Genomic DNA, 57,671 nt, shown 5'->3' with positions numbered 1-57,671 from the left:
AGTCGGTCTGTTGCCAATCGTCTCGATGTACTCGGACGGAAAGAAGGTATTCGTCTTGAAGGCGCCCCGTTGCAGCGTGGTGGCGTTGAGAATATCCGGAGGCCGTCACCTCCTTGGTCAAAGGCAGCGCAGCGAAAACTTCTCCAATCAGCCTGAATATGACGGCATGAATATGCTCCATATACAGTTTTTGAACTTTGGTCGCAGATAGTTCCTTCACCGACAGTTTCATGCCTCGTGCAGGCACAACGGCAATCTTGTTCGGCATGTCTTCGATCTCGGGAAGATCAACGTCGAGTGCGACTTTCCTGCCGTCTTCCATGACCTCGAACGTAACGTCGGTTTCCCGGGGCCATTGAATCTCGCTTAGAACCTCTTCCAACCAGATTTCCATCGCTGCAATATCGGAATAGATGCGTCGCTCTATGAAGTCTCGACGAACCTCGGCCATTCGTGTGAATTCGATTTTTTCCGCATTCCATTCTCGAGTCTGTTGCTCATACTCGGCGACGGCTTTGCGGTGTGCGGCCTCCACCTTCAAGCGTCGCGATTTTAGAAGTTTGTCGAGAAGGCGCAGCTTAAGCGGGGGCGGCTTCGCGGGGGAAGGGATGTCGAAGGTAGGTGACGAAAAATGAGGAACTTGACGGCTGCTAGGTGTTTGCAAATGAACTTCCGCTATCGCCTCCACTTCAGCGTTGATGTCGTCGCATTTTGCTTGTATCAGTTCCAGTAGGCCTTCTTTATGCTGTTTTTTTGCCAACGAGACCAAATGTTCGGATACCGGCTCGCCATTTGTGTCCAGGAAGACCAATTGGCCATCGGATTGAACAGAGCACGTCATGCGAACGTTGACCGACTCGCGGGCTGTTGCTTCGCGAGCCGAGCTTCGGGGCCGGCTGATCAGTTGGCTGGATGAAATGCCCGCGAAGCTGGTATTCAAGCGAGTTCCACGACTGCTGATACCCACCGATGCGCCTCGAGGCCCGAGCGTCCAGCCGATACCTGATCCGCTCAAGTTCATGCGAATACCAGGCGCAAGTTTGATGGACTTTCGAAATCTCACTGCCATAGTGTCTTTCTCCCGAAAAGCCTCGACATTGAATGTTTTTACATAAACTTTCTAATTATTGGTGCGAGTGTCGAGGGAGATGCAATTGTAAGTTATTTCAAATATGACCTAATGTTTTCAATGGACTGCTACGTATCTCAAGGAGGGCTGCGCGGAACTTGTCAAAAATTCGATGCAGCAAGATGCCTCTCAATCCCGGACGTCATGAGCACGGCGAATCCGTCCAGTGCGCGCCACGCGAGGCGGGGGGGACGATCCAACGCAAGGCGTAGGAGAGATAGGTAAGGAGAGGCACCACGCGAAAGACGCGGCTACGGCACCGACCCGTTCGCCGCCGTGTTTGTCTTCACTCGCCCGCATTTTTCCGTCGCAAGACACGGTCCTGCTACACGGTATCGATAGGCAAAACACGAGCTAAAAATCGCGCTATCGATATGTCCCTCACGCGCATTTACATGCGCGACCCTCCCGTCCATCCATAGCGAAAATCGTTGGTTCCCCCGCCGTCATCCGCTGCATAGGATGGGCTCGCCCGCCTGCGTTGCCAGTGCCCCTGCGCGACGACACATCGATAACAGTCATCAGGCGGACGCTATAGGCCATTTTTCAAAACGTCACGTAACACGTACCTTTGGGGGAAAGCGTTATGGCGGAAGCCACCACCACACCACAAGCTCTCGCCGCGAAGCCATTGAGCGAAGACTGGCTCGCGGTCATTATCGGACTTGTCATCGTCGCTGCCGGGCTCATCGGCGTTTCCGGCGCCGACCCGATCGGCTGGGTTGTCACCACGCGCGTCTGGACCGATCCGGCTGCCGCACTCGCCCCGGCGACCGCGGGGTATAGCCGATTGGGCGGGATTGGCGCGTTCGTGGCCACCTGGCTTGTCCTGACGGTCGTCCTGTCGCTTGGCGCGGTGTCGCTGCAACAGGATGCCAAGCGCTTTGCCGTGCGGTTCTCCGTGCTGTTTTGGCTGGCGTATGCGAGTTGGTTCCTCGGCAGCTACGCGCATCTGGCGGCCGTCACGCCGACCGAGCAAGCGAAGTTCGGCATCGACTGGTCACTGCGCCTGACCAACGAGGGCGGTTACATCGTTGCCCTGCTCGCCGGGCTGGTGATCGCCAATGTGTTCCCTGGCGCGACGGCGTGGCTTTCCGATGCCGTACGTCCCGAGTGGTACATCAAGACGGCGATCGTCGTGCTGGGCGCCTTTATCGCCGTGACGGTGGCCGAGCGGCTGTCGTTTGCGTCGTCGATTCTCCTGCGCGGCATTGCCGCCATCGTCGAGGCGTACCTGATCTACTGGGCGGTCGTGTACTTCATCGCGCGCAAGTGGTTCAAGTTTCCCCGGGAGTGGGCGGTGCCGCTGGCCTCGGGAATTTCGATCTGCGGTGTCGCGGCGGCCATTTCGACCGGGAGCGCGATTCGTGCTCGTCCGGCCGTGCCGATTCTCGTGTCGTCGCTCGTGGTGGTGTTCGCCGTGATCGAGTTGCTAATTCTGCCGTTCCTCGCCCAGCACTTTCTCGCGAACGATCCGCTGGTTGCCGCCGCGTGGCTTGGCCTCGCCGTGAAAACCGATGGCGCAGCCGTGGCGGGGGGGGCCATCACGGAGGCGCTGATCAACGCCAAGGCCGCGGCTGGCGGCACGCATTACGCTGCGGGGTGGATCGTCGGCACGACAGCCACCATCAAGGTGTTTATCGACATATTCATCGGCGTATGGTCGTTCATCCTCGCGTGGATCTGGACGAATCACATCAACGTCACCGATCCGTCGAATCGCGCGCGCCCGCGTGAAATCTGGGAGCGCTTTCCGAAGTTCATCATCGGCTTCGTTGTGACGTTCGCCGTGGCGCTGGGGTTCTCGCTCACGGCCGGCCCGGAAGTGGCCGCGAAGATCAAGGGAGCGGTCGGTGAGGCCAACAACTTCCGCGTCATCTTCTTCGTGCTGACGTTCTTCTCCATCGGCCTGCTCTCGAACTTCCGCAAGCTGTGGGCCGAGGGTATCGGCAAGCTCGCCGCCGTCTACGTGATCAGTCTGTTCGGTTTCGTGATCTGGGTGGGACTGCTCATCTCGTGGCTGTTCTTCCACGGTGTGAAGCCGCCGCTTGCCTGAGTCGATCTCGCCCTCGCGTTGCCTCACTCATTTCAGGAACCTCATTCGTATGTCCGATCTCAACGACCTGTCGAAAGCCATTGCCGAAGTCCCCGAGGAACCGCTACTGCCCATCGAGAAGAAGCTGATCGCCGGTAGTCTTACGCTCGGTATTGTCCTGCTGGTCGGGCTCGGTATCGTGAATCACTTCTTGCCGATTGCGACGGTCTAGTCCACCCGCCAGACTCCGCCGCCCCGAAGCGCTGCATTGGATGTGGCGCTTCGGGGCGGTTTGTTTTTTGATGCCTCGCGCGGTAGGAGGCGGGCATTGGAATCTCATCCTCCTGACTCGGAACATATGAAGTTGCGTGATCGGCGCTTTTGGCCGTATCATGTAATAACAAAAGTTTCGTGATGAGGCGAATGTCTCATGACACGAGCCCGTCACTCAAGCGGAGGAACCCAATGCAAGAACATTTCGATGCCGTGGTCGTTGGCGGCAGCTTTGCCGGATTGTCGGCGGCAATGCAGCTCGCCCGTGCCCGTCGCCGCGTGCAGGTGATCGACGCCGGTCTGCCGCGCAACCGTTTCTCGGCGCATTCTCATGGCTTCTTCGGGCTGGACGGCGTATCGCCTGACGAGATCGTCGCCACCGTCACCGAGCAGTTGCTGAAGTACCCGAGCGTGACCGTGGTCAAGGGCGAGGCAGTCAAAGCATCAGGTGAGCTGGGGCGGTTTCAGGTCGAACTCGCCGACGGTTCGCGCCGTCAGGCGAGCCGTTTGATTCTTGCCACGGGAATTCGCGACAAGTTGCCGGCCGTGCCGGGTATTGCCGAGCGGTGGGGCGTTAGCGTGCTGCATTGCCCGTACTGTCACGGTTATGAAGTGGCGGGGCAGCGGCTCGGTGTGCTCGCCACGCTCGCGCTTTCGGTGCATCAGGCGCAACTGATCCCGGATTGGGGGCCTACGACGTGGTTCACGCAGGGCATTGTGGAACCGAACGCGCACGAGGCGGCGCTGCTCGACGCGCGCGGCGTGAGCATCGAACGTACGCCCGTCGCCGAGGTACTGGGTGAGGCACCGGGCATCGATGCGGTGCGTCTGGTCGACGCTCGGGTGGTACCCATCGATGCGCTGTTCGTCGCCCCGCAATCCGAGATGGTGAGCGATCTTGCCGTGCAGTTGGGCTGCGCGATTGACGACGGGCCGCTTGGTCCGGTGATTCGTGTTGGCGACTGGAAGGAAACGTCTGTGCCCGGCGTTTTCGCGGCGGGCGATGCATCCAACGTGATGACGAATGCGACGTTTGCGTCGGCGGCGGGTGTGGCTGCGGGCATCGGGGCGCACCGCTCGCTGATCTTCGGGGCTTGAGGCCGGTTAGCCGTTGCCCTGTGCGAGTGAGCGCAGCAGCGTCGGCACCTTTTCCTTGCTCGTGGTCTGGACGCGGGAGATAAGCGCGTGATCCACGCGCGTCAGGCCGTAAGTGCGCGCGATGTCGGCGTGCATACGATGCCAGAGGTGCGTGGTCATTTCCGCGTCGACCATGGCCCGGTGAGCGCGGCCGGTTTTCGGGAGGTGAAGCCAATCCGCCAGATTGGAGAGCCGGTGATTCTGCGCATGCGGATAAATCCGTCTGGCGGTCAGCATTGTGCAGGCGAAGGCATGGTCTGCCCTTGCGCCGAGCATGGCGAGTTCGGCCTGCCAGAACCGTTTGTCGAACCCGGCATTGTGGGCGACGACCGGACAGTTGCCGACGAATTGCGCAGCCTCGCGCATCACCCTTGAGGCGGGCGGGGCCGACGCGATCATGTCGTTCGTGATCCCTGTGAGCGCAGCGACATCCGACGGGATACGTCTTCCCGCATTCATCAGGCTTTGATAACGATCGACGATCTGCCCGTCACGCAACAGGATGACGGCGATTTCCGTTGCCCGGTCGCCTTGTGCCGGCGACAGGCCGGTGGTTTCGAAGTCGAGGATCGCTACGGTTTGCATTCCGTCTCTCATGGTTCGTCGTCAGCCGGATCGCCGGCGAGGGCGACGGGCAGCGACATGGTGGATGAACGGTGAGCTCCGGTGAATCGACGTAAGTCACCGTGAGAATTCGCTCGTGATTTTACAGGTCTTCGATACATGCGCAGAAAGTGTGCAGATTCCGCTGAAACTCCATTTTTTGTTCACCGGATCGCGATGCCGTGACGAATACCATCCATGCAGATGCTCGTCGACAACGATAACCACGCACACGTCATGAAAACCATCAAAGTCTTGTCCCGCATCACGACAGCGTTGCTCTGCACGGCGCTGACGGCGCATGCAGGCGCTTCGCCGGCGCCTGCGGCCAACGCTGTCGAGAACCGGGGGAATTCCGCGCTCGCAAGTATTCCGGGGCACTGGGTGCCCGACGTGTCCGACACCTGGCACTGGCAGCTCAAGGGCACGATCGATACCTCGTACGACGTGAAGATCTACGACATCGATCTGTTCGATGTCGACGCCACGACCATCGCAGCGCTCAAGCGTGCCGGTCGCAGAGTCGTCTGCTATTTCTCTGCGGGCAGTTCGGAGGATTGGCGGCCCGACTTTCGTCAGTTCAGGGCCTCGGATATGGGGAAGCGGTTGAACGACTGGAAAGGGGGGCGTTGGCTGGATATCCGCTCCGACAACGTTCGCAAGGTCATGAAGCAACGGCTGGACCGGGCGGTAGCGAAGGGGTGCGACGGTGTCGAGCCCGATAATGTTGACGGTTATGCGAACGACACGGGCTTTGCGCTGACGGCCAAGGATCAACTGGATTTCAACGCTTTCATTGCGAACGAAGCGCATTGGCGCGATCTTGCCGTCGGACTCAAGAACGACGACGGGCAAGTCGCCGCGCTCGAGCCGTGGTTCGACTTCGCCGTCAACGAGAAATGCAGCGCGCAAAGCGTGTGTGACGGATATGCGATCTTCACTTCGAAGAATAAGCCGGTGCTGAACGCCCAGTATGCGCAGCAGTATCGAACGTCCAGCGTGCAGCGAATGCCGTGCGACGCATCGACCAAAGTCAGTTCGCGCACACTCGATCTGGCTGCGGCGCTCAATAACAGCTATCGGCCCAGTTGTTATGACCGATGAACGGGCTTACTTCCTGAAATAGGATTTCTTGCCGCTGTCGGTCTAGCAAAACGTGCCGCCGCGCGGCCCGGTGCAGTGCACAACGCCACGAATAGCAGAGCAAAACGCATCGTTATCCTCATTATTTTATAAACGGATAGTACGACTGGCGTCAGACGCATCAAAGGGATTTGCGTTTGATGATGAAAAAAAGGCGCCGCGAGCTTTGTAGCTGGCGGCGCCTTTTTCATGAAGCTACGGCGCAAACCTCGCGCCGTAGTCCGACAACGATTTACACATTCACCGTATCGGCGACTTCCTTGAAGTCCTGGATCTGGTCGAAGTTCATGTACTTGTAAATCTTGTCGCCGTTGGTGGCGAGCACGCCCATGTCGGCCATGTACTCTTCCTTGGTCGGGATCTTGCCCAGACGTGAGCAGATCGCGGCCAGTTCCGCGGAGCCGAGGTACACGTTCGTGTTCTTGCCCAGACGGTTCGGGAAGTTACGGGTCGACGTCGACATGACCGTAGCACCTTCGCGCACCTGAGCCTGATTGCCCATGCACAGCGAGCAGCCCGGCATTTCGGTACGCGCACCGGCCGTGCCGAACACGCCGTAGTGACCTTCTTCGGTCAACTGCTTCTGGTCCATCTTGGTCGGCGGCGCGACCCACAGCTTGACCGGAATGTCGCGCTTGCCTTCGAGCAGCTTCGACGCCGCGCGGAAGTGACCGATGTTGGTCATGCACGAGCCGATGAACACTTCGTCGATCTTGGCGCCAGCAACGTCCGACAGCGTCTTCACGTCGTCCGGATCGTTCGGGCAGGCCACGATCGGCTCATGGATGTCGGCCAGATCGATTTCGATGACGGCGGCGTACTCGGCGTCGGCATCCGGGGACAGCAGTTGCGGGTCGGCCAGCCACTGTTCCATCGCCGTGATACGGCGTTGCAGGCTGCGCGGATCCTGATAGCCCTGGGCGATCATCCACTTGAGCAGCGTGACGTTGCTGTTCAGGTATTCGATGATCGGGGCCTTGTTCAAATGCACCGTGCAACCGGCGGCCGAGCGCTCTGCAGAGGCGTCCGACAGCTCGAACGCTTGCTCGACCTTCAGATCGGGCAGACCTTCGATTTCGAGAATGCGGCCCGAGAAGATGTTCTTCTTACCTTGCTTGGCGACCGTCAGCATGCCTTGCTTGATGGCATACAGCGGGATCGCGTTGACGAGATCGCGCAGCGTGACGCCCGGTTGCATCTTGCCCTTGAAGCGCACCAGCACCGATTCCGGCATGTCCAGCGGCATCGTGCCGGTGGCGGCGGCGAAGGCGACCAGACCCGAGCCTGCCGGGAAGCTGATGCCGATCGGGAAACGGGTGTGCGAGTCGCCGCCGGTGCCCACGGTGTCGGGCAGCAGCATGCGGTTCAGCCACGAGTGGATCACGCCGTCGCCCGGACGCAGCGCTATGCCGCCACGGTTGCTGATGAAGTTCGGCAGGGTCTGGTGCGTCTTCACGTCCACCGGCTTCGGGTAAGCGGCGGTGTGGCAGAACGACTGCATGACGAGGTCGGCCGAGAAGCCGAGGCAGGCCAGATCCTTGAGTTCGTCGCGGGTCATCGGGCCCGTGGTGTCTTGCGAGCCGACCGAAGTCATCTTGGGTTCGCAGTACGTGCCCGGACGGATGCCCTGACCTTCGGGAAGACCGCAGGCGCGGCCGACCATCTTCTGTGCGAGCGAGAAACCGCGGCCGCTGTCGGCCGGTTGCTGCGCCAGACGGAACAGCGTCGACGGCGCCAGACCCAGCGCTTCACGCGCCTTGGCCGTCAGGCCACGACCGATGATGAGGGGGATGCGGCCGCCGGCGCGCACTTCGTCGAACAGCACGTCGGACTTGACCTGGAATTCGGCGATCACGGCGCCGTTCTTCAGGGCCTTGCCTTCGTACGGACGCAGTTCGACCACGTCACCCATTTCCATCTGCGAAACGTCGAGCTCGATCGGCAGGGCGCCGGCGTCTTCCATCGTGTTGTAGAAGATCGGGGCGATCTTGCTGCCCAGGCACACGCCGCCAAAGCGCTTGTTCGGGATGAACGGGATGTCTTCGCCCGTGAACCACAGCACCGAGTTGGTGGCCGACTTGCGCGAGGAGCCCGTGCCGACCACGTCGCCGACATAAGCGACCAGATGGCCCTTTTCCTTGAGCGACTCAATGAATTTGATCGGACCGCGCTTGCCGTCTTCTTCCGGGGTGATGCCGGGGCGAGCGTTCTTGAGCATTGCCAGGGCATGCAGCGGAATGTCCGGGCGGGTGGTGGCGTCCGGAGCCGGCGACAGGTCGTCGGTGTTGGTTTCGCCAGTGACCTTGAACACCGTGATGGTCAGGCTTTCCGGCACTTCCGGACGGCTCGTGAACCATTCGGCGTCGGCCCAGCTTTGCAGCACGGCGCGCGCGTTGGCGTTGCCCTTGTCGGCGAGTTCCTTGACGTCGTGGAACTGGTCGAACATCAACAGGGTTTTCTTCAGCGCGTCGGCGGCGACGGTGCCGACTTCAGCGTCCGGCAGCAGTTCGATGAGCGGCTGGATGTTGTAGCCGCCGAGCATCGTGCCCAGCAGTTCGGTGGCGCGGGCACGCGAGATCAGCGCGCAGGCGGTTTCGCCCTTGGCAACGGCCGCGAGGAAACCGGCCTTCACGCGGGCGGCTTCGTCCACGCCAGCGGGGACACGGTTGGTGATGAGGTCGAGCAGGGTCTGCTCTTCGCCGGCAGGCGGATTGGTCAGCAGCTCGACCAGTTCGGCGGTCTGCGGTGCCGTCAGCGGCAGGGGAGGAATACCAAGCGCGGCGCGCGCGGCCACGTGAGCACGATAGTTTTCAAGCATGAGGAGACCTGCTGATGTTGCGTTTCGGGGGAGGTTTTCAGGCCTCCAAGGCTTGTTCCAATACTGCTTTTGGCATGATTTTAGTCCCTATGCCAGGTAAGGTCAAATGTCTTATGTCTTATATAAGAGTTGGTGTCGGATGATGTGCGTGGGGCCGTGTGTAACCGGCAGACTGGCCGGAGCGAACTGGCTCTCACCTTCGCATTTCACACTGCCCGTGCGGCTTCCCCATGACATCGGTCCACTCGTCGATCCCCCCACAGATCCACCCGGCTATCCATCATTTCTCCTGCACGATGTGCGGCAAGTGCTGCCACAACCTGCGATTGCCGCTCGACACCGAAGAGGCGCTTCAGTGGCTACGTAGCGGCGGCAAGGTGCAAGTGCTGTGCGAGGCGATTCCGTGGCCGGCCGAACCCGACGCGGCGAATGGATTGGCTGCGTACAAGCACGAGAGGTCCGTCGCGGCAATGAGCGGGGAGTTGCCGGTCAGGGTGGTGATTACCTTTGTGGCGGCGTTCGAGGGAGCGTGCCCCCATTTGCGCGCCGACATGAAGTGCGGTGCGTACGAGACACGCCCTCGCGTGTGCCGGATCTATCCGGCGGAGGTCAATCCCTTCGTCCCGCTCATGCCGCAAGGCAAGGCTTGCCCGCCGGAGGCCTGGTCGACGTCGATGCCGCGCATGATGGTGGACGGGGCGTTGACCGATGCGCAGACGGTGACGCTGGTGAGACGATCACGGCAAGCCGGGATTGAGGACATGGGGCGCAAGGCGCTCATTTGTCAGCATCTGGGCATCTTCGTCGGGGCTTTGGCCAACGAGGGCTTCGCCGTGCATTCGCCGCCCGCCACTGTGCTGGAAGACGCCCTCGCTGTCGTGAACGGGATGGCTATCGACGCCACGCAGATGCAGCAGGAGTGGATCTTCCTCACGAATCGATCCCCCACGCTGGCGGCGCTCCAGGCGGCTGGCGCGCTCGCCATTCGGCCCGGCGACGGCCTGCCCGACACCATCGAGTATCTGGCTTTTCATGGGGACGAATGATTTCCGGAAAAATTTTTTCGTGCGATGTAACCCACGGCGCTCCGTCAACGAACTGGCTTCGATGTGCCGTGACATTCGTTCGCGGGGCTGCCAACTGCCGGAGTGCGCACAGGCCGAGGGCGGCGGACGCAACGGTATAAGATTCCGGGTGTTTTTGGCGCGAGCGGCTTACGTTAATCGATGGCGATATGTCGCGTCGGGCGGGAGGCTTCGCAGGGCGGCAAGCGGCAGGTAGCCGGGAATCGTTTTGTGCTGTGACTCTGGAGGCTGGACCTTGTATTCCGCAGAGCCGCGCCTGAAAGCACTGTTTGTCAGTGGCCTTGCAGGTAATGCGGACGATTACCGATCATTTCTCGTCGATCTGACGCGGCACTTGCGAGGTTATCTTCGCAAGCGGATTCCGCATTTTCGCGAGGACACGGAGGATCTCGTCCAGGAAATCCTGCTAGCGGTGCACAATGCCCGCCACACCTTTCGTCCAGACGAGCCATTGACGGCGTGGGTGCACGCGATTGCCCGATACAAGCTGATGGACTTCTTCAGAACGCATGCCCGTCGCGCGTCGCTCCACGAGCCACTGGACGACCATGAGGACATCTTCGCGTACACGGACGATGAGCCGGCGCAGGCGCGTCGCGATATCGGCAAGTTGCTCGAACGCTTGCCGGACAAGCAGCGGCTTTCGATCCAGCACGTCAAGTTGCAGGGATTATCGATTGCCGAGGCGGCGCATTTGACGGGATTGACCGAGTCGGCGGTGAAAGTGAGCATCCACCGGGGGCTCAAGGCATTGGCGGCATTCGTGAGGGGCGCGATATGAGAACGGACGAACTCGTGAATCTCCTCGCCGCGGGCGATCTCGCGGTGCCGCGCGGCGTGTCGTTGCGGCGCTTCGCGACGGCCGTTGTCATTGCTTTTGCCGGCGCCGTCACGCTCATGCTGGCGATTTACGGCATTCGGCCGGACATCGGCATGGCGGCGCGCACGCCGATTTTCTGGGCAAAAGTGGCGTTTCCGCTATGTCTCGCGCTGGGTTCGACGATTGCGGTCGTTCGACTCTCGCGGCCGTCGAAACGCGTGGGCGTGGGGTTGCCTGTGATCGTGCTGCCGGTGGTTGTCCTTTGGGTGGCTGCGGCGGCGCTGGTGACGATGGCCGTGCCAGAGGCGCGTCAGGGCCTGATCTTCGGGCAGACGTGGCGCTCGTGCCCGTTCAATATCCTGCTGCTCTGCGCGCCGGGATTCGTTGCGATGATCTGGGCGGTGAGGGGACTGGCACCGACACGTCCGCGCCGCGCAGGTGCCGCCGCTGGATTGCTGGCCAGTTCCATCGGCACCCTCGTCTACTGTCTTCACTGTTCTGAAATGAGTCCGGCGTTCTGGGGCGTGTGGTACCTGCTGGGTTTGCTTTTGCCGGCGGCTATCGGTGCGCTGCTCGGGCCGCGATTGCTGCGTTGGTGAGGGTGGGGGGTGGACGGGGGCGTTCAGGCACGAGGGGCGTCAGTCATCTCTGATCCCCTGGTTATCGGCTCCGCCTTTCGCTCCTGACGGTTGCGCTGGCGTTGGGCCGTGCGCTGAAGGCCGCGAAGTGATGGGACAGCGGGCTGGCGTCGTTCATCGTGGGCGCGGCTTGATAGCCCTGTCGGCGCGCGTCGTCCGGCGTCAGGCCGAAGCTGGCGGCGAATGCCTTGCGAAACCTCGTCATGTCCGAGAATCCGTAATCGGACGCGACGCCCGCCGTGGGCCGTGCCGCCCCGGACGGATCGATCAACGCCTTGTACGCCGCATTGAGGCGTTTGTTCCGGATAACCCGAACGATGCCCCCATCGTCGGCAAACGCCCGGTACAAATGCGCGCGCGAGATGCGAAAGCGCTGCATGAGCAGCATCGGCCCGAGTTCCGGATGCGTGAGATGAGTGTCGATGAAGGCCAGCAAGCGCTCGCGCAGGGCGCGGCCGAGCACCGACTTGGGTTCGGCATGCGCGGGCGCTGCCTGAGTGAGCCCGGCGGCGAGCAGTGTGACGAAGGCGTCCTGCACGGCGATATCCTCGCTCGCCGACAAGTGCGCGGATACGTCATGGAGGCCTTGCAGATAGCTCACCAGCAGGCGCGTGAGCGGTCGCCCGGGGGCGAGCACGAAGCCGTGCAGATCGCGCCGTCCGAGGCGTTTGTCGACGCTCGCGCGCGGCACGGTCGTTGCCAACCGGATACCGTCGTCGACGTCGCATGCGTAGGGGCGTGCGAGGTCGATCACGCAGATGCTTCCCGGCGTGGCCTTGACGTCGCGTCCTGCGAAATCGCCGCGAATCGAGCCGGCGGCGACGACATGGATGAGGTAGTCGTCGAGTCCGCTGCGCAAGATGGTTCGGTTGTCGCGAACGTAGCGTTGCGCGTTGAAAGTCGTTGAGCCCAGCGTCATCGCACCCACGGTACGAATCAGCATCGATCCTTCGAGAGGGCCGGCGCGCGAGGCGCTCGATCGCTGGGTTTCGCAGAACGGGCGGGTCACTTCGCGCCAGAAGTCGTCGCGTAGTGACGGCTCGATGGTGTCTGTCGAGATAAGAATGTCCGTGTTTGCCATGATGACTTCCCTTCGTCGCTGGCGGCCATTTTGCGGTGTTTCCCGGGCCACGGCAATCGTCGTGCGGGCGAGCCGTGGCGCCGATGCGTCATGTTCGCAGCTTTGAATTTCCCGTTTGCGCGATTGAGTTCTGGTGCGAGTTGCCGAATGTGGCCGGATCGGTATTGCGAGGGCGGAAGACCGCCAGTAGTCTCGTTGCTAACTACTGCGCAACTCAATTTTTGGGTGGTTGAGGCCGGCGGGTAGTTCTCCCAGCGGTTTACCTCGACCGCAACCCTCCTTGCCCCGGCCCCTTATGGGGCATCGAGCCTGAACCGCCTCTTCGAGAGGCGGTTTTTTTTCGGGCACGAGAATCCGGTCGGCTCAGTCGGCGTTCATTTTCCGTCGGAGGATTGGGCAAGAACCGCGTCGGGCGCACCGTCGTGAGAGATGAGAACCGCCAGCCATCGGCTGCTTTGAAACTGCGCCGCGATCACCATCACGAGCACGGTCAGCGGGGTCGAGAGAATGGCGCCCGGCACGCCCCACACCAGTGTCCAGATCCCCAGTGCGAACAGTCCGACCAGCGGGTCCGTGTTCGTGCTTTTCGCCTGGAGCTTGGGCTGTACGAGATTGTGCGCAATCTGGAAGATGGAAAGGGTGACGATAAACACAGCGAGCGGCACGGTAATCGAATCGCTGTGGATCGCTGCAAACAGCGCGGGCACGACGCTCGCCACGAACGGCCCCACGACTGGCATGAACGCGAGAAGAAACACGGTGACCGACCAGAATGCCGTATTGGGCAGCTGCGCGGCACGGAAGACCAGGGCCGAGATCAGGGCAATGGCAAGGTTGATCGCTGTTTGGGAGATCAGATAAGCCTGCACGCCATGCACGATCTTGTTGAGAACGATGCGCTGGGAATTCGCTCTGGACTCACTCGTCGTGATGCGCAGTATTTTCGGCTCGGTGTTTCGCATCGACCCGAGCAGCATGAACACGAGAAACATCAAGGTCAGAAATGCCGTCGACACGGCGTCTCCCAACCAGGAGGCGAACATGTGTTCCAGCCGGGGGAGATCGATCAATGCGAGAACCGTTGCCAGATCGAATTTTCGCCCGAAGCCGACGCTGGCCGAGCGGATAAGGCGATCGAGCTGCGCGGGGAGGTCGGGCGATTGTTTGATGAGATCGCTGATGCCCTGGAGCGTGATGATGAAGATGCTATAGGCGCTGAAGCCCACAATGGCCGCGGTCGTGACCAGGACCAGCCATTTCGGCGCTCGCGGCAGCAGGCGAACGACCACCGAAACGATGCCCGCGATGAGGATTCGCAGCAGCACGGCGAGAAACAGGGGAATGAGCACCGGGCGTAGGAAATACAGGATTGCCAGACCCGCCGCCACGCCTGTCGTGGTCTGCGCAACAGACGCAGGTGTTGATGTCATGATCGATGTTCTTAACGATAAAGGCAGAAAACGCGCCTTTGATCGCGCGCCCCTCGCCCGCAAGAATATCAGGCTATTTGTTTCGGGGTGATGGCATGGAGGTTGCGTGCTGGCGGCGCTTGCGCAGGGCCGGGCGCGCGAGAGGAAGCAAGGGCCACCTCGCTGTCGGCAGCAGGCGGCCCTTGTCATCTTTCAAATCGTTTCGCGGAGGACTCCGCTCGCTTGCCTGCGCGCGTGATTACTCCAGTTCCTCGATCTCGCCCGGCTTCCAGGTCTTGTCGAACCAGGCGTCAAGCGGGCCATACAGCCGCAGGATCGTGAACCAGCCTTTACCCGGCACCGTCTGCATCCAGTTGGATTCCTTGCCTTTGGGCGGCGTCGGCCCGAAGAACAGATCGACCGACCCGTCGGCGTTGGCGATCAGCTTGTCACGCTTGTCGTTCTTGCTGGGGAACGGCTGCGAGGTCTGCAGCTCGGAGCGGGTCTGCGGATCGTAGAGGACCACTGACCAGAAGTCCTTTGCCGGCACATTTTGAGGAATGCGCAGCCGATAGTACTTTGCCCCGTCCAAAGGCTTACCCGTCGTATCGGCGCTGGCAATCGCATATTGCGAACCCTTGCCGACCAGCTTTGCCGCCATCGCTGGCGTGTTGACGGTGGCGACATAGAAGAAGCTGGTACGGGCGTCGAGGTCGCGACCCGAGCGGCCGTCACCACCCAGCCAGCGATAATCGTCACCGACAAAGCCGGATCGCCATGCGCTATTGGGATACAGCGCGGCGCGCGGATCGCGAGAGCGGAAGCTGATGGCGCGCGCGGTGGCGTTGCCGACGGCGACCGCGTCGGTCAGAATCTTCGTCATCCGTTCGTCGGGCGCGAAGGTCTTGCCCTTGCGAATGCCAATCGAGGCGACAAGCCCGCGCAGTTCAGGATCGATAAAGTCGACGGGTTCTTTCTGGATGACGTGATCGAGTTCTTTAAAGAACTCGAAGTTATTGGCGTGCACCGTGTTGAATGCCTGCTTCGACGAGTTCAGGAACGCCATCTTTGGCGGGTGCTTCGCGAGGCTCAGCGAATAGATCTTGAAGCCTTCGCGGAACATCTTCGACGCCGCGTCCGGCTTGCCGTCCACCAGGAACCCACGCAGGACCACGAAGTTCACATAGGAAGGCGAGCGCGAGATGTAGTAATCGCCACCGTCCTTCACGTCCTTGGGGAGTTTGCCCGTGTAGTCCGGGGGCACGATCAGGTACTTGCCGCCCTTGCCGCGATCCGGCCCCGGCGCGCCCATGTCGACCACGAAGCGGAAGAACGCGTCGTTGACCGTTCCCGGCCCGCTGCCCGGTGGCACTTCGACCACCGTCGGGCCGTCGGTCTGCAAGTCGAGCATGGCGAAGGTGTAGACCGTGTCGGTGTTGGCGGTGAGCAGCAGGGGATTGGAATCGGCCAGTTGATCGTAGATCGTGGCCTGGTTGCTCTTGGTGGCCCCAAGCGCAACGCTTGAGCGACGGATCGCTTCAATGCTCGCGGCAGGCATGAGGTTGAGGAACACTTCCACGCCGCGAAGGAAGTCGAGGTTGTCGTAGGCGAGTTTTGCCGTGTCCTGCGTCGGAATGCCGTCGACAAAGTTAAGCGTGCCTATGCGGGTCGGGACGGTGTCGGGCGTCAGGATCTCCGGCGGGATATAGGTGTTGAAGCCCTTGGTGGGCGCTGCGCCATCAGGCGCTTTTTGCGCGTAGACGCCCTGGGCGCATAGCGTGCCAATCAGCGCGGCGGCAAAGAGGCTTCGGGGACGATTGAAAATCATTCACTTCTCCATCATTGGATCTGCTGCTCCGGAAACGGCTGGCTCGCGCCTTCGTTCGGTGCGTTCTATTCAGATCCACATCGTTTTGTTTTCTTTTGTCTGCGCCGTTATCTGCGCTCGACGCATTGATCGGGGTTGTGGGCGACGCTCAATCTCGGCGAACGGCGCGCGAGAACGTTCGCCTGATCTGTGCTGGATCTGTCATTGCGCCGACAAGGCGGCCTCCTCGGCGGCGCAACTGAGTTCGGACGAAGTGCCCTTCGCGCGCGCGCTTTGCACCTCTTTGCGCGCGGCCTTCACGTCGGCGAGAAATGTCGCATTGCTATGCAGTTTGGCCGCCGTTGCGGCGCCCATGATGCGTCCCGCATCGACATCGCTTTGCCAATGCGCATTGCAGACAACCCGGCTTTGACCGAACGCCAGACCGCGCTTGAGCAGGGCGTCGGCTCTCTCGGGGCTGATCTCGCTCAATACCAGCGCCCAGGCCCAGCCAGCGGCGGTATGTCCCGACGGATAGGAGCCGTCGTTACGCAGCAACGGTTCCTGTTCCGGATAACAGGTCCCTTCGCGATGAACGACGAAGGGACGAGTGCGGTTGTATTTATTCTTGACGCCATAGGTCGACAACCCTGCATCGGTAAGCACTCGCTCCATCAGGTGATAGAGGTGAGGGGTCTTCTTTTCACTGATGTCGACGCCCATGGCGCACGAGAAGTTTTTCGCCGGTTGCGGAAACGCGAGATCTGCGTCCAGACGGGCCAGTTCCGAGCGCGCCTTGCCGCGCAAGGGCACGGTCGCTTCCCTTGCGGCTTCGTCGCGGGCGAGTGCGGCGCTACCTTCGGCGGGCGGCGGTCCGAGCAATTCAAGACTGTCGGGCAAGGCCTTTTGCGGGAGATAGCCGGGGGCTAATTTGAAGTGCGGATCGGTGACTTTCGGACCTTGGACGTTGTCCGAGGCAGTCGCCACTGCGCTGACAATACCCAAAAGTGCGACGCCGAGCGCGGCGCTGATGTTGTAGTTCTGGTGACGCATGGAAATGGATTCTCGATAAGGTTCAATTGAAAACGAATGGCACGTTGCGTAGAGAAACCAATCAGGCACTCGGATCTGTAACGTACGCGATGCTCAAGTTTTTGCGGATTGGACGCTTTATCGCGTGGGCGGATATTTGAAAAAGCAGTCCGAATTTTTGATATGCCGCCCGCTTTGTCGAAGGCACGCACCGGAGGAAAGCGGCCGCCGTGTTGCGGGTGCGCCGGTATGCAAACCAAACCTGCGCAGCCAAGTATCAAAGGCGATCTTCATCCCCAAAATGTATAAAGCGAATCGCCCGAACATCCGGATCGCGCAGATGGACGATCAAACCGGGGGGCGGGGCTCTGTCACGGGCAGACTGAGATTTTTTGCGCGCCAACGTTCGGTTCCGCGCGGGGAGCGGGAGGACAAAGGGTGTTTGCATTGATACTGACTGAGCCGGCGTTTCTCGACGCGCGCACGCCGCCAGTTGCCGGTGCTTCAGGCGGAGACCGCGCCAAGATTGAGGTGCTCGCCCGCTCGATATGGGAAGACGGGCACTATGTTTTAACGTTCAATGCGCTTGAAAAGGCATTGATCGCCATTGAGAAGGGAATTCCCGACGTCGTCATCATTGGCATGCAGGGCGTTCGACGAACCTCGCTCGATCAGATTGAAGTCGTGCATCTGCGTAACCCATCGATTCCACTGCTGGTCGTGGGGGTTCGCATGACGGATCACGAGGTGGTAATGGCGCTCGACGCCGGCGCGAGCGAATGTATCGGCGTGACGTGTCCTCCCTCGGTTTTCCTGGCGCGCTTACGTGCATTGGCTCGCAGGCCGGGTCCGAAAACCGGTCGTCTCACCCGAATCAATATCGGGACTTACGATTTATGCAATACCTTCCGGTCGGTAATCGTGGCGGGGCTTCCTGTTGCGCTGACGGAGCTCGAGTTTGACGTCGCCTGGATGCTGTTTTCCAATTTCGAGAAAACCGTCTCGAGAGAAGTGCTATTGCGCAACGTCTGGCGCCAGAATGTCGAGCGAGACTCACGGCGCGTCGATGTTCTGATTGTCAGGTTGCGCAACAAGCTGAAATTGGCAGCAATGGGCGAGTTGCAGTTGGCCGCCGTGCGCGGGCAGGGATATCGGCTTTTGCGATCGGCATGGCGTCCGAGTGCGGCGCCCCTTTTCCAGGAAAGTTGGCGCGAGACAAAAACGACCTAAATCTGAGACGCAGAGGCGAGTCACGCTTTCCCATGTTGACGATAATGCCTGCACGATCCTCCAGGTGCCGCCCCGGCAAGATCGATCGTGTAGGGGCCAGCCAAAGATGCCTGGATGGCGGTGGTGTGCCGGACAAGGAAGACGAACCTATCGACTTCCCGCCGCGAGAGCGTCTGGCCAGTGTCAACGGGGAGTGCCATGCAATCAAAAACCGATCGTTATGTGCTTGTCGACGGTGGAATTGGCCACATTGCCGGCATCAGGGAAAGCGTGCGCCTGAGCGGCGTGGATCTTCGCGTGGCGCGAAGCATGACGGAAGCCCTGGGCAATTGCGGATCGCATGAATTACCCGGCCTGGTGCTTGTCGGTGTTCGCGATTCGAATGTCGATGCGATTTCCGGATGCCGTGACATGGTGCCGGGACACGAGCCGTCGATCATCGCCTTCGGGCCTGCGCGCGCACCCGCTCTGCGAGTGCTGTGTTTCCGGGCTGGCGCGGTCGACTACATCGACGCAGGCGCATCGCCGAAAGAACTGGACATGCGAATTGGCATGCATCTCAGGACGCGGCTTGAACTCACCGAAGCGCCGACACCTCAAGAAAGTCAGGCGTTCGCCGGGTCGCGCAAGCACGAAATCTATCGTCTGGCCGTGAAATACCTGTCGCAGACCGAGATTGGCAACATTTCGCAGCAGTCGCTGGCCTCGCGTATCGGTGTCTCGGTCGGGCACCTCGACGCTGCTTTTCGAAGCGTTCTGGGTCATAGCGTTGTGCGATTCCTCAAGCGTCGCCGGCTCGATCTTGCCGCGATGTTGCTAACGAGAAGCAACATGAGCGTAACGGCCATCGCCGAACTGTTGGGGTATTCCGACGGTGCCAACTTCGCGACGGCGTTCAAGCTCGACGTGGGGCTGACGCCGTCCGAATACCGAGAACGCGCGGACGATGAATGCCAGCGCGGGGGTGATCTGCCTGAGACGGAATGGCGGGGAGATTCGGGTGTAGCTTACGACGGGAGGAGCTGGTATCCGGGGGGGGGCGCAATGACGAGCACGGTAGCTTTGCCGGTGACGCATTCGTCGCATGCGCCAGGGGTCGCGCTTGGCAGTCATGCGGCCGTACGCTCGACGGTCTGGATTCTGACTGAGAGCGCCGAGGCGTTCGGCGAAATGGTTGACGAACTGCGCGCTCAATTGTTCGACGTGCGCGTGGTGAACGATGGCTGGACGAGCTATTACGAGGCGCTGGTGTCGCCGCCGACGGCCTTCGTGGTCGACGGTGCGCTCTCAGGAATGGATGCAAGCGCATTTTGTTGCCTGGTGAGCGGCTCCCCCCGCCTTCGCGGCGTACCCGTCGTTTATGTGGATACTGCTGCGGCCAGCGAGGCTCGCACCCGTGCGTTGGCTTCCGGCGCGGCCGACTGCATCGTTTTCCCCTTCATGCCGGAGGAGTTGATTGCACGACTGCGGGTCCAACTGCGAATTGTGCGAGGCGGCCGTGGCCCGGTCGAACCCGAAAGAAGCGATCGTGCATGGCGAAGCACACACACCGCAATGACGTTGATCAAGGGTGGCCGGATCGCCGACATGAGCGCCAGAGCGTTGGCGAACGCCGTGGGCGCAAGTCATCGTCGCTTATCGCGCGACTTCAAGGACAAGTTGGGGGTTTCGGCGTCTGAGTATCTGCGGCGAGAAAAGCTGGAGCGGGCGGCATGGTTGCTGCAATACTCCGGCATTTCGGTGACAGATATCGCACGTGAGGTCGGTTTTCGGAGTCCTTGCAATTTCAGCGTCGCTTTCAAGAAGCACACGGACCTGACGCCTTCTCAATTCCGCGCTGTCCGGCAGTCACCCAAGGCCGTCGCGTAGGCGCCCCTTGGCGCCCTTCGCGCATCTGATCCGGTGCCTGGTTGACTTGCTTTCACGGTGTTTGCCCCAATTGCCAGCGAAACGACTTGCATTCAATCCTTCGAGTGCCCTCGGCGATCGCCCCCCAAAATGGGCCCCTGGCGCGGTACCTCGGAAATGACGCCACCAGGACAGCGTATCCTGGCTGCTGGCACTAAGGAGTACTAGGCATGCACCCTAGCCATGGCACGGACGCCGTCGGCCCGCCTCCCACGAATGGCGTCACGTTTTCCACGACTTTCCTGCTTCCGGAGGATCGCAACGATGCGTGCCGGGAGATCATCAGCCCGTTTTTCGATGCCCGTCACGTCAAAAGCGACGAAGGGGGCAATCTCGAAGGGGCATTGACATCGGTGCATGTCGGCCGGTTGCTGGTTGGGGAGACGGCGTTCAACTCGCAGCGGCATGACCGAAGTCTGAAGCTGGCATTGAGCAGCAGTCTTGATCAGTACCTGATCCAGCTGTTCGTTTCAGGGGCGCTCGATGGTGACTGCGACGGCGTGCCCGTTGCCGTGCGCCCCGGTGACATTCTTGCCATGGATCTTTCGCGCGTCGCTTATACACAGGTCAGCCCGGGGGCAACGGTGTCGCTGGTCGTGCCGCGGGAGGCGATCGACAAGTCCACGGGCGGACGCAGTATCCACGGCACCGTTCTGAAGGCCGACCAGGCCGTTACCCGTTTGCTCGCGAGCTTCCTTATCAACCTGTCGGACCTGGCGCCCGATATCGAAGGAGATGAGGCGCTGGCTGTGGAGCGCGGCGCGGTCAATCTGCTTGCGGAGGTGCTCGCGAAGCGGTCCGTGTCGACGTCGTTCACCGAAGACTCCGTGCTCGCGCGCGTGCTGCGCAGTCAGGTGTTGTCATACATCAATGCCAATCTCACGTCGCCCTCACTCGGACTTGAGGCAATCATCGTGCGATTTCGCGTTTCACGGGCGCACCTCTACCGCATTTTTGCGGCCGACGGCGGTATCGCGACGGTGATTCGTAACAAGCGGCTAGACGCTGCCTATCGGGCATTGACGCTTGGCGACGGCCGACGTGCCTCGTCCATCACGCGGCTGGCTCATGAGTTGGCATTCTCCGGAAGTAACCATTTCTTGCGGGCATTCCGGACGCGGTTCGGGGTAACGCCAAGTGAAGCCCGTGATCTGGCTTTTTCGTTTCAGCTTGCCGACCAGGGGGTCAAGGGGTTGTACACGCATCTATCGAATTACTCGTATCCACCCCCGGAGAGCCTGACTGAGCCGGCCCTCGTGGTGCCGGCAAGGCTGAGAAAGTTAATGCCTTTTCCTGACGATCCTTCAGGCGCAGGGAGAGTCTTTTTGTCGCCTGCGGAATGACCGCCTACCCTTGGCGGGGCGATCCGGCTCCCACAACCTCAACGCCGAGCTGACCCGCTTGCGATAGCGTCAGATCTATACGCTGCGGTAATTCGCCGGAGACCAGTCGAGCCAGAAGCTCCCGAGACACCGTGGGAAGAATGCGCTGATTGATATCGGCGTCGACGCCGTGGGCACCGGCATTCAGTGAGAGACAGCGCTCGGCCATCATCGTCACCAATGATTCGCTTACCTGGAACGTTACCCCGTGTTTTCGTGTCAGTCGCTCCGTCACTTTCGCGAGTTTCATCCGGACCACGTCTTTAAGCGCCTGAGCATTCAGAGGTCGATACGCAAGGATTTGGACGCGTGCGAGCAGAGCGGGTCGAAAGTACGCCAGCAGTTCCTGTCGAATTGCGTCGAGCAGTACGTCGTGGGTAACGTCCGTTTGTTTGGCGACAGTCGCCCCGATCGTTGCCGCCCCTAAATGCGACGTCATCAGAAAAACGCAATTGCGGACGTCGATCTCATGCCCGTGCGCGTCGCGAGTCATTCGTCCGTCGAACACTTGGCACAACAGGTCCAACACCTCTCGATGGGCAGCCTCCACCTTGTCTAGCAGGATCACACCGTATGGCCGTCGACGCACGGCCTCGGTCAGCACGCCGTCTGAGCCAGAGTCGGCATACCCTGGTAGCGGTCCCAGCAAACGGGAGACAGCATTGGCCTCCCGGTATTCGGCCATGTGAAGGGTCGTCAGCGCGGCGCCTGCGCCGAACAGGAGGTCGGCTAGCGCCAGTGCTGTTTCTGTCTTGCCCACCCCGGACGGCCCCGTAAGCAAAAACACCCCCAAGGGCGCATGCTCCGATTTGAACCCGGCTTCGCTGGTTCGCAGGTGTTCGGCGAGCGCGAGCAAGGTGTCTTGCTGACCGAGGACGCGTGAGCTCAACGGCTCGTCCAGCGCAAGCAGATTGCGCCGCTCGTCCGTGACCAGATGACTGACAGGAACCCCGGTCCAGTCGGATACCACCTGAGCTACCACCCGCGCGTCAACGTCGACAGGCACCAACGGGTTCGCATCCTGCGCTTTTGTCAGCGCTTTGAAGGCGAGCGCCAATGCGCAGGCGTCGCGCTCGTGCGGCGCCGCATCACGTTGCGCGCGAATGACATTGACGAGTTTGCGCTCGGTGGCACAACGGACTCGCATGTCGTTCGCATCGGCTCTTGCGGCATGAAGTGATGTCTCGATGGCTTTCAGCCGTTTGGGCGCGCTGACACCCCCTTCGGCAATATCGAATGCCAGTGTCGCCTGTTCGATTTCGAGGGCGCTGACGGCTGCCGCGGCGTGTTGCAGTGCTGCCGGTGCAATGTCCAGTGCCATCCTCACGCGACCGGCCGCCGTATCGATCAGGTCGAAGGCCTTGTCCGGCAATTTCCGCGAGGGAACGTAGCGACGCGAGAGCTTGACTGCGGCTACCAGCGCTTCATCGCGGACATGCACCCGGTGGAACGTTGCATAGTGCCACTTGAGTCCACGCAGCATCAGGAATGCGTCGTCGTCGTTCGGTTCGTCGACCTGGATGATTTGAAAGTGACGGGTCAATAAAACATCATGCTCGAAGACTGTTTTGTATTCGGCCCACGTTATCGCTGCGATGGTTCGCAATTCATGGTGCGCCAGTGTGCGTTTTAGCAGATTGGCTACGTGGAGCCCGTCTGCCGGGCGGTCGCTTTCAACGAGCGTATTCGGTTCGTCGATAAACAGAAGCACCGGCGCGGCGGATGTCTGTAGCGCTTCGATCACCGCATTGAACCGGTGCTCGCATTGGGTGTCTCCTTCGGCGTCGGCCTGCAATAACTCAAGGTTGAGCGTCAGAATACGAGCATCGCGAATGACATTCGGCACGTTGCCATTTGCCACGCGCAATGCCAGCCCATCGACCAGTGTTGTTTTTCCAACCCCTGGCTCGCCTACCAGGACCGGATTGTTTTTCCGGCGCTTGGCCAGCACTTCGACTATCTGCTGGATCTCCTGATCACGTCCGAAAACGGGATCGAGTTCTCCATTTCTTGCTCTCTGTGTTAGATCGATCGTGTAGTGCGCCAGCGGGTCTGCCGTTGATGCCGAGTCCGCTTCATCGCCCGTCAAAGGGGTATGCGGCTGTACCAGATCCTGTGGAAATCCCGTTTCAGGCATGGATTCTGTTTGTCCATCGACTGTCGACGAGACGCCGTTGTGGCGCAAGGGCGTTTCGCACGTGCGAGTGCCGAGCCGCAAGAGAAGCTGATCGATTTGAGCGCTGGTGAAGTTCAAAAACGGCCAAAGGGAGGGGGCGCGCAGCAGGTGCGGCGCCTCAACGATGACCTGGAGCAGATTGCCGGATCGGATAGGCCATTGGGCTTTGTCGGCACACGCATCAAGTACCGTTGCGAACTGAGAGGACAGCGCCGGTTCTTTTCGTAGATTGCGCGGTAATCGGTCGACGGTGGACATCAAAACATCGCACAGCGAATCCACGTCGACGCGGTAGTGATGCAGGATGGCGGGGATATCGCCATTCCCTGCCTCAACGAGTTTCAGCAGCCAATGCTCGACGGTGATTTCCTCGGCAAAGTGCGTCTTGCAAGAACTCACGGCAGCCTCCAGGGCCATCGTGCAGTGAGTGTTGAGGCGTCTGAGCAGAAGAGCGGTGTCGCGACATGTCATCACAGTCACCCAAGAATTCCGGGGAAAGGGGCGAGAGTCTCTGCAGACGTCAGGTGCAAGTGCGCATGGGCGTCGGCAGACTGCTATCGCAGCCAAGCGCCGGGCAGGCTTTCCTCGTGCGCGTTGAATGCTTTCGGCGTGGCGTCAGTCCGACGCCATGGTTCACGTTAGCAACGCGGGCGACATCCTGTCTTTGAACTTTTGCAAAGACCGTTTGATCTCGATGGCGATCTGCTCGAATTCTCGGGAGACTATTGGGAGAGTCAAACGTAAGTGTCCGGTGAGTCCGTTTTGACGGGGAGGGCGGGAAGGGCGGTATCTTGCGGGTAGAGACTCGCGGGCTCCGTTGCAGAGCCCGCGGCGTGGTTCAGATGCGATGGTGAACCGTGGAGAGATCGCGGCGATCCGGTGTCGGGGTATTGACGACCTTGGCGCCGCGAAACGTGCTCAGCGTTGCGTCAGAGGTGGAGCTTCGTGACCTTCGTGCCGTTGATCGACACGTCGCCCATCAGGCCGGTATTTGTCATCACGACGACCTGGACCGGCGCGGCGGCCGTGGTGGTGTCGATCGCGCCATTCGCACCCATCTTCACGAGGGCGACCGATGAGGCTGCGCCGGCGGCCCAGCCTTCGGAGCCGCGAAATTCATCGAGTGCGTTCTGCGTCATGAACAGGAACACGACCGCCTTCGACTGCGCCCCGGCCTGCAAGCCGACCGACAGCGACGACGTGTTGTAGTAGCCGACTGAATGGTTGCCAACGCGCAAGGCACCGTTGCCGGATTGGGCACCGACAATGAAGCCGGCCTGGATGACTTCCGGGAAGACCAGCACGCCGCGTGACTTGGAGACAAGTTCTCGCGAGCCCTTGACGGTGGAGTAGAGCCGCGTGAGCGTTGCATCGACGCTTGCGTCGATCGCCGCGGCCTTGGATGCACTGGTCGCTACGGTATCGGGCTTGCCCGAGGTGGTCGTGCAACCGGTGAGTCCGAGACTACCGACGACGAACGCGGTAGCGAGCATCAGCTTGGAGTTCCATTTCTGCATCGTTCTTCCCTTTCAGTTGTGATGTGCGATCGATTGGTCTTCGCTATGAGGGCAGAAAATGCAAACGAGGTGGGCGAGCATCCGTTGCAATCTCCCGCAAGATGACGGACACCTATTCGGTCATAAAACGATAAACCCGATCTCGCGATGATTCACCCAATGCGACAGGTGACTGACGATGGGTATGCGCCTTTTGACTGTTTGGATTCATGGCGCCCGAGCCTGATTGCTTCTCTACTATCAGTGCCTTTTATTCTGTCACACGGCTTTCGCGACACAACATCTCAACGTCTCATTTTCAATTTGAATTCGTCTCGTTGAGCCGCTTGACGCGGATCTGGCGAGGCGGGTGATCCATTTCAGACGGTCAGGCGCTGGTGGATATTCAAACAAAAACGGCCGCTATCCAAATGCTGGCTTTCCTGACTTCGTCTATTTTTCTCGCTTGAAAAGGAGGGTGTCCCGATAGGCGGTAATTGCCGTGTTCGAGCGCATGACGATAAGGCACATGCCATGGCCCTATCGACGTTGTGCAATGCCGGTTCCTATATGGCGTAGCCGCGCCGAACAAATTTGTCACCCCCGCCGGGGCCACATCGCCCGCTGCGGGCAAGCCGTGCCGACAGCTTTTCGGATTGACGCCGACCGCTCCGTTTCTGCTAACTTCCCGACCCACGTCAGGCAAGCGCCTGGCCTTGATGCATGAGGATTTTCTTGTGATTCTGCAACGTCTGTTTCGCCGGATTTCAACACACGCTGCACCGCTACGACGGACTGCCCCTGCGCTCGGCGCCGCGGTGCTTGCATTCACGGCGGCCACCCCTGCCGATGCCACAGAAGGCGGGTTGGGACGCCCGATCTCCGGCACTGCCGTGCAGCCCAGCATTGGGATCGTGTCGCCGCAGCCGATCTGGATCGCAAACGTCTCCCAGATCTATTTCGACGGCGATATCGGCGGAAGTCGACAGGTCCCGATCGCGGGCAAGGCCTCCCTCGGGCTGGAGGGGCAGATTGCCTTTACGCTCGCCACGCTCATGAAGACGTGGGATACGGGCACGGGGGCGTGGAATTTCGCATCGAGTTTCACGTTGCCCTATATGTGGACCAAGGTGACGGCCTCGTTGGGCGCGGGCGCACACAACGCGAGCGCTGCGCAGAACGCATCCAACCTGTTCGACATCAGCTTTACGCCGATCATCGCCGGTTATCACTTCTCGCAGACTGACCATATCGCGCTCTCGTTCAACATCTGGGCGCCGACCGGACGCTATGACCCGAACGCGCTGGCCAATCCGAGTCTGAACAACTGGACCTTCATTCCGCAAGTGGCCTACACGAAGTTGGTGCCGTCGTATGGACTGGAGTTCGACGTGGTCGCTGGCTTGCAGTTCTATACCCGCAATAACGCCACGGGTTATCAAAATGCGCCGCTGTTCACGCTCGACGTGATGGGGATGAAGAAGTTTGCGAATGGCGTGGGCGTTGGCCTCGTGGTGGGCACGACGCAGCAGCTTGGTAACGACAGCGGTGCGCTCGCCGATCGACTGGGGGGCTTTCGCGGTTCCGACGTCGCACTCGGGCCGATCGTGACGTACGACACCAAACTCGGCGGCAAGCTTCCGCTGTCGCTCTCGGCGCGCTGGGTGCCGACCATCGCGAGCACGAATCGTTTCAAGAGCACGCAGACGTTCATGGCAACGGGCACTCTGATTTTCTAGCGGGAGGATATTTTCATGAAATTCGCGATATGGGTCTTGGGGATGACGCTCGCAGCGTCGGCATTCGGCCAAAAGCCCTCCGTCTATCCCGCGCAGGGGCAGAGTACGGAGCGTCAGTCGAGTGACGACGGCGCGTGCTACGGATGGGCCAAGCAGAACACCGGGATCGATCCGGCTGCTGTTGCGGTGCAAACGGCGCCTCCGCCAGCCCCGACGGGGGGCCGCGTCCGTGGTGCTGCCCATGGGGCGGCGGTCGGGGCCGTTGTCGGCGAACTGGGACATAACGACGTGGGACACGCCGCCGCCGTTGGGGCAACCGTGGGCGCCGTCGCGGGGCACGCGCGTGCTCGCGGCGCGGCTGCCGCCCAGACCCAGATGGCGCAAAACGCCAAGGTGTCGGAGATGGATACGTACTGGCGCGCGTATGGCGCTTGTATGGAAGGGCGGGGGTATACCGTCAAGTGACGAGTCTCGGCGCCTCTTCACATCCCCCACCTGCGACCTATACTTTTTGAATGATTTCGTTCGCGAGAAGGAGGCGCAAGCGTGCCAAACGAATTTCGCGGAGCATCGCGCGTAGTCATTCACCTCAACCCTGCCTATTTCTTTTCGTATGAGGAGAAAATCATGGCCCGCAAATATATCGATTGCCGGGAATTTCCGAGCGAGACGAACTGCTCTGTCGCACTAAGCGCCGATTCCGAAAGCGAATTGCTGGAGGCCGCCGTACAGCATGCGATCACGGTTCACAAACACGCCGATTCATCGGAGTTGCGTTCACAACTGAAGACGCTTTTCCATGACGGTACTCCGCCCGTAGACGCACCACGTCGCGGGTAACGCGCTTGTTGGCCGATTGACGAGCGCTCCCATCCCACCACCCCTTGCCAACGTCTAATTTCTCGTTGGCCATAGCCGCCTATCGTCGCCGTGGCGACAATGCCCTCTTCACGAATTAGCGACACAGAGTCACCGATGGCGACGCGCGTTGTCGCCCCCTTTGAAGCGGGCAAAGCCTCCGAGATTTGTCGAGTCTCCCTGTGATTGCCTCAAGTGTGGTCCACATGACATGAGGTGTTTCATGGCCAAGCTATCCAATAATGCAATCGAAGCACTAAGCGCGGCGACCCGAGGCCAGGTGTTACGGCCCGGCGATCCTGATTTCGATCAGTCACGACGTCTCTGGAATGCCATGATCGACCGCTCTCCGGCCGTGATCGTGCGCTGCGCGGGCGTTGCCGATGTTCGCCGTGCGGTGAGCTTCGCGCGCGATAACGACTTGCCGCTTGCCGTGCGTGGCGGCGCGCACAACATCGCCGGCACGGCGGTCTGCGACGACGGACTGATGATCGATCTGTCGCCCATGAAATCGGTGCGCATCGATCCGGTTGCGCGTCGCGCTTATGTCGAGCCGGGCGCTACGCTTCGCGATTTCGATCACGAGGCGCAGGCTTTCGGGCTGGCGACGCCGCTTGGGATCAACTCCACTACCGGCGTGTCAGGCTTGACGCTCGGTGGCGGGTTCGGTTGGCTCAGTCGCAAATACGGAATGACGATCGATAATCTCCTCTGCGCGGATGTCGTCACCGCCGACGGGGAGCTGGTTCACGCCGCCGCCGATACGGATGAGGAGCTCTTCTGGGCGATTCGCGGTGGTGGAGGCAATTTCGGCGTCGTCACGATGTTCGAATTCCGGCTTCACCCTGTGGGTCCGGAGGTGTTCGGGGGGCTCGTCGTGCTGCCGATAGAACAGGCGAAAGACGCGCTCAAGACATATCGCGTTGCCGCGGACGAAATGCCGGACACGCTCTCCGTATGGGCCGTGCTGCGCCTCGCGCCGCCGTTGCCGTTCCTGCCGGAGGATGTCCACGGCAAGCCGGTCATCGCTTTTGCAAGCTGCTACACCGGCGCTCTCGACGACGGCCCGGCAGCGTTAGAGGTCGTGCGTCGCTTCGGCACCCCGTACGGCGAACATCTCGGCCCAATGCCTTATGCGATGTGGCAACAGGCGTTCGACCCGTTGCTGACACCCGGCGCCCGCAATTACTGGAAATCGCACAATCTGGACCAATTGCCCGATGGACTGCTGGACGTGCTGATCGACGCCATTGGCAAACTACCGTCGCCGCAATGCGAAATCTTTTTCGGACAGATCGGGGGAGAAACAACTCGCTATCCGGCGGATGCCACGGCCTATCCGAGCCGCGATACACAATATGTCATGAACGTGCACGGACGCTGGAGCGACCCGAACGACGATGCGCGATGTATCGCGTGGGCACGTGCATTTTTCGATGCATCTGCGCCTTTTGCGCTGGGTAGCGCGTACGTCAACTTCCTGACGCAAGACGAAACGGAGCGCGTCGGCGCGGCCTATGGCCCGAACTACGAGCGCCTCGTCGCAGCGAAAACTCGGTATGACCCGCAAAACCTGTTTCATCACAATCTGAATATCAAGCCGTCGCATGGCTGATGTTGATGCGTGGGGCTCGATTGGGGGGGATTAGGACTTGCCGGTTTGGGGGATTGGGTATGTCAACGCGCTTAATTGTCGACGCCCTGCGGGCCAGCGGAAAGGTGACTACGGGCGCGGAAGAGCAAGTGTGAGCGAACGGAAGACCCTGTCTTCGCACATCTGGAACAAGGCTCGCGACTGGGGCTACACGGATCAACCGAATCCGTGCGCTGGCATCAAGGGTTATGGCGAACGGCCACGAGATGTGTACGTCAAGGACGAGGAGTATCTCCTCATCCGTAAACACGCTCGCCGGCCGCTAGGCGATGCGATGCATTGGCATATCTGACCGGGCAACGTCCCGACGTCCTCAAGATGAGGGAACGCGATCTATTGGACGGGTGCTTGGTAATCCAGCAGCGAAAGACTAACGTTAAACTTCGAATTCGATTTGGCTCGAAAGGTGATTGCCCAATCTGAGTCGCTGCGCCGAGACCGTCGTATGCGAGTCAGCTAGCTTAAGGGCCTTGCTCCCCAAAAGGGGGCGCGACGGATGTTCGTTACAAATCGCAAAGCGCCGTTGATAGTCCTTTCTGTCATTCGCCCGCTGAGGGGCGCAAGCTACCCTTGGTTGTGCCAATGCGTGCTCATTGTTACCGCGTCAAAGCAATGTGTTTTAGAGCGCAATTCCCGACCTTAGGCGGAGCACCGCAAAAAATAGTTTCGGGGCACCACCCAAAACAGTCAGTAGCTACTACCCGGGTAAACAAAGAAATCTGGCGGAGGCGGTGAGATTCGAACTCACGGAAGGGTTACCCCTTCGCTGGTTTTCAAGTCTGGCTGGGAAATCGTTGCGAAACCGTGGGTTAGGTGAGGTTTTGTTTCGAGATGGGCGGGACGTGATCGGCCGGAAACCCGCGTGGTTACTGGAGGTGGGAAAAGCGTTGCAGAGCGGGGTTTGAGGCGATTGTGTTGCAGGATGTCGGGAAATATCCTGATTTTTTGTCGCCACAAAAAATAATTGCCGATCGGGAATTTTTGTGGGTACAATAAATGCCCATGGATATCGGTTTCGACCCGGGAAAAAGTGAACGGAATGAGCAGGAACGGGGTTTGCCGTTCACGATGGCCCAAGATTTCGAGTGGGACAGCGCGGTGATCGAAGAGGATGTTCGAGTCGACTATGGCGAGCGCCGCTACCGAGCTTTCGGGTATATCGGTGAACGGTTGTTCGCATTGGTCTTCACGCCTCGCGCAGAAAAAATACATGTCATTAGCCTGCGCAAGGCGAATTCGCGAGAGGTGAAACGTTATGCCGAAACTTAAGCCGGGAACCATCCTCCCCACTCCGGTTGAAGACGCCAAGATCAAGAAGCAGATTCGTCAGGATTCGCAAAATCCAGAGTGGACGAAAAAGGGCTTTGCCAAAGCGCATCCTGCGAGCGAGGTGATGCCGGGGATTGTTGGCAAAGAGGCTGCGGAGCAATTGCTCAAGTCACGTGGCCGACCCAAGGCCGATATCACGAAAGAACGAATCAACATTCGGTTGTCGCCGGAAGTTGTCGATTACTTTAAAGCCTCTGGACGCGGCTGGCAAACGCGAATTGATGCAGCGCTAAGGCAGTTCATCTCAGAGCATCCGCATTTGGTGTGAGATGAGTCGTGGGCGTAGCGCGTCGCGAGTGCAGTACGCGCCTGGCACCACTGCGTGGTCTTCAGCGTTATTCACATTGACGTCACCTATATGCCAGCGAAAACGCTGGGAGATCCTTGTGCGATTCACGTCACTCGACGTCAAGAAGCTCGTTTGCGATGATTCTCATACTGGACGCGTCGATTGCCGAACTCGAGTTTGCGGGTAATGCGTCGGTTTCCCGTGTTGACGATGACGTTTGCAGGCAATTGGCCGGTACGTCCAGCGTTGTAGGCCGCGACTGATTTGCTGGGTAATGTCATAACGCCCAATCTCTTAAGCGCCTGAGGTGCTAGAACCTCAAGCGGGCGTACTGGGATGGGCTTTCCGGACAGGATGCTGGGCTTTGCCCTGGCATATACGCTCATGCCCAACTTGACCAGCATCCCATCGGTGACGAGTTCTCGCAGAGCGCGGCCACGTTGCGTGCGACTCCCCAGCGTCGCGAAGTCTGAAGCCGGAAAGACATCGGTCGTTTGCTGACGAAGCAAAGATTTCAGTTTGTCTCTGAGTGTGATGGCGATCTCCTTCTGGCTCGCATATTCGCTTTCCTAGGCCAATACGTTAGTTGCGTTTTCATAATAATCAGAACTTCACAGGTATTGTGCTTTGGCCCTGTCTATCCGGGTGAACTTCTCGGGCGAAAGGACGATTCGTCAGAAACGTCCCAAGTCACTTCTAGGGACGTGTCCGAATAACGCGGGATGCTGTAAAGTCGCGCGTCTTAGGCGCTGTCATGCTGTTCTCAGCCTCATATTCTGTAACCGTCACGTCCCAAACGTGACCGGGATTTGCAGCCCGACAATGAGTTCACGGGCACACAGCCGCGATGTTTGCGGCTACTGTGTGCATGACCCTGTACGTCTTCCTTATGGGTGGGCTTGGGCTGGGACACCGTCAGGTGTGCCGTTGAGCCATGTTCATTGCGGTCTGCAAACCTAGTCCAATGCCCGCCCACCCTCCGTTAGCGGATGTGTGAGCGGGATTCAACCGGCTAGCATGAGGACACCGTATGACATCTCTCGTTTCTTCTTTCCCCGCAGTTCGCGATTCTCTCGACAAACTTCACAGCTTGTCCGAACGCCTCCTCGCGCTCTGCATGGTCGCGGCAAATCAAGAAAACACCGAATCCATTCCGCCAGAATTCGCGAACGCGTATTTCGAGCAAATGGGCGACCTTGCAGACGAAGTTCTCGACGTGACGCAACGTTTGGACGACGATTTGAGCTTCGCGGACATCCGCGCGCTCCTACCTGCTTGAATCGTAGGGCGGCCGCCGCAGTTGCGCACATCTTGTCCAGAGAAACACCATCAAATTTCTCGTTCACATGAGGTGCCCACTGCGGTGGCAGATGTGCGACTGATTTCGATGCAGAAGGTATTAGGGCACATGTGGTTCGCACAGGCGCGTTGCGGTGATAACTGCTGCTGTGCTTTCCGGGGCCGACCATCGATGTGGAGGGAGGGATGGATTCCAATCTCGGCTATCCAGCGTTCTTCAGGCGTTTTGCATCCTGAGCGGCTTGCGCTAATGCGGGTGAAGTGTGCCCGTTGGACTCATCCGTTCGTGCCGTTACCAACCAGAACGCGAACTGAGGCCAAGCTTGGCCTATCGCCTCGATCATCTCGGACGTTGGGCGTTGAAGGCCTCGGGAGACGTTCTGCCATCGCTTCGACGGAATTCCCGTGAAGTCCTCCATATCGCGCCAGCATCGATCTGCGTTGGTGACATGTTCGATGAGCTCGCAAATTCGCTCACGCATATCGGAATTTCCCCAGATACCTTTCAAGCATGGAAACCTACAATTTAGACTGACCTAATTTATAGGCGTTAGTGGCTCGGTTAGGTGTGGCTGATCACGAATGTGAGGAGCCACTGTCCTCGATGCGCGGGGCACATCCTCATGACGTCGCGGAGTTCGAAAGAACCTTGCACTCGGACGGAGCTGCTGTAGGACGTGCTCAGCGCTAACCCATGTGCCAGGTGCGGAATCACACCACTGTCTGTGTGAGTGTCCTGAACCGTTGCCAGCAAACACCTAAAGGCGAATGCCTCGTGGAATTCGCCTTTGCTTCGTCAATGGAAGCTGAGGTGCTGTTGCGCATTGTAGCGCCGCCTTTATACGCAACTTGTGCATGCCTGACGGTTTCGAGCTGGGCGCTCGCACAAGTAAGTCTGTCCGATTCCATGCATTCGAGTGCGTGCCATCGTCACGCTTCTCTCATTCGCTCCACCGACAAATTTCGCGTCGTCAATGCTGAGTAGCTGTGACTGCGATAGGAGATTGCGATGCTCTACCCGTTGTCGCTCAATCGGCTCGAAAGTTGTGTTTCTCGAAATTGCAAAAGACGTCTGCCGTGCCTTTGCATGTATCTGAGCGCATACCGAATTTGCGGCGAACCATGCGTGAAGTGCCGATGGCAACTTCGGGCGCCTAGCGTCGGGAGTGTCGCTGCCGTCGCCGGAGCCGAGGTTGGGTGCGAGGGTGTCTGCAACGTCGGGGCCGTTGACGCGCGGCCCAGCGCGACCTGCGCGACCGAGCAGCGGGTGCCGCCACGGGCATTAGCCGGAGCGTTGCCGTTGGATGAGTCGACTTTCACTGGACACGGTTTTGCGGGCCTGAATGGCGAAGTGGAGCGGATGGTATCGAGTAAGGCGCTTTGTGCGCCGCCACCGCCCGCAGGGCCGAGGACGGAGGCGGCGCGCGAAGCGCGCCCTAAATATATATCCGTAACACTTAACGACATAACCGGTACAGATCGCCGATGCAAAGACGGTTATGTATCAAGTGAGTGCCTTCGTGAGACGAGCGAGCCGCTGATAGGAGGTTGGAGAAGTTTTGAAAAAGTTAAGCGGGGCGCCCGATGTGCACGATGAGATTAGGACAATCGCGTGCATTGGCGCCACAAACTGATGTTGCTGGAGAGTCGATGATGGAGACATTCTCAACTAGGGACGAGGTGCAGTACCTGACCGGAAGGCAAATCAAAACGAAGCAAGCGGAGATGCTTCGACGCATGGGCATTCCGTTCTTTCTGAACGCAGGCGGAAGACCAATCGTGGCGCGAGTTGCTATTGAGGGGCGGGGTGGTAGTGTTGCGGTCATCAGCCCCAAATGGGTGCCTCGTGTGCTGGGGGAAAGGCATGGGGCGATTCAGAGTGAGATATTTCGGATGGGTGCTTGATAATCCAGCAGGGAAAGACAAATGCCAAGGTTCGGATTCGAATAACAGGGCGACTCAAAGTCACGCTTGATCGGATCTCTAAGCAAAAGATCGGCCATAATCCACGAAGTCTTTATCTTGTTGTGACTGAGCGAGGCCAGCGTATTGGCCTAAAGTCGATCCAATCGATGTTTGTTGAGGCGCGCGGGCAAGCCGGATTGGCCGATCCGAAAAAGTACCAGTTCCGTGACCTGCGAGCGAAAGCGGGTACGGATAAGGCCGATGATGTTGGGGACATACGGGCTGCCCAGAAGCAACTCGGGCACACGAACATTGCGACCACTGAGCGCTATATGCGGAATCGCCGAGGCGCTAAGGTTGAACCTACTCGTTGATTACATGTGGTTCCATCCGTTCGCGTTTCATACAGCCTCGACCTTGACGGTAACGTGGAAAGTCGAGCCGAAAATTTTTGACTGCAATTGGCGAGTCGTGATTTTAAGAATTTTTTGGAATAGTGTTGGAATTTGTGGTTAATAAATATTTCTTCGGACGTCTGCTCTAATCCGCACACAACACTGTGTCGTTTCTCTGCTATTGCGGAGCACCGCTCGTGGATGTCAGTAACTACTACCGTGAAAACCAAGAAATTCTGGCGGAGGCGGTGAGATTCGAACTCACGGAAGGGTTACCCCTTCGCTGGTTTTCAAGACCAGTCCATTAAACCACTCTGGCACGCCTCCGGGGCGTTGCGCACGACTCGGGTGTCGTGGCAGGGGATGCCGTCTTGGTGACGGCTTGGGATGCGTGCGGTCCGGGGGAATCGGCGTCGGAACCCCGGCGCAGGCCGGTACCGCACGGCAGCCGGCATTATACCCGCTCATCCCCTCCTGTGAAGCCTTCATTCCGCCTAAATCGTTCCACATCCCGCTTATTTCCTCGCATCGCCCCGTCCACCCCTTGTCTTGCGCCCGTCCGGCATGCATCATGCTTCAAGACGTGCGGTGAACGCCCCCGGCGTTACCGTGCGAGGCCAGACATGACCCGGAGACACCGCATGGATGCCGACACCTCCCGCGACCCCGCCCAAGAGACGTCAAATGACGCCAGCGGCGAGCCCGTGACCACCGCCGCACCTGCCAACGCCTTCACGTGGCAGATTCCCACGCTCTACAACATCGGCGTCGACGTCTGCGATAAGTGGGCCGACGGCACCAACCGACTCGCGCTCGTGCACGAAAGTGCCGATGGCTCTCACGTGCGTCTCACGTTCGATGTCCTCAAGCAACTCTCCAATCAGCTAGCCAACGAATGGCGCGCCCACGGCGTGAAGGCCGGCGACCGCATCGGCATCTTTCTGCCGCAATCGCCCGCCACGCTCGTCGCCCATGTCGCCGCCTATAAGCTCGGCGCCATCGCCGTCCCGCTCTTCACGCTCTTCGGCCCGGAAGCGCTCGCCTATCGGCTGCAAAACTCCGGCGCAGCCGTGCTCGTCACCGACCTCGCCAGCATCAGCAAAATCGACGACATTCGCGCCGAACTCCCCGATCTGCGCCTCGTCTATGTCGTCCACGACGACCTGCCCGAAGCCCATCATCACGTCACCGATGACGAGGATTGGGGCATTGCCGAAGACGGCCTGCTCGCGCTGTGGCCCGCGATCGCCTCGCGCGACACGCACTTCGAACCCGTCCAGACCCGCGCCGACGCGCCCGCACTGATCATCTATACCTCCGGCACCACCGGCAAACCCAAGGGCGCTTTGCATGCGCATCGCGTGCTGCTCGGCCATCTGCCCGGCGTGGAGACGTCGCACAACGGCTTCCCGCAGCCCGGCGATCTGATCTGGACGCCCGCGGACTGGGCGTGGATCGGTGGATTGCTGGACGTTCTACTGCCCGCGTTGCACCACGGGGTGCCGGTTCTCTCGCGACGCTTCGAAAAGTTCGATCCCGTCGCCGCTTTCGATCTGATGGCGCGTCACGGGGTGCGCAACACGTTCTTGCCGCCGACAGCGCTGAAAATGCTGCGCACCGTCCCATCGCCGCGCGAACACTGGCCGTTGCAATTGCGCTCGGTCGCCAGCGGCGGGGAATCGCTCGGGCCCGAACTGCTGGCCTGGGGACGCGAGCACCTCGGCGTCGATATCAACGAGTTCTACGGGCAGACGGAATGCAATATGGTCGTGTCGTCGTGCGCTACCGAATTCCCGGCGCTGCCAGGCGCGATCGGACGCGCGGTGCGCGGGCACGACGTGGTGATCGTCGATGACGATGGCAAATCGTTGCCCATCGGGGCGGTCGGCAACATCGCCATCGCTCGGCCCAATCCGGTTATGTTCCTCGGCTACTGGCACAACCCGGAAGCCACAATGGAAAAGTATCGAGGCGACTTCCTGCTGACCGGCGATGCGGGATTCGTCGACGAGAACGGGTACATCACCTTCACCGGCCGCTCGGACGACGTGATCACCAGCGCGGGCTATCGGATCGGCCCGGGCCCCATCGAGGATTGCCTGATTCGCCACCCGGCAGTGCAGTTCGCCGCGGTCATCGGTGAGCCCGACGAACTCCGCACGGAGATCGTGAAAGCATTCATTGTGCTGCGCGAAGGGCACGAGCCCTCCGACAAGCTCGCGAAGGAAATTCAGGACTTCGTGAAAAACCGGCTGGCCGCGCACGAGTACCCGCGCAAGGTCGTGTTCCTGCCGGAACTGCCGATGACCGTCACCGGCAAGATCATTCGGAAGGCGCTAAGAGAGATGGGGGCCGTGCTCGGGTGAGGCACAACGAAGGTGCTACAAAGGCGCAAGATGCGGTTTGAACCTGCGGCATCGGCCTGGACGCATCGGTTTGAACGCGCGTTTTCTATGTGTACGAATCAAAATGGCGGAGCCCTCCAGCAGAGATGCCCCGCCATCGTCGCTCATGTCTCGCAAGCCGCCTACTTCGCGTCCTTCTCCAGAAACATTCCTTGCAGGTCGTTCAGGAAGCGTTGACCCAACTCGGTCGGCGCGATTCGTTGCGGGTCGTCGACCAGCAATCCTTTTTCGACGCCGGCGGCCAGCGCCTTGGCAATCCTCGCCATCGGCAAGCCCGTGCGATCCGCGAACAGTTCGCTCTTCACGCCATCCGTCAGACGCAACGCATTGAGCATGAATTCGAACGGCAAATCGCGCGCGTCGACCTCGCGCGTTTCCTGAATCGCGTTGCCCGCTGCGGCCGCCTCCATAAAGCGTTGCGGATGCTTGTGGCGAACCTGACGCAACACGCGATGCGGGAACGAAATCTTGCTGTGCGCGCCCGCACCAATGCCGAGATAGTCGCCGAATTCCCAGTAATTCACGTTGTGCTTGGCGCGTCGATGCGGCTGCGCATACGCGGACACTTCGTAATGCCCATAACCCGCCGACGCCGTGCGCTCGGCAATCCAGTCCTGCATATCGGCCGCCGTGTCGTCGTCGGGCACGGTGGGCGGGTATTTGTGGAACTGGGTATTGGGCTCGAGCGTGAGGTGGTACAGCGACAAATGCGGCGGCGCGAACGAGATCGCCGTCTCCACGTCCTGCTGACATTGCGCCAATGTCTGGTTCGGCAGCGCGAACATCAGATCTAGGTTGAAGTTCTCGAAGTTGGTCTGCGCGATCTCGATGGCGTGACGCGCTTCATCGCCGTCGTGAATGCGTCCGAGCGCTTTCAGATGCTCGCTGTTGAAGCTCTGAATGCCGATGGACAGGCGGTTGATCCCGCTCGCACGGAAGCTGCGGAATTTGTCCGCCTCGAACGTGCCGGGGTTCGCTTCCATGGTGATTTCAGCGTCGGCATCGAGCGGCAGCAGCGCGCGCAGATCCGAGAGCAAACGGTCCAGACCCGCCGCCGACAACAGGCTCGGGGTGCCGCCGCCAATGAAGACGGTGTGCACCGGACGTCCCCACACCAACGGCAACGCCTGCTCCAGATCCTGACGCAACGCGTCGAGATAAGCCTGCTCGGGGAACGCTTGCGCACCCCCGTCACCACGCCACTCGTGAGAGTTGAAATCGCAGTACGGGCACTTGCGCACGCACCAGGGGAAGTGCACGTACAGCGACATCGGCGGCAGCGCCGGCAAGCTGATCTTGCCGGGCCGCAGGAAGTTCTGCACGGGCAGCGCGGACTGACTCATGCTGCTCACGCCTCCCGGCCCAGCTTTTCCAGCAGCACGCGCAATGCGCGGGCACGATGGCTGTGGGCGTTCTTGACGGCAGGATCGAGCTCGGCAGCCGTCTGATTCAGCGAACGGATGAGGAAGTGCGGATCGTAGCCGAAGCCATGCGCGCCGCGCGCTTCGTCGACGATCTCGCCATCCCAACGTCCCTCGGCAATGATCGGTTGCGGATCTTCGGCGTGGCGTACGAGCACCAGCGCGGCGAAGTAATAGGCGTCGCGATAGCCGGGGGTGTCGGCATGCGGCGCGAGTTGTTCGATCAGATGACGATTGTTCGCGGCGTCGGATTTTTCGCGTCCGGCACGCGCTGCATAACGCGCGGAATACACGCCCGGTGCGCCGCCGAGGATCGGCACGCACAGGCCGGAGTCGTCTGCGAGTGCGGGCAGGCCGGTCGCTGCGGCCGCGTGACGCGCTTTGGCCAGCGCGTTTTCGATGAAGGTGACGTGCGGCTCTTCCGCCTCGGACACGCCAAGCATGCCCTGCGGCACCAGTTCGATGCCGAGCGGCTCGAACAGCGAGGCAAACTCGCGCAGCTTGCCCGGGTTGTTCGACGCCAATACGATCTTCTGCATCGCCATCGTCAGACTCCCAGCGCGCGCTTCTGTGCGTCGATCAATTGACGGATGCCGGCGTCGGCCAGATCGAGCAGCACGTTGCTTTGCGCGCGCGTGAAGGGCGCACCTTCGGCCGTCCCCTGAATTTCGACGAATCCGCCTTCGCTCGTCATGATGACGTTCATGTCGGTGTCGCACGCCGAGTCTTCGGCGTAGTTCAGGTCGAGCACCGGCTGGCCCTGATACAGCCCGACCGAGACCGCCGCGACGTGAGCACGAATAGGCGATGCTGCGAGCTTGCCCTCGGCGATGAGCTTCGAGACAGCGTCGTGCGCGGCGACGAATGCGCCGGTGATCGAGGCGCAACGCGTGCCGCCGTCGGCCTGAATGACGTCGCAATCGATCTGGATGGTGCGCTGGCCGAGTGCCTCGAGATCGAACACGGCGCGCAGCGAGCGGCCGATCAGACGTTGAATCTCTTGCGTGCGTCCGCTTTGCTTGCCACGGGCGGCTTCGCGATCGCTGCGCGTATGCGTGGCGCGCGGCAGCATGCCGTACTCGGCGGTCAGCCAGCCCTGGCCCGAATCGCGCAGGAAGCCCGGCACTTTTTCCTCAACGCTGGCGGTACAGATGACCTTGGTTTCGCCGCATTCGATCAGCACGGAACCTTCGGCGTGGCGGGTGTATTGGCGGGTGATGCGCACGGGGCGCAGTGCGTCTTGCGCACGGCCGTCCGGGCGGGTGATTTGCGTCATGAGTGAATGTCCTGCGAGGTGAATTTATGCGGCAATACCCGAATGGTATCGCTAAACGCTGCGGGCTTGGCGGCACGGCCCTGCATTGCGTGCCGATTCGGGAGCCTCGGGCCGGAAAATGCGATAATCGCGTTTCATCCATTGCATGCGAATCCGGTGGCTGCCCCGCTGCGCTGAAAATGCGCCACGGCGCTGTGGTCCCGGTTACCCCGATGAAAGACAACAATATCTATAGTATGACCGGCTACGCCAGCGTCACGCGCGACATTGCGCATGCCGATGGAGTCGCAGGCGCGAGCGTGTCGGTCGAATTGCGCACGGTCAATTCGCGCTTCCTCGATCTGGCATTTCGTATGCCCGAAGAAGCGCGCGCCTGCGAGCCGGTGTTGCGTGAAGCGCTCACCGCGAAACTCTCGCGCGGCAAGGTGGACATCCGTATCAACGTGCAACGTCCGGAGAGTGGCACGAACGGCGCGCTCAACATCGACGCCGTCAAACAACTCGCCGATCTCGAACAGCAAGTGCTCGCGCTCTTCCCGGACGCCGAGCGCATGCGCACCGGTGAAATCCTGCGCTGGCCGGGCGTGCTCGGCGAAGAGTCGGTAACGGCCGAAGCGCTGCGCGACGCCGTGATCGACGCAGGACGTGCCGCCATCGGCGATCTCGTGGACGTGCGCCGGCGCGAAGGCGCGCAACTCAAGGGGAGCCTGATCGAGCGCATTGAAAAGATGGAAACGATCCTCACGGGCCTCCAACCTCTCGTGCCCGAACTGATCGCGCGTCATCAGCAGAAGATCGTCGATCGTCTGCAGGAAGCGCTGGGCGTGGTCGTGCCGGAAGGCTCGGCTGCCCCGGGCAAGGAAGAAATCGCCGAGCGCATTCGTCAGGAAGTCACGATGTACGGCGTGCGCATCGACGTTGCAGAAGAACTCACGCGACTCGACGCTCACCTGAAGGAAACCCGCCACATTCTCGACAAGGGGGGGCTGGTCGGCAAACGGCTCGACTTCATGATGCAGGAGCTCAATCGCGAAGCGAATACGCTCGGCTCGAAGGCAGCCTCGAAGGAACTCGCCGATGCCTCGATGGAGCTCAAGCTCTACATCGAGCAGATGCGCGAGCAAGTGCAGAATCTGGAGTAAGTCGTATGTCCCCGCAATCACAAGCCCCGCAAACCGCCCTGCATGCCGAGTATCCCGGCAATCTGTTCATGGTGGTCGCCCCCTCGGGCGCGGGCAAGTCCACGCTCGTCAACGCGCTGCTCGCACAGGACGACGAGATTCGTCTGTCGATCTCGAGCACCACGCGCGCGCCGCGTCCCGGTGAAGTCGACGGTGTGCAGTATCACTTCCTGACGGCGGAAGATTTCGTCGCACGTCGCAAGCAGGGCGAGTTCCTGGAAAGCGCGGAAGTGCACGGTAATTATTACGGCACGTCGCGTGTGTGGATCGAAGAGCAAATGCGCGACGGTCACGACGTGCTGCTCGAAATCGACTGGCAAGGCGCCCAGCAAGTGCGCAAGCGTTTCATCAACGCGGTGGGAATTTTCATTTTGCCGCCGTCGATCGCCGCGCTCGAAGAACGTCTGAAAAAGCGCGGTCAGGACGAGCCGAACGTCATCACGCGCCGTTTGCTCGCCGCCGGTGGCGAGATGGCACATGCGCCGGAAGCGGACTTCATCATCATCAACGAAGACTTCCAGCGTGCGCTCGCGGAGCTCCAGGCCGTGGTCACGGCCACGCGTCTGGGCTTCACTTCGCAGCGCGCGCGACACGAGTCGCTGTTCGTCGAACTCGGCATTCACTCGCCGCAGGAAGACGAGTAACGGTCCGAGTCGAGGATTACTGCATTGCGCAGCTTGTGCGTGGCGCTCGTGTTTTGCGCGGGCGCGCGCCGGCTGCGATAGAATACGCCTTATATTGAGAAGGAACCTCCTTATGGCCCGAATTACCGTTGAAGACTGCCTGAAACAAATTCCGAATCGCTTCGAGCTCGCTCTCGCCGCGACCTACCGCGCCCGTCAATTGGCGCAAGGTCATACGCCGAAGCTCGAAAACAACAAGGACAAGCCGACCGTCGTCGCGCTGCGCGAAATCGCTGCGGGGCAGGTTGGCATCGAGATGCTCAAGAAAGTGCCGCTCTGATCGGGAGACTGCACTGATGCGATGTGACGTTCCGGGCCGCTCGACGATGCAGGTACACGTATGAGTCATGCGAAATCACCGGCCGCGTCCATCGCTGCGGATGAACCCAAAGCGGGGGAGCCCAAGCCCGAGCGCAAGAAGAAAAAGGGCGAGAGCGCCACGCGACAGTACATTGACGCGCTGCTAGAGCAGTCGTACCGGCATCTCTTCGGTCCGACGGCTACACCTGAGCAGCCACGCAAGCATGAGGTCGTCTCGATTGCCCGTCTCAAGGGCATGCTTGGGGAATACCTCAAGGAGAGCGACCTCGCGCAAATCAAGGAAGCCTTCCAGTTCAGCGATGAAGCCCACCTGGGCCAATATCGCCAGAGCGGACAGCCTTACATCACCCATCCCGTCGCCGTAGCCGAGATCTGTGCCGAGTGGAAGCTCGATGTGCAGTCGATCATGGCCGCCTTGTTGCACGACGTGATGGAAGACCAGGGCGTGACCAAAGCCGAACTCGCCGAGCGATTCGGGCCGAAGGTCGCGGAACTGGTCGACGGTCTGTCGAAACTCGACAAGATGGAGTTTCGCAGCCGCGAAGAAGCGCAAGCCGAAAGCTTCCGCAAGATGCTGCTGGCGATGGCGCGCGACGTTCGCGTCATTCTCGTCAAGCTCGCGGACCGGCTGCACAATATGCGCACCCTCGGCGTGACGTCGACGGAAAAGCAGCGCCGTGTGGCGCGCGAGACGCTCGACATCTATGCGCCCATCGCGCACCGTCTCGGTCTGAACAATACCTATCGCGAACTTCAGGATATGAGCTTCGCGAATTACCATCCGCGTCGCTACGCTGTGCTCGACAAGGCCGTGAAGGCCGCACGCGGCAACCGGCGCGAGGTGGTGGGCAAGATTCTCGACGCCGTCGAGAAAGCGCTGAAAGACGGCGAGGTGAGTGCCGACGTCTTCGGCCGCGAGAAAACGCTCTTCAGCATCTACACGAAGATGCAGGAGAAGCAGCTATCGTTCTCGCAGGTGCTCGACGTGTACGGCTTCCGTGTGGTCGTCGAGTCGAACGCGCAGTGCTACCTGGCCCTCGGCGTGCTGCACGCGCTCTACAAGCCGGTGCCGGGCAAGTTCAAGGACTACATCGCGATCCCGAAGGTCAACGGCTATCAGTCGTTGCACACGACGCTCGTCGGCCCGTTCGGTACGCCCATCGAATTCCAGATCCGCACGCGCCGCATGCATGAGATTGCAGAAGCGGGCGTGGCCGCGCACTGGCTGTACAAGAACGGCGGCGCGGACATGAACGACGTGCAGAAGCACGCGCATCAATGGCTCCAGTCGCTGCTCGACATTCAGAGCGAGACCGGCGATTCGACGGAATTCCTCGAACACGTCAAGATCGACCTGTTCCCCGATGCGGTCTACGTCTTCACGCCCAAGGCGCGCATCATGGCGCTGCCGCGCGGCGCCACGGCGCTCGACTTCGCCTACGCGGTCCACAGCGATCTGGGCAACCAGTGCGTGGCCGTCAAGATCAATAACGAGTTGCTGCCGCTTCGCACGGAGCTGAAGAACGGCGACATCGTGGAAGTCATCACCGCACCGTATTCGAAGCCGAACCCCGTGTGGCTCGGCTTCGTGCGCACGGGCAAGGCCCGCTCGGCCATTCGTCATTACCTCAAGACGATGCGTTTTGCCGAGTCGGTGCAGCTTGGCGAGCGTCTCGTCGAGCAGGCGCTCAAGGGCTATGGCCTGACGATGAGCGAGATTTCGCCGGAAATCTGGGACAAGCTCGCGCAGTGGACGGGCAACAAGGATCGTCAGGACATCTTCGCGGATATCGGCCTGGGACGTCGCGTGGCGGCAGTCATGGCCAAGCGCCTGGCGGTGCTCCTGTCGGGCAAGGAAGGCGAGAGCGACGACAGCCCGGACGATCCCGATTCGCCGCGTACTGGCGACGAGAATGTCGGCCCGCCGGTGCTTATCACCGGCACGGAAGGCATGTCGGTGCAATTCTCGGCGTGCTGCCGCCCGATTCCCGGCGACGCCATCATGGGCTACATCGGCATCGGGCTGGGCATGGCGATTCACACAACGGATTGCCCGGTCGCGCGCCGTATCCATCGCAAGGACCCGACCCGCTGGATCGACGTGGCATGGGCGCCGCAGCCGGGGCGTCTGTTCGACGTCGGCATCAAGGTGCTGGTGCATCACAACCGTGGCGTGTTCTCGCGCGTGGCGGCCGATATCACCGCGTCGGACGCCAATATCGTGCACATCGGCATGGACGAAGTGGTGCCGGACGAATCGGCGACGCTGCGTTTCCTCATTCAGGTGAGCGACCGTGTGCATCTGGCCAACGTGATGCGCCGTATCCGCGTGAATCCGGATGTGATGCGCGTGGCGCGCGAGCGCCCGAGCGAACGGCATCAGGAAGAAATCCACGCCAATCACGCCATGCGCATTGCACGCGAACGCGGCAACTACTGATACGACGCCTGCTGAAATGGAAAGCGCCTCCCTTGGGAGGCGTTTTTCGTTGAGGCGCTAACGAACTCGCGTATCTTCGTCACTCCGACGGCGGATAGCGCACGTGAAGAATCTCGATCTGATCGAGCCCCGCCGGGGTGCGCAAGGGCACGGTGTCGCCGACCTTCGATTTGGTGATCGCGCGCGCGATGGGCGAAATCCAGCTCACATGCCCGCGCTCGAGATCGACCTCGTCGATGCCGACGATCATGATCGTATGCTCGTCGCCCTTGCCGTCGGCATACGTCACTTCTGCGCCGAAAAACACCTGATCGACGTTTTCCTGACGACGCGTGTCCACAACCTCGGCGTTGTCCAGACGCCGCGTCAGAAAGCGAATTCGCCGGTCGATTTCGCGCAAACGCCGCTTGCCGTAGATGTAATCGCCGTTCTCCGAGCGGTCGCCGTTAGACGCCGCCCACGACACGATCTTCACCACTTCGGGACGCTGATTGTCGATCAGATCGAGCAGTTCGTCCTTCAGGCGACGATAGCCGGTGGGCGTGATGTAGTTCTTGGTGCCCGCGGGAATCTCCGGGGCGCCGGCGTCGAGATCGTCATCGTCGTCGCCGTTGTCTTCCTTGACGAAGGCCTTGTTCATAAGTCGATGCCCGCGCAGCGCGCGTGCCAAAAGCGTTGCACAATTCCTGCATTATAGGAGCGATGCTGCCCGCGCACGCGCGCCGCCACGTTTTGATGGCGACGGGGCGACCTCGACCCGGTGTGATGGAGGCCTGCCCGCAATGTCCTCTACAATCGGGCAGCAGCCCCACATGAACGCAGGAGAACGAGCGCCATGACCGATTCCAAGAGTCCTTTCCTTGCCGTGCTCAAGCCGCATTTGAGCGATATCGGCGCCTTCACCGTGCAGCGCAGCCTGCCGAGTCTGCCGTTCAGGACGGTGGGGCCGTTTATCTTCTTCGACCACATGGGCCCGGCCACGCTGGCGCCGGGGCAGGGCATGGACGTGCGTCCGCACCCGCATATCGGCCTGGCCACCGTCACCTATCTGTTCGACGGCGAGATCCTGCACCGCGACAGTCTGGGCAGCGATCAACGCATTACACCCGGGGCGGTGAACTGGATGACGGCTGGACGCGGCATCGTGCATTCGGAGCGCACCCCGCCCGACGTGCGTGAGCGCGGCGGCGATGTGCACGGGATTCAGACGTGGGTCGCGCTGCCGCAGGCCGACGAGGAAACGGCGCCGTCGTTTGCGCATCATGAGGCTGCGTCGTTACCGGACATTTTCCTGCCGGGCGTTCACATGCGGCTGATTCTGGGCGAGGCGTTCGGGGAGACGGCCCCGGTGAAGGTGTTCTCGCCGATTTTCTATCTGGCGGTCGAGATGGCGCCGTGCGCGGCGTTCGTGTTGCCGCCGGCGTATCAGGAGCGCGCGATCTACACCGTTCAGGGTGAGGTGACGGTGAACGACGAGGTGTTGCCGGCGCAGCGCATGGGGGTGCTCGCACCGGGTGCGGACGTGCGCATCGTGGCCGGTGACGAACCCGCGCGGCTGATGTTGCTCGGCGGCGCACCGCTCGACGGCGAGCGCTTCATCTTCTGGAACTTCGTGTCGTCGAGCCGTGAGCGCATCGAGCAGGCCAAAGCGGCCTGGACCGCGCAACAGATGGGCAAAGTCCCCGGCGAGACGGAGTGGATTCCGTTGCCTGAGCGCAAACCGTCGGCGAGTTGAGCGGCATTCAGGCTCGTGACGGTTGTACAACCGTCGTACTGATCGCACGCAAACGCCTGTTGCCGAAGGCGTCGGCAGCAAGCGTTTTTCATTGAGGTCTGTGCCCCAGTGTGCGCTCACGCACTTACGCACTCAGTCACTCAGTCGCTAACGCACTCAAGCACTCACGCACTCAGCACGATCACCGAGCACCGGCGGTCTTCGAGCAGCCGATGCGAGATGGCGCCGAAATTGAGCCGGTCGCCGAAGCGCGGCTGTACGCCGAGCACGAGCAGATTGTGTTTGCCGTGATGGATCTGATGCAGCACGGCGTCGTCGACCTTGCCGCCTGCGAGCAGCCGCGTACGAAGTGCTACGCCGTTGCGCTCGGCCAGAGCTTGCAGGTTCTCCATCATGGCGGCTTCGGCGGCGTCCGGACGCAGCACGCGAGGACGCCAGCGGCGGTGCAGCATGCCGGGCGCGACACGCGCCGAGACGTGCAGCGCCGTAACGGGCGCGTTCGCCGCGCGTGCGAGCGTGATCGCCAGCTCGGCGGCGTGACGCGAGTAGTCGGTGCCCGAGACCGGCACGAGGATATTCAGGGGCGCGTCGGGCTTGCGGATGTGGTCGCCATGCGCGAGCACGATGGCGATGGCCCCGTCGAACGCTTTGGTGAGCGGCAACACGCCGGTAGGCAACGGCAGCGGCGGAACGTCGGAGTCCGACTCTTCGCCCGGGGCGTCGAATCCGGCGATCACGAAGCCATACCCCTTGGCAATTTCGTCCGAGATGCGCGTGGCTTCGTCGCTGCTGTCCGGCTGAGCCGCTGCTTGTGCACGAGCGGTATCCGAGGGATCGTCGGCGCCGAATTCGCCTTCCTGCGAGGCCTCGCTCACCCGCTTGTCGTCGTGCGCTTCGCCAACGGGTTCGTGTCTGGGGACGTCGTTGCCCGATTCGTCCGTGGCCGGGGCCTTGTCGTTCTTGCCCTCCTTGATAGGCCCGTGCGGCAGTTCCGGCGTTTTCTGCGGCGGCTTGCCGGTGCGCTCGCGCAGCACGAGACGGGCGGCCTCGCGTCCTCGGTCGGACGGCTTGTCCTCCTTGACTCCCGGCGTGCCCGGTGCCCGCGCGACCGCTCGCGTGGCAGCGGCGAGCGCGATGTCGTAGGCATCGCATCCGGCGCTTTCGTCATCGTCGGCCTTGTCTTCGTCGGTGGCCCCGGACGCTTTCGCGCGGCCTTTGGCCGACGACGTCGGCGTGGCCTCGTCATCGTTGCTGACCTCGCGCGCGACTTTGCCGCCATCCGTTTCGGCGGGCGACGGCGCCAGCACGGTCGTCAGCGTGCCGCGCACGCCCGCCGTCAGCCCGGCGATCCATGCGGCGAAGCGTCCGTTGGCGCTGCCGTCGACCGCAGCCAGAATGCGCTCGACGTTCGGCAGGAAATCCTTCTCCTCGGCGGCTTCTTTCTCCAGCCGCGCTTTCTCCTGCTCGGAGAGCGGAATGCGCACCAGCGCGCGCCGCAATACGGGCGGCATGATGAGCGTGGTGATGAGCGCCATGATGACGATCATCGTGAACAGGTCCTGGCTGAGCACGCCGAGCGACAGGCCAATGCTCGCGACGATGATCTCGGTCGAGCCGCGTGCGTTCATGCCGGTCGCCAGCGCGAGGGCTTCGGCCGAGGACATGCCACCCAGGCGTCCGCCGATGAAGCATCCCGTGAACTTGCCGAGGCTCGCGATCAGAATCAGTCCGACTACCAGGCCGAGCATGCGCCAGTCGAGCAGAATGGTCAGATCCACGGACAGCCCCGCCACGCCGAAGAACACCGGCGCAAAGAGCGCGACGATCAGCCCGCGCAGTTGGGCTTCGATCTGCTCGGAGAGAATGGGCGATTGCCCGATCATCACACCCGCCATGAACGCGCCGAGTGCTGTGTGCACACCCAGCTTGTCGGTCGCGAGCGCCAGCACGAAGGTGATGACGAGAATGGCGCTGAGCACGGGCATCTCGATGGTGAGACGGTCGTTCGTCCAGCGAATGGCAACGGCCACGGCGCGCTTGCCGACGGTGAAACACAGCACGATGAAGAGCAGCGTGCCGCCGAGGCTGAACGACAATTGGCCGATATCGATCGAGCCGCTCGCACCCAGCCCCGCAATGGCGGCGATGATGATCCAGCCGGTGGTGTCGTCGAGAATGGCGGCGGCGAGGATGATCTGGCCGATATTGCGTCGCAGGTAGTCGACTTCGCGAATGACCATCGCCACGACTTTCACTGAGGAAATCGACAGCGCCGTGCCGAGGAAGAGGGCGGTGACGAGCCGTGCTTCGGGGTGCGGGAGGAGGTTGTCGGGCAGATGCCAGCCGAGGGCGAAGCCGAACGCGAACGGGATCAGCATGCCGCCTGCGGACGCGAAGATCGCCATGCGCTTCATCCGGCGCACGAGGCCCAGATCGGTCTCCAGCCCGGTGGAGAGCAGAAGCAGCAGCACGCCCAGCTCGGAGACGGCGTCGAGCATCTTCTTCTGGGCTTCGTTATCGGGGAAGACGGCGTGTTGCCAGGCGGGCAGGAGCGCGCCGAAGATGGACGGGCCGAGCAGCACGCCGGCCAGCAACTGTCCCATGACCGCGGGTTGGCGCAGGCGCTGCATCACCTCGCCGAGCAGGCGGCCGACGAGCACCAGCAAGAGGAGTTGCGTGAAGAAAATCGCCGTGCCCTGGCCCGCGTGCATGTGCCTCCCTGTCTGTGGTGGGACTGCCGGGGCATCAGGCCAGACGCGCGGCCGAGCCGGGAACCCGAGGCGCCGAAGCGCGTCCGTACCGATTTGCCCAGTTTTGCGATTACCATGCTTCAAGCTGACGGCCGATTTGCATGCGCGACGGCCGCTATTCACGCAATTTACCACGCTCGATAGGACCTATGATCGATACCAATCTCGCCAGCTTCGACACCGACGTGCTGGCCGTCTCGCATCAGGTGCCCGTGCTGGCCGACTTCTGGGCGCCGTGGTGCGGCCCCTGCAACACGCTCGGACCGATGCTCGAGAAGCTGGAGGCCGAAGCGCAGGGGCGCATTCGTCTCGTGAAGATCAATGCCGACGAGAACGCGCAACTTTGCGCCGAGTACGGCGTGCGCAGTCTGCCCACGGTCGTCGCGTTCGTCGACGGCGAGCCGGTCGATCAGTTCGTGGGCGCGCTGCCGGAAGGGCAGTTGCGCGCGTTCATCGACCGCGTCGTACCGAACCCGGCGGAAATGGCGCGCAGCGTGGCACGCAAGGCGCTCGCGGACGGGCAGCCGGCGCTCGCCCGCGACGCCTTGCAGGCCGCGCTGGCGCTGGACCCCGCGCATGACGACGTGCGTCTCGATCTGGTGGACGTACTGCTCGGGATGGGGGAGGTCGACGCTGCCCGCACGGAACTGACGTTGCTCTCGCCGCGCACGGCCGCCAGCGGCGACGCCCGCATTGCGGCGCTGAACACGCGTATCGCCGCCGCCGAGCAGGCGAGCCATCTGCCCCCCGCGCAGGAGTTGCTTGCGCGCGTGGACGCGGACCCCACCAATTTGCAGGTGCGACTGGACCTCGCCAACCGCTATCTGGCCGATCGCGCTTACGAGCCGGCGTTGCAGACATTGCTGGATATCGTGCAGCGCGACCGTTCGTTTGGCGACGACGCCGGGCGCAAATCGATGCTCGCGATCTTCGACGCGCTCTCCGAAACCGATCCGGCCACGGTGGCCGCATGGCGACGCAAGCTGAGCGCGGCGCTGAATTGAGCGACGCATCTTTTCTCCACTTTTCCGAACGCCGATGACTGCTCCTTCTCTTATTACGTTTGCCCCCGCTCAGGCGGGTGAGGCCATCTTCGATCACCCGGCGCAGGCTCGCCGCGTGAGCGGCAATCCGCAACGCATGACGCGTCCGTTCTACACCGATGCGCTCGGCGAGTTCGATTGCGGCGAATGGACCTGCGAGCCCGGTGCATGGCGCATCGCCTTCGGTGCGCATCGTCAGGAATACTTCTCGGTGATCGAGGGACGCATTCGCATCAGCGATCTTGAGGGGAACGCATCGGAGTTCGGGCCGGGCGACGCGTGCGTGATTCCGGCGGGCTTCGAGGGCGTATTCGAGGTGGTGGAGCCGGTGCGCAAGCACTTCGTAATGTTCGAGCGCAAGGCGGCGTCATGACACGTCTGATCTTTTTCTGTGGGCACGCCGGGGCGGGGAAGACGACGCTGGCGAAGCGTCTGATCCGTACGCTGATCGCGCGCAGCGGCGAAGCGTTTTGTCTGCTTGACAAGGACACGCTTTACGGGGACTACAGCGCGTCGGTCATGGGGGCGCTCACGGGCAATCCGAACGACCGCGATAGCCCGCTGTATTTGCAGACGCTGCGCGAGCCGGAGTACGCCGGGTTGCTGGAGACGGCGCGAGAGAATCTGCGCCTGGGCGTGAACGTGCTGGTGGTCGGGCCGCTCTCGCGCGAGTTGCGCGAGGGGCTGCTGTTTGACCGGGCGTGGCTGGGGGTCGACGACGATGTGGGCGTGCATGTCGTCTGGGTGGATCTGGGCGAGGGGCATGCAAAGGAACGCATCATGAGCCGTGGCAACCCCAACGACGCCTACAAACTGGCGCATTGGGACGAGTACCGTTTGCGGCGCTTCCTGCCGCCCGCAGCGGCATTCCCCAATCTCCTGCGCTTCGACAACACCGCGCCCACGCTCGAGGACGACGAGCAACTGTTGCAGACGCTGTTGACGCAGACGCGCTGAAGCAAGGGCATGGGCACGGGCCTATTGTCTGCGTGGGATTAGTCTGAAAACACGTATTCCCCCCGGCGGTCGCGGGCGAGCCATTGCTAAGGTGTGGGCATTTTCCTCCTTGGCTTCGGGTCGACCATGACTCTCCTGTTCGCGTCCTTTCGTCGGTGGCTTCGGTTTCTCCCTTTCGGTGTGATGGTCGTCGCCGCGCACGCGGCACTCGCGGGCGAGCCGCCGATGCCCGGCATGCCGCGTCTGGGCGTGATAGCTGCGCCAGTGCCGGTGTCGCCGCCAGCCTCCGGTGACGGCACCGTCGCACAAGCGCCGGCTTCCGGCGACACCCCCACGATGGCCCGCATTCGCGATCGCGGCCGCATTCTTCTGGGCTATCGACAGACGGCCGTCCCGTTCTCGTATGTCAACGCCGAGGACCAACCGATGGGGCTGGCATGGGCGTTATGCCAGCGCATCGTGCCCCAGTTGCAACGTGAAATGGCGATGCCCCAGTTGCGCAGCACGCCGGTACGGGTGATCGAGCAAATGCGCGGGCCGCTGATCGAGGGAGACGCGATCGATATCGATTGTGCTCCGTCTACGGTGACCGCGGCACGCAAGCGTCAGGTGGCGTTCAGCCTGCCGTATTACACGGCGAACGTCAGGCTGATGGTGCGTCGCGGGAGCGGCATCGATTCGATCGAGCATATGCGCGGGCTGCGGCTCGCTGTCGTGCAGGGGACGACTGCCGAGCGGCTCGTGCGGGAGCAACACGCCCGCGTGGGTTTCCAGCTTCTGATGGCGCGCGATTACGACGATGCGTTCCGGATGCTGCAAGAGCGCCGCGCACAGGCGCTCGCACTCGACGACGTGCTGCTCGAAGGCCTGCGCGCCACCAGCAAGACACCGGCCGCGTTCGACATCGTCGGCGCACCGCTTTCCAAACATCCCGAGTACTACGCATTGGTCTTGCCCAAGGACGACCGGGCGTTCAAGGCGCGCGTCGATGCCGTGCTTGCCGAGATGTTCCGCAACGGCGATATGGCAAAACTCCAGCGGGAGTGGTTTCAGACCCCGTTGCCGCCTCATGGACACAATCTGAACCTCAAACCGTCGCCCGAAGTGCAGGCGCTCTGGGAAAACGGGGCGCGGTATCGCAACGAGAAGGATGCCCGAACGCCTTCCAAACCGATGTCGCGCCTGCCGTTGGTGCATAAGCTAATGACTAACGTTTCTTTGCACTGATCTCCCCATGTCTGTAGATTCCTATCATGCTGTTAATCCGATAGGAATTTGCTGTGAACGGTTTCAAGGAAGTGAGCTGGAAAATCGCCGCCAAGCGCGTCGCGCTCGGTCTCTCGCTGTGGTTTGCCGCCCAGGCCGGTGTATCGAGCGCCATTGCCGCACCGGCCAAGGCAGACGCCGTCGTCGCGCTGCCCACCGTCAATGGTGAGCTGACCGGTACCCTCAAGAAGATTCATGACACGGGGTTGATTACCCTCGGCTACCGCGAAGCCGCCATTCCGTTTGCCTATGTGAACGACAAGGGCAAGCCGGTCGGCTATACGATGGATCTCTGCTACGCCGTGGTCGACGCCGTCAAGACCGCGCTGAATATGCCGAATCTGCGTGTGCGCGAGATGTCGATTACGCCGCAGAACCGGATTCCGCTGGTGAAGAACGGTACGGTCGATCTGGATTGCGCCCCGAACACGATTACCCCGGAACGTGCCGAACAAGTCGGCTTCAGCCATCCGTATTACGTCTCGGAAGTGCGTCTTCTGGTCAACAAGAAGGACAACATCAACGGTCTGGACGACCTGAAAGGCCAGAACCTGGTGGCGTCGGCCGGCTCGACCGGTGAGCGTCTGGCCCGCATGCAGGCGGACAAGATCGGCTTTCGCGTGATTCCGGCCCGCGATCACGGGGAATCGATGATTACGCTCGAAACCGGCCGCGCCAAGGCATTTGCACTGGACGATGTGCTGCTCGCGGGTTTTCGCGCGAACGCACGTGATCCGGGGGCGTTGGCGATCGTCGGCGCCCCGCTGGAGACGGAGCTCAACGCGTTGATGCTGCGTCGCGACGATCCGCAGTTCAAGCGCTTCGTGGATACGACGCTCGCTCACGTGTTCAGCTCGGGTGAGATCCGCCGCATTCAACGCAAGTGGTTCCAGCAGCCGATTCCGCCGCGTAACGTGAATCTGAACCTCGAACCGAGTAAGGAAGTGATCGAGGTCTGGCACAAGGGTTCGAAAGTGACCGACTGACGCGCGTCCCATATGTTCGACACGGGGTGACGGGATAGACCCTCAGCCCCTGTCCACAGGCTCGAAGCCCGCCGATAGCAATATCGGCGGGCTTCTTCGTTTACACATTTGGGGCCCGCGTTTACACGTTGTTTACACCCCCTTTACCCCTTTTATCCCCGTCTTTATGTGCCCGTACGTATCGTTCAGGCACGGCTGGCATGCGCATGCAAAGGGCGCGTCGCGTCCATGGTGTGCCAGCCGCCATACGATAGGGAGTTGTCATGGACTGGTTATATCTCGGCGTCATCGCGGTGTTCGTTGCCGCGACCGTCGGCTTTGTCGCGTTTTGCGCGTCGGTAGGGGGGCAACAATGACAGCCATGTATTGGCTGAGCGGCGGACTTACGCTCGCGCTGCTCGCTTATCTCGTCTACGCGCTGTTCAAGCCGGAGGACCTAGCATGACACTCAATGCCTGGATCCAGCTCGGCGTTTTCCTCGTCGTGCTGCTGGTGCTGGCGCGCCCGTTCGGCCGTTTCATGGCCGACGTGCTCGCCGGTGAATCCCGCGTGAACCGGTGGTTCGCACCGCTGGAACGCGGCCTCTATCGTCTGTGCGGTGTCCACCCCGAACAGGAAATGCACTGGCGCGCCTATGCGCTCGCCCTGATCGGTTTCAACGCGCTCGGCGCCTTCGTCGTGTACGCGTTGCAACGCTGGCAGGTGTGGTTGCCGCTGAACCCGCAAGCGTTCGGCAATATCACGCCGGATTCGTCGATGAATACCGCCGTGAGCTTCGTGACGAACACGAACTGGCAAGGCTACAGCGGCGAATCGACAATGAGCTATCTGACGCAGATGCTCGGTCTGGCCGTACAGAACTTCTTCTCGGCGGCCACGGGTATCGCGGTGGTGATCGCGCTCATTCGCGGTTTCGCGCGTCATACGGCGCAGACCATCGGCAACTTCTGGGTCGACATGACCCGTATCACGCTCTACATCCTGATCCCGGTATCGGTGCTGCTTGCCGCTGCGTTCATGAGCCAGGGTGTCATCCAGAACTTCGACGCCTATAAGGACGTGACGACGCTTCAGGTCACGCACTACGACAATCCGGTCCTCGGCCCGGACGGTCAGCCGAAGATGGACGCTGCCGGCAAGGCAGTAACGACACCCGCACAGACGCAGACGCAAACGCTGCCGATGGGCCCGGTGGCTTCGCAGGAAGCGATCAAGATGCTCGGCACCAACGGTGGCGGCTTCTTCAACGCGAACTCGGCGCACCCGTACGAAAACCCGACACCGTTGTCGGATTTCCTGCAGATCCTCGCGATCTTCCTGATCCCGGCGGCGCTGTGCCACACGTTCGGACGCATGGTCGGTGACCGTCGTCAGGGCCTGGCGATTCTCGCGGCGATGACGATTGCTTTCTCGATCGCGACGGTCGCGACGGTGTCTGCGGAACAGGCAGGCAACCCGATCCTGACGACGCTCGGCGTCGACCAGCAAGCGAGCGCCACGCAGGCCGGCGGCAACATGGAAGGCAAGGAAACGCGTTTCGGTATCGTCGCTTCAGGCATTTTCGCGACGGTGACGACGGCGGCGTCCTGCGGTGCAGTCAATGCGATGCACGACTCGCTCACGCCGTTGGGCGGCATGGTGCCGATGCTGTTGATTCAGTTGGGCGAAGTGATCTTTGGTGGGGTGGGCTCGGGCCTGTACGGCATGCTCGTCTTCGCCATGCTTGCGGTGTTCGTTGCGGGGCTGATGATCGGCCGCACGCCGGAATATTTGGGCAAGAAGATCGAAGCGTACGAGATGAAGATGGTTGCCGTCGCTGTCCTGATGACACCGCTGCTGGTGCTCTGCGGTACTGCACTCGCGGTGCTGGTGGCTGCGGGTCAGGCCGGCGTGGCGAACCCCGGGACGCACGGCTTCTCGGAAATTCTGTACGCGTACAGCTCGGCCGCGAACAACAACGGCAGCGCATTCGCAGGGTTGTCGGCGAACACGCCGTTCTACAACACCACGCTGGGTATCGCCGTCTGGTTCGGTCGCTTCTGGGTGATGGTGCCGGTGTTGGCGATTGCCGGTGCGCTGGCTCGCAAGAAGCGTATTGCTGCGACGTCGGGCACGTTGCCGACGCATGGTCCGCTGTTTGTCGTGCTGTTGCTCGGCACGGTGCTGCTGGTGGGCGCGCTCACCTATGTGCCGGCGCTTGCACTCGGTCCGGTCGCCGAACATCTGGCGATGATCGGTGCGCATTGAATAATGAAATGAGGCATTCGAGGCACTCATGAATCAAACCTCAGGAAATACCGTCACCCGGCAGGTGGCCGAGGGACATACATCGGCGGCAAAGTCGATGTTTGACCCGGCCATCGTGAAGCCGGCCATTGTCGACTCGTTTCGCAAGTTGCACCCGCTCACCCAGGCCAAAAACCCGGTGATGTTCGTGGTGTACGTCGGCAGTCTGCTCACGACCGTGCTGTTCGGCATGGCCGTGGCGGGCCACGCCGAGGCGAGCGCGCCGTTCATTCTCGCGATCACGCTGTGGCTGTGGTTCACGGTTTTGTTCGCGAACTTTGCCGAAGCGCTGGCCGAAGGTCGCAGCAAGGCGCAAGCCGAGTCGCTGCGTCAGGCCAAAAAGAACGTGCCGGCCAAGCAGTTGCGCGCGGCGCGTCGTGACGCGGAGTGTCTGGTGATCGATAGCGCCAGTCTGCGTCGCGGCGACTTCGTGCTGGTCGAGTCCGGAGACGTCATTCCGGCCGACGGCGAAGTCGTGGAAGGCGTGGCCTCGGTCGACGAATCGGCCATCACGGGCGAATCCGCGCCGGTGATCCGCGAGTCGGGCGGCGACTTCTCGGCCGTGACCGGCGGCACGCGCGTGCTCTCGGACTGGATCGTCATGAAGGTGACGGTCAACCCGGGCGAGGCATTCCTCGATCGCATGATCGCGATGGTGGAAGGCGCGAAGCGTCAGAAGACGCCGAACGAAATCGCGCTGACGATTCTGCTCGTCGCGCTCACGCTGGTGCTGCTGCTGGCCACGGCGACGCTGCTGCCGTACTCGATCTACAGCGTGTTCGTCACGCATGCGGGTAACCCCGTCACGATCACCGTGCTCGTCGCGCTGCTGGTGTGTCTGATTCCGACGACGATCGGCGGCCTGCTCTCGGCCATCGGTGTTGCCGGTATGAGCCGCATGATGCAGGCGAATGTGATCGCCACGTCGGGCCGGGCGGTGGAAGCGGCGGGCGACGTGGACGTGCTGCTCCTCGACAAGACCGGCACGATCACGCTGGGTAATCGTCAGGCGTCGCAGTTCGTGCCCGCCCCGGGCGTCGATGAGCGTACGTTGGCCGATGCCGCGCAACTCGCGTCGCTGGCCGATGAAACGCCGGAAGGCCGCAGTATCGCGGTGCTCGCCAAGCAGCGTTTCAATCTGCGCGAGCGCGAAATGAGCGGTCTGCATGCGCTCTTCATTCCGTTCACCGCGCAAACGCGCATGAGCGGCGTGGACCTCGCCGACAAGCAGATCCGCAAGGGCGCCGCCGATGCCGTGAAGCGTTATGTAGAATCGGCGGGCGGTGCGTGGCCGGTGGCGCTGGCGACGGCGATCGACGAGATTGCACGCCGCGGCAGCACGCCGCTGGTGGTGGCCGAGCAAGACGCCAACGGCACGCGCGCACTGGGCGTGATCGAGCTCAAGGACGTGGTCAAGGGCGGCATCAAGGAACGTTTCGCCGAACTGCGTCAGATGGGGATCACCACGCTGATGGTCACGGGCGATAACCGTCTGACGGCGGCGGCGATTGCGGCGGAAGCCGGTGTGGACGACTTCCTCGCGGAAGCCACGCCGGAAGCCAAGCTCGCGACGATTCGCAAGTATCAGGCCGAAGGCAAGCTGGTGGCGATGACGGGCGACGGCACGAACGACGCCCCGGCGCTCGCTCAGGCCGACGTGGCCGTGGCGATGAACTCGGGTACGCAGGCCGCGAAAGAAGCGGGCAACATGGTCGACCTGGATTCGAACCCGACCAAGTTGATCGAGATCGTCGAGATCGGCAAGCAGATGCTGATGACGCGCGGCAGTCTCACCACGTTCTCGATTGCGAACGACGTGGCGAAGTACTTCGCCATCATTCCGGCCGCGTTCGCCACCACGTATCCGCAACTCGATGCGCTCAATGTGATGCGGCTGGCCAGCCCGTCGTCGGCCATTCTGTCGGCGGTGATCTTCAACGCGCTGATCATCGTGGTGCTGATTCCGCTGGCGCTCAAGGGCGTGAAGTATCGCCCGCTCGGGGCCGCGACGCTGCTGCGCCGCAACCTCGTGATTTACGGTCTGGGCGGGATTCTGGTGCCGTTCGTCGGTATCAAGGTCATCGACATGATCATCGCCGCGATGGGCTGGGCCTGAAACGCGGGGCTACCGGACGCGCTGGCCGACTGGCCGGACGTTCGGGCCACATTGCTGAAACTCTAAGGAATAGACGTCATGAAAACCCTCTTGCGCCCGATGGTCAGCCTGTTCGTCGTGCTCTCGGTCATCACG

Annotated in this window: 49 protein-coding genes and 1 tRNA gene (2 of these 50 running past the window's edge); 34 read left to right on the top strand and 16 right to left on the bottom strand. The window is 61.3% G+C overall.

Annotated elements, in window-relative coordinates; genetic code table 11:
* Positions 1-1,069: the 5' portion of a DUF4236 domain-containing protein gene (locus tag ACIPHM_RS13555; RefSeq protein ID WP_400328656.1), read on the bottom strand. It extends 113 nt beyond the left edge of the window; the window shows 1,069 of its 1,182 coding nt (coding positions 1-1,069); the start codon lies at positions 1,067-1,069; its stop codon lies off the left edge, out of view.
* 646 nt (positions 1,070-1,715) lie between these two features.
* Here ACIPHM_RS13555 and ACIPHM_RS13550 point away from each other — a divergent pair.
* From ACIPHM_RS13550 to ACIPHM_RS13540, 3 genes are all read left to right on the top strand, one after another.
* Complete coding sequence (locus tag ACIPHM_RS13550; protein ID WP_400328653.1) at positions 1,716-3,185, top strand: putative sulfate exporter family transporter; 1,470 nt, start codon at positions 1,716-1,718, stop codon at positions 3,183-3,185.
* Between the two features lie 49 nt (positions 3,186-3,234).
* The gene (locus tag ACIPHM_RS13545; RefSeq protein WP_400328650.1) at positions 3,235-3,396 is read left to right on the top strand and encodes a hypothetical protein; all 162 of its coding nucleotides are present in this window, start codon (positions 3,235-3,237) and stop codon (positions 3,394-3,396) included.
* Positions 3,397-3,629: 233 nt separating this feature from the next.
* Positions 3,630-4,535: an NAD(P)/FAD-dependent oxidoreductase gene (locus ACIPHM_RS13540; protein ID WP_400328647.1), complete on the top strand. Its 906-nt coding sequence runs from the start codon at positions 3,630-3,632 to the stop codon at positions 4,533-4,535.
* Positions 4,536-4,541: 6 nt separating this feature from the next.
* Here the strand turns inward: ACIPHM_RS13540 and ACIPHM_RS13535 are convergent, their stop codons facing one another.
* Positions 4,542-5,159, bottom strand: coding sequence for a PolC-type DNA polymerase III (locus ACIPHM_RS13535; RefSeq protein ID WP_400328644.1), 618 nt, complete (start codon positions 5,157-5,159; stop codon positions 4,542-4,544).
* A gap of 255 nt (positions 5,160-5,414) precedes the next feature.
* On the opposite strand from ACIPHM_RS13535, the gene ACIPHM_RS13530 reads away from it, so the two are divergent.
* On the top strand, positions 5,415-6,281 hold the full coding sequence (locus ACIPHM_RS13530) for an endo alpha-1,4 polygalactosaminidase (protein WP_400328641.1): 867 nt from the start codon (positions 5,415-5,417) through the stop codon (positions 6,279-6,281).
* 271 nt (positions 6,282-6,552) lie between these two features.
* Here ACIPHM_RS13530 and acnB read toward each other — a convergent pair whose 3' ends face one another.
* A complete protein-coding gene (gene acnB, locus ACIPHM_RS13525) occupies positions 6,553-9,138 on the bottom strand; it encodes a bifunctional aconitate hydratase 2/2-methylisocitrate dehydratase (RefSeq protein WP_400328639.1) in 2,586 nt (861 codons plus the stop codon).
* A 230-nt stretch (positions 9,139-9,368) separates the two neighbouring features.
* On the opposite strand from acnB, the gene ACIPHM_RS13520 reads away from it, so the two are divergent.
* The 3 genes from ACIPHM_RS13520 (at position 9,369) to ACIPHM_RS13510 (ending at position 11,642) form a co-directional block, all read left to right on the top strand.
* Positions 9,369-10,184, top strand: coding sequence for a YkgJ family cysteine cluster protein (locus tag ACIPHM_RS13520; RefSeq protein WP_400328637.1), 816 nt, complete (start codon positions 9,369-9,371; stop codon positions 10,182-10,184).
* Positions 10,185-10,458: 274 nt separating this feature from the next.
* The gene (locus tag ACIPHM_RS13515) at positions 10,459-11,004 is read left to right on the top strand and encodes a sigma-70 family RNA polymerase sigma factor (protein WP_400328634.1); all 546 of its coding nucleotides are present in this window, start codon (positions 10,459-10,461) and stop codon (positions 11,002-11,004) included.
* Positions 11,001-11,642, top strand: a complete 642-nt coding sequence (locus ACIPHM_RS13510; RefSeq protein WP_400328631.1) for a DUF1109 domain-containing protein — start codon at positions 11,001-11,003, stop codon at positions 11,640-11,642. The genes ACIPHM_RS13515 and ACIPHM_RS13510 overlap by 4 nt, the downstream gene beginning before the upstream one ends.
* A 61-nt stretch (positions 11,643-11,703) precedes the next feature.
* On the opposite strand, the gene ACIPHM_RS13505 is transcribed toward ACIPHM_RS13510, so the two are convergent.
* The 4 genes from ACIPHM_RS13505 to ACIPHM_RS13490 all read right to left on the bottom strand — a co-directional run bounded on the left by ACIPHM_RS13505 (position 11,704) and on the right by ACIPHM_RS13490 (position 17,100).
* Positions 11,704-12,762, bottom strand: a complete 1,059-nt coding sequence (locus tag ACIPHM_RS13505; RefSeq protein ID WP_400328629.1) for a helix-turn-helix domain-containing protein — start codon at positions 12,760-12,762, stop codon at positions 11,704-11,706.
* 374 nt (positions 12,763-13,136) lie between these two features.
* Positions 13,137-14,150, bottom strand: a complete 1,014-nt coding sequence (locus ACIPHM_RS13500) for an AI-2E family transporter (protein WP_400328626.1) — start codon at positions 14,148-14,150, stop codon at positions 13,137-13,139.
* Positions 14,151-14,430: 280 nt separating this feature from the next.
* On the bottom strand, positions 14,431-15,999 hold the full coding sequence (locus ACIPHM_RS13495; protein WP_400328623.1) for a DUF1254 domain-containing protein: 1,569 nt from the start codon (positions 15,997-15,999) through the stop codon (positions 14,431-14,433).
* 201 nt (positions 16,000-16,200) lie between these two features.
* On the bottom strand, positions 16,201-17,100 hold the full coding sequence (locus tag ACIPHM_RS13490; RefSeq protein WP_400328621.1) for a phosphatase PAP2 family protein: 900 nt from the start codon (positions 17,098-17,100) through the stop codon (positions 16,201-16,203).
* A gap of 348 nt (positions 17,101-17,448) precedes the next feature.
* On the opposite strand from ACIPHM_RS13490, the gene ACIPHM_RS13485 reads away from it, so the two are divergent.
* The 3 genes from ACIPHM_RS13485 to ACIPHM_RS13475 all read left to right on the top strand — a co-directional run bounded on the left by ACIPHM_RS13485 (position 17,449) and on the right by ACIPHM_RS13475 (position 21,491).
* Positions 17,449-18,240, top strand: coding sequence for a winged helix-turn-helix domain-containing protein (locus ACIPHM_RS13485; protein ID WP_400328619.1), 792 nt, complete (start codon positions 17,449-17,451; stop codon positions 18,238-18,240).
* 114 nt (positions 18,241-18,354) lie between these two features.
* Positions 18,355-20,109, top strand: coding sequence for a helix-turn-helix domain-containing protein (locus ACIPHM_RS13480; protein WP_400328616.1), 1,755 nt, complete (start codon positions 18,355-18,357; stop codon positions 20,107-20,109).
* Between the two features lie 209 nt (positions 20,110-20,318).
* Complete coding sequence (locus ACIPHM_RS13475; protein WP_400328613.1) at positions 20,319-21,491, top strand: helix-turn-helix domain-containing protein; 1,173 nt, start codon at positions 20,319-20,321, stop codon at positions 21,489-21,491.
* 4 nt (positions 21,492-21,495) lie between these two features.
* Here ACIPHM_RS13475 and ACIPHM_RS13470 read toward each other — a convergent pair whose 3' ends face one another.
* Positions 21,496-24,105, bottom strand: a complete 2,610-nt coding sequence (locus ACIPHM_RS13470; RefSeq protein ID WP_400328611.1) for an AAA family ATPase — start codon at positions 24,103-24,105, stop codon at positions 21,496-21,498.
* Between the two features lie 530 nt (positions 24,106-24,635).
* A complete protein-coding gene (locus tag ACIPHM_RS13465; RefSeq protein ID WP_400328608.1) occupies positions 24,636-25,223 on the bottom strand; it encodes a YSC84-related protein in 588 nt (195 codons plus the stop codon).
* 716 nt (positions 25,224-25,939) lie between these two features.
* On the opposite strand from ACIPHM_RS13465, the gene ACIPHM_RS13460 reads away from it, so the two are divergent.
* The 6 genes from ACIPHM_RS13460 to ACIPHM_RS13435 all read left to right on the top strand — a co-directional run bounded on the left by ACIPHM_RS13460 (position 25,940) and on the right by ACIPHM_RS13435 (position 31,050).
* Positions 25,940-26,941: a transporter gene (locus ACIPHM_RS13460; RefSeq protein ID WP_400328605.1), complete on the top strand. Its 1,002-nt coding sequence runs from the start codon at positions 25,940-25,942 to the stop codon at positions 26,939-26,941.
* Between the two features lie 15 nt (positions 26,942-26,956).
* A complete protein-coding gene (locus tag ACIPHM_RS13455; RefSeq protein WP_400328602.1) occupies positions 26,957-27,406 on the top strand; it encodes a hypothetical protein in 450 nt (149 codons plus the stop codon).
* A gap of 162 nt (positions 27,407-27,568) precedes the next feature.
* Complete coding sequence (locus ACIPHM_RS13450) at positions 27,569-27,781, top strand: DUF1059 domain-containing protein (protein ID WP_400329088.1); 213 nt, start codon at positions 27,569-27,571, stop codon at positions 27,779-27,781.
* A gap of 241 nt (positions 27,782-28,022) precedes the next feature.
* Positions 28,023-29,414, top strand: coding sequence for an FAD-binding oxidoreductase (locus ACIPHM_RS13445; protein ID WP_400328599.1), 1,392 nt, complete (start codon positions 28,023-28,025; stop codon positions 29,412-29,414).
* Positions 29,415-30,455: 1,041 nt separating this feature from the next.
* Positions 30,456-30,722: a BrnT family toxin gene (locus ACIPHM_RS13440; protein ID WP_400328596.1), complete on the top strand. Its 267-nt coding sequence runs from the start codon at positions 30,456-30,458 to the stop codon at positions 30,720-30,722.
* Positions 30,709-31,050: a BrnA antitoxin family protein gene (locus tag ACIPHM_RS13435; protein ID WP_400328594.1), complete on the top strand. Its 342-nt coding sequence runs from the start codon at positions 30,709-30,711 to the stop codon at positions 31,048-31,050. Before ACIPHM_RS13440 ends, ACIPHM_RS13435 begins: the two co-directional genes overlap by 14 nt.
* A gap of 140 nt (positions 31,051-31,190) precedes the next feature.
* Here the strand turns inward: ACIPHM_RS13435 and ACIPHM_RS13430 are convergent, their stop codons facing one another.
* Positions 31,191-31,580 carry a DUF6088 family protein gene (locus ACIPHM_RS13430; protein ID WP_400328591.1) on the bottom strand — a complete coding sequence of 130 codons (390 nt, stop codon included), beginning with the start codon at positions 31,578-31,580 and terminating at the stop codon, positions 31,191-31,193.
* Positions 31,581-32,101: 521 nt separating this feature from the next.
* Between ACIPHM_RS13430 and ACIPHM_RS13425 the strand changes: the two genes are divergently transcribed.
* The 3 genes from ACIPHM_RS13425 to ACIPHM_RS13415 all read left to right on the top strand — a co-directional run bounded on the left by ACIPHM_RS13425 (position 32,102) and on the right by ACIPHM_RS13415 (position 34,649).
* Positions 32,102-32,350, top strand: coding sequence for a hypothetical protein (locus ACIPHM_RS13425; RefSeq protein WP_400328588.1), 249 nt, complete (start codon positions 32,102-32,104; stop codon positions 32,348-32,350).
* Between the two features lie 1,604 nt (positions 32,351-33,954).
* Positions 33,955-34,275 (top strand): DUF4224 domain-containing protein, encoded by a 321-nt coding sequence (locus ACIPHM_RS13420; protein WP_400328585.1) that lies wholly within the window; start codon positions 33,955-33,957, stop codon positions 34,273-34,275.
* Positions 34,257-34,649, top strand: a complete 393-nt coding sequence (locus ACIPHM_RS13415; RefSeq protein WP_400329085.1) for a tyrosine-type recombinase/integrase — start codon at positions 34,257-34,259, stop codon at positions 34,647-34,649. The genes ACIPHM_RS13420 and ACIPHM_RS13415 overlap by 19 nt, the downstream gene beginning before the upstream one ends.
* Before the next feature lie 258 nt (positions 34,650-34,907).
* On the opposite strand, the gene ACIPHM_RS13410 is transcribed toward ACIPHM_RS13415, so the two are convergent.
* Positions 34,908-34,997, bottom strand: a tRNA-Ser gene (locus ACIPHM_RS13410).
* Between the two features lie 314 nt (positions 34,998-35,311).
* Here ACIPHM_RS13410 and ACIPHM_RS13405 point away from each other — a divergent pair.
* Entirely contained in the window at positions 35,312-37,036 is a 1,725-nt protein-coding gene (locus tag ACIPHM_RS13405) for an acyl-CoA synthetase (protein ID WP_400328583.1), read from the top strand.
* 161 nt (positions 37,037-37,197) lie between these two features.
* Here the strand turns inward: ACIPHM_RS13405 and hemW are convergent, their stop codons facing one another.
* The 3 genes from hemW to rph are packed head-to-tail and all read right to left on the bottom strand — an operon-like array spanning position 37,198 to position 39,772.
* On the bottom strand, positions 37,198-38,418 hold the full coding sequence (gene hemW, locus ACIPHM_RS13400; RefSeq protein ID WP_400328580.1) for a radical SAM family heme chaperone HemW: 1,221 nt from the start codon (positions 38,416-38,418) through the stop codon (positions 37,198-37,200).
* Between the two features lie 5 nt (positions 38,419-38,423).
* Complete coding sequence (rdgB, locus tag ACIPHM_RS13395) at positions 38,424-39,041, bottom strand: RdgB/HAM1 family non-canonical purine NTP pyrophosphatase (protein WP_400328577.1); 618 nt, start codon at positions 39,039-39,041, stop codon at positions 38,424-38,426.
* 2 nt (positions 39,042-39,043) lie between these two features.
* Complete coding sequence (gene rph / locus ACIPHM_RS13390) at positions 39,044-39,772, bottom strand: ribonuclease PH (protein WP_400328574.1); 729 nt, start codon at positions 39,770-39,772, stop codon at positions 39,044-39,046.
* A gap of 212 nt (positions 39,773-39,984) precedes the next feature.
* Here rph and ACIPHM_RS13385 point away from each other — a divergent pair, with 212 nt between their 5' ends.
* The 4 genes from ACIPHM_RS13385 (at position 39,985) to ACIPHM_RS13370 (ending at position 44,397) form a co-directional block, all read left to right on the top strand.
* Positions 39,985-40,914, top strand: coding sequence for a YicC/YloC family endoribonuclease (locus ACIPHM_RS13385; RefSeq protein ID WP_400328571.1), 930 nt, complete (start codon positions 39,985-39,987; stop codon positions 40,912-40,914).
* Positions 40,915-40,919: 5 nt separating this feature from the next.
* Complete coding sequence (gene gmk / locus ACIPHM_RS13380) at positions 40,920-41,597, top strand: guanylate kinase (protein WP_400328568.1); 678 nt, start codon at positions 40,920-40,922, stop codon at positions 41,595-41,597.
* Between the two features lie 112 nt (positions 41,598-41,709).
* Entirely contained in the window at positions 41,710-41,916 is a 207-nt protein-coding gene (rpoZ, locus tag ACIPHM_RS13375) for a DNA-directed RNA polymerase subunit omega (protein ID WP_039397582.1), read from the top strand.
* Between the two features lie 60 nt (positions 41,917-41,976).
* Complete coding sequence (locus tag ACIPHM_RS13370; RefSeq protein ID WP_400328565.1) at positions 41,977-44,397, top strand: RelA/SpoT family protein; 2,421 nt, start codon at positions 41,977-41,979, stop codon at positions 44,395-44,397.
* A gap of 79 nt (positions 44,398-44,476) precedes the next feature.
* On the opposite strand, the gene greB is transcribed toward ACIPHM_RS13370, so the two are convergent.
* The gene (greB, locus tag ACIPHM_RS13365; RefSeq protein ID WP_400328563.1) at positions 44,477-45,037 is read right to left on the bottom strand and encodes a transcription elongation factor GreB; all 561 of its coding nucleotides are present in this window, start codon (positions 45,035-45,037) and stop codon (positions 44,477-44,479) included.
* Positions 45,038-45,232: 195 nt separating this feature from the next.
* On the opposite strand from greB, the gene ACIPHM_RS13360 reads away from it, so the two are divergent.
* The gene (locus ACIPHM_RS13360) at positions 45,233-46,132 is read left to right on the top strand and encodes a pirin family protein (RefSeq protein WP_400328560.1); all 900 of its coding nucleotides are present in this window, start codon (positions 45,233-45,235) and stop codon (positions 46,130-46,132) included.
* 164 nt (positions 46,133-46,296) lie between these two features.
* Here the strand turns inward: ACIPHM_RS13360 and ACIPHM_RS13355 are convergent, their stop codons facing one another.
* Complete coding sequence (locus ACIPHM_RS13355) at positions 46,297-48,843, bottom strand: cation:proton antiporter (protein ID WP_400328557.1); 2,547 nt, start codon at positions 48,841-48,843, stop codon at positions 46,297-46,299.
* A gap of 191 nt (positions 48,844-49,034) precedes the next feature.
* Here ACIPHM_RS13355 and trxA point away from each other — a divergent pair, with 191 nt between their 5' ends.
* The 9 genes from trxA to kdpC all read left to right on the top strand — a co-directional run.
* Positions 49,035-49,886 (top strand): thioredoxin, encoded by an 852-nt coding sequence (trxA, locus tag ACIPHM_RS13350; RefSeq protein WP_400329082.1) that lies wholly within the window; start codon positions 49,035-49,037, stop codon positions 49,884-49,886.
* A 34-nt stretch (positions 49,887-49,920) separates the two neighbouring features.
* Positions 49,921-50,298, top strand: a complete 378-nt coding sequence (locus ACIPHM_RS13345) for a cupin domain-containing protein (RefSeq protein ID WP_400328554.1) — start codon at positions 49,921-49,923, stop codon at positions 50,296-50,298.
* On the top strand, positions 50,295-50,882 hold the full coding sequence (locus ACIPHM_RS13340; RefSeq protein WP_400328551.1) for an AAA family ATPase: 588 nt from the start codon (positions 50,295-50,297) through the stop codon (positions 50,880-50,882). Before ACIPHM_RS13345 ends, ACIPHM_RS13340 begins: the two co-directional genes overlap by 4 nt.
* Before the next feature lie 126 nt (positions 50,883-51,008).
* Entirely contained in the window at positions 51,009-52,109 is a 1,101-nt protein-coding gene (locus ACIPHM_RS13335; protein WP_400328548.1) for an amino acid ABC transporter substrate-binding protein, read from the top strand.
* Positions 52,110-52,162: 53 nt separating this feature from the next.
* Positions 52,163-53,134 carry an amino acid ABC transporter substrate-binding protein gene (locus tag ACIPHM_RS13330; protein WP_400328545.1) on the top strand — a complete coding sequence of 324 codons (972 nt, stop codon included), beginning with the start codon at positions 52,163-52,165 and terminating at the stop codon, positions 53,132-53,134.
* A 352-nt stretch (positions 53,135-53,486) separates the two neighbouring features.
* Positions 53,487-53,579, top strand: coding sequence for a K(+)-transporting ATPase subunit F (kdpF, locus tag ACIPHM_RS13325; RefSeq protein WP_063389843.1), 93 nt, complete (start codon positions 53,487-53,489; stop codon positions 53,577-53,579).
* Positions 53,576-55,381: a potassium-transporting ATPase subunit KdpA gene (gene kdpA / locus ACIPHM_RS13320; RefSeq protein ID WP_400328540.1), complete on the top strand. Its 1,806-nt coding sequence runs from the start codon at positions 53,576-53,578 to the stop codon at positions 55,379-55,381. Before kdpF ends, kdpA begins: the two co-directional genes overlap by 4 nt.
* A 28-nt stretch (positions 55,382-55,409) precedes the next feature.
* Positions 55,410-57,536 (top strand): potassium-transporting ATPase subunit KdpB, encoded by a 2,127-nt coding sequence (gene kdpB, locus ACIPHM_RS13315; protein WP_400328537.1) that lies wholly within the window; start codon positions 55,410-55,412, stop codon positions 57,534-57,536.
* A gap of 78 nt (positions 57,537-57,614) precedes the next feature.
* On the top strand, positions 57,615-57,671 hold the start of the coding sequence (kdpC, locus tag ACIPHM_RS13310; RefSeq protein ID WP_400328534.1) for a potassium-transporting ATPase subunit KdpC. 528 nt of this gene lie beyond the right edge of the window; the window shows 57 of its 585 coding nt (coding positions 1-57); it begins with the start codon at positions 57,615-57,617; its stop codon lies off the right edge, out of view.

The sequence above is a fragment of the Pandoraea sp. NPDC087047 genome, from assembly GCF_044745225.1.
Classification (GTDB): domain Bacteria; phylum Pseudomonadota; class Gammaproteobacteria; order Burkholderiales; family Burkholderiaceae; genus Pandoraea.
The sequence above is the reverse complement of the archived record's forward strand: the minus strand, read 5'-3'. Positions and strand labels throughout refer to the sequence as shown.

What these genes read in the sequence shown, in the direction of transcription:
- rph (WP_400328574.1), bottom strand. Translation starts at nt 39,772, where the DNA reads ATGACGCAAATCACCCGCCCGGACGGCCGTGCGCAAGACGCACTGCGC.
- gmk (WP_400328568.1), top strand. Translation starts at nt 40,920, where the DNA reads ATGTCCCCGCAATCACAAGCCCCGCAAACCGCCCTGCATGCCGAGTAT.
- ACIPHM_RS13450 (WP_400329088.1), top strand. Translation starts at nt 27,569, where the DNA reads ATGGCCCGCAAATATATCGATTGCCGGGAATTTCCGAGCGAGACGAAC.
- ACIPHM_RS13530 (WP_400328641.1), top strand. Translation starts at nt 5,415, where the DNA reads ATGAAAACCATCAAAGTCTTGTCCCGCATCACGACAGCGTTGCTCTGC.
- ACIPHM_RS13360 (WP_400328560.1), top strand. Translation starts at nt 45,233, where the DNA reads ATGACCGATTCCAAGAGTCCTTTCCTTGCCGTGCTCAAGCCGCATTTG.
- ACIPHM_RS13420 (WP_400328585.1), top strand. Translation starts at nt 33,955, where the DNA reads ATGTGCACGATGAGATTAGGACAATCGCGTGCATTGGCGCCACAAACT.
- ACIPHM_RS13355 (WP_400328557.1), bottom strand. Translation starts at nt 48,843, where the DNA reads ATGCACGCGGGCCAGGGCACGGCGATTTTCTTCACGCAACTCCTCTTG.
- ACIPHM_RS13335 (WP_400328548.1), top strand. Translation starts at nt 51,009, where the DNA reads ATGACTCTCCTGTTCGCGTCCTTTCGTCGGTGGCTTCGGTTTCTCCCT.
- ACIPHM_RS13480 (WP_400328616.1), top strand. Translation starts at nt 18,355, where the DNA reads ATGGCGGTGGTGTGCCGGACAAGGAAGACGAACCTATCGACTTCCCGC.
- ACIPHM_RS13340 (WP_400328551.1), top strand. Translation starts at nt 50,295, where the DNA reads ATGACACGTCTGATCTTTTTCTGTGGGCACGCCGGGGCGGGGAAGACG.
- kdpB (WP_400328537.1), top strand. Translation starts at nt 55,410, where the DNA reads ATGAATCAAACCTCAGGAAATACCGTCACCCGGCAGGTGGCCGAGGGA.
- ACIPHM_RS13495 (WP_400328623.1), bottom strand. Translation starts at nt 15,999, where the DNA reads ATGATTTTCAATCGTCCCCGAAGCCTCTTTGCCGCCGCGCTGATTGGC.
- kdpF (WP_063389843.1), top strand. Translation starts at nt 53,487, where the DNA reads ATGACAGCCATGTATTGGCTGAGCGGCGGACTTACGCTCGCGCTGCTC.
- hemW (WP_400328580.1), bottom strand. Translation starts at nt 38,418, where the DNA reads ATGAGTCAGTCCGCGCTGCCCGTGCAGAACTTCCTGCGGCCCGGCAAG.
- kdpA (WP_400328540.1), top strand. Translation starts at nt 53,576, where the DNA reads ATGACACTCAATGCCTGGATCCAGCTCGGCGTTTTCCTCGTCGTGCTG.
- ACIPHM_RS13545 (WP_400328650.1), top strand. Translation starts at nt 3,235, where the DNA reads ATGTCCGATCTCAACGACCTGTCGAAAGCCATTGCCGAAGTCCCCGAG.
- ACIPHM_RS13550 (WP_400328653.1), top strand. Translation starts at nt 1,716, where the DNA reads ATGGCGGAAGCCACCACCACACCACAAGCTCTCGCCGCGAAGCCATTG.
- ACIPHM_RS13440 (WP_400328596.1), top strand. Translation starts at nt 30,456, where the DNA reads ATGGATATCGGTTTCGACCCGGGAAAAAGTGAACGGAATGAGCAGGAA.
- ACIPHM_RS13475 (WP_400328613.1), top strand. Translation starts at nt 20,319, where the DNA reads ATGCACCCTAGCCATGGCACGGACGCCGTCGGCCCGCCTCCCACGAAT.
- ACIPHM_RS13505 (WP_400328629.1), bottom strand. Translation starts at nt 12,762, where the DNA reads ATGGCAAACACGGACATTCTTATCTCGACAGACACCATCGAGCCGTCA.
- ACIPHM_RS13405 (WP_400328583.1), top strand. Translation starts at nt 35,312, where the DNA reads ATGGATGCCGACACCTCCCGCGACCCCGCCCAAGAGACGTCAAATGAC.
- ACIPHM_RS13455 (WP_400328602.1), top strand. Translation starts at nt 26,957, where the DNA reads ATGAAATTCGCGATATGGGTCTTGGGGATGACGCTCGCAGCGTCGGCA.
- ACIPHM_RS13385 (WP_400328571.1), top strand. Translation starts at nt 39,985, where the DNA reads ATGAAAGACAACAATATCTATAGTATGACCGGCTACGCCAGCGTCACG.
- ACIPHM_RS13540 (WP_400328647.1), top strand. Translation starts at nt 3,630, where the DNA reads ATGCAAGAACATTTCGATGCCGTGGTCGTTGGCGGCAGCTTTGCCGGA.
- ACIPHM_RS13425 (WP_400328588.1), top strand. Translation starts at nt 32,102, where the DNA reads ATGACATCTCTCGTTTCTTCTTTCCCCGCAGTTCGCGATTCTCTCGAC.
- ACIPHM_RS13370 (WP_400328565.1), top strand. Translation starts at nt 41,977, where the DNA reads ATGAGTCATGCGAAATCACCGGCCGCGTCCATCGCTGCGGATGAACCC.
- ACIPHM_RS13345 (WP_400328554.1), top strand. Translation starts at nt 49,921, where the DNA reads ATGACTGCTCCTTCTCTTATTACGTTTGCCCCCGCTCAGGCGGGTGAG.
- ACIPHM_RS13435 (WP_400328594.1), top strand. Translation starts at nt 30,709, where the DNA reads ATGCCGAAACTTAAGCCGGGAACCATCCTCCCCACTCCGGTTGAAGAC.
- ACIPHM_RS13510 (WP_400328631.1), top strand. Translation starts at nt 11,001, where the DNA reads ATGAGAACGGACGAACTCGTGAATCTCCTCGCCGCGGGCGATCTCGCG.
- greB (WP_400328563.1), bottom strand. Translation starts at nt 45,037, where the DNA reads ATGAACAAGGCCTTCGTCAAGGAAGACAACGGCGACGACGATGACGAT.
- ACIPHM_RS13445 (WP_400328599.1), top strand. Translation starts at nt 28,023, where the DNA reads ATGGCCAAGCTATCCAATAATGCAATCGAAGCACTAAGCGCGGCGACC.
- ACIPHM_RS13465 (WP_400328608.1), bottom strand. Translation starts at nt 25,223, where the DNA reads ATGCAGAAATGGAACTCCAAGCTGATGCTCGCTACCGCGTTCGTCGTC.
- ACIPHM_RS13535 (WP_400328644.1), bottom strand. Translation starts at nt 5,159, where the DNA reads ATGCAAACCGTAGCGATCCTCGACTTCGAAACCACCGGCCTGTCGCCG.
- acnB (WP_400328639.1), bottom strand. Translation starts at nt 9,138, where the DNA reads ATGCTTGAAAACTATCGTGCTCACGTGGCCGCGCGCGCCGCGCTTGGT.
- ACIPHM_RS13520 (WP_400328637.1), top strand. Translation starts at nt 9,369, where the DNA reads ATGACATCGGTCCACTCGTCGATCCCCCCACAGATCCACCCGGCTATC.
- rdgB (WP_400328577.1), bottom strand. Translation starts at nt 39,041, where the DNA reads ATGGCGATGCAGAAGATCGTATTGGCGTCGAACAACCCGGGCAAGCTG.
- rpoZ (WP_039397582.1), top strand. Translation starts at nt 41,710, where the DNA reads ATGGCCCGAATTACCGTTGAAGACTGCCTGAAACAAATTCCGAATCGC.